The following is a 41,405-nucleotide window of genomic DNA, read 5'->3' as shown; positions in this document are numbered from 1 at the left end:
GCGGCGCCGAACTCGCCGCCCTCAAACACGAACTCAGCCAGGTCCGCGGCGTCGACGTCGAAGAACTCCCCGAAGAAGCAGACCTCACCGCACCCGTCGCGGCGGGTCCGGAAGGGAAGGCCTGACATGGCCGGCGCCCTGGACCGCATCCGGGTCGGCTCGGCCCCCGACTCCTGGGGCGTCTGGTTCCCGGACGACCCGCGACAGGTGCCCTGGGACCGCTTCCTGGACGAGGTCGCCGAGGCCGGCTACCCGTGGATCGAGCTGGGGCCGTACGGCTATCTGCCGACCGACCCGGCCCGGCTCAGCGAGGAGATCGCCAAGCGGGACCTGAAGGTGTCGGCCGGCACCGTCTTCACCGGCCTGCACCGCGGCCCCTCCGTCTGGGACGCCACCTGGGAGCACGTCAGCCAGGTCGCCGCGCTCACCCAGGCGATGGGCGCCCGGCACCTGGTCGTCATCCCGTCCTTCTGGCGGGACGACAAGACCGCCGAGATCCTCGAACCGCCGGAGCTGACCGGCGAGCAGTGGGCGTACCTGACCAAGGGCATGGAGCGGCTCGGGTACGAGGTGAAGGAGGCCTACGGTCTCGACATCGTCGTGCACCCGCACGCCGACACCCACGTCGACACCGAGGACCACGTCGAGCGCTTCCTCGACTCGACCGACTCCGAGCTGGTCAACCTCTGCCTGGACACCGGGCACTACGCCTACTGCGGCGGCGACAGCGTCAAGCTGATCGAGACCTACGGCGAGCGGATCGGCTATCTGCACCTCAAGCAGGTCGACCCGGAGATCCTGGCCGGGGTACAGGCCGAGGGCACCCCGTTCGGGCCCGCCGTGGCGCGGGGGGTGATGTGCGAACCGCCCTCCGGCGTACCGGAGTTGGGGCAGGTGCTGGAGGCGGCGCAGAAGCTCGGCGTGGAGCTGTTCGCCATCGTCGAGCAGGACATGTATCCGTGCGAGCCGGACAAGCCACTGCCCATCGCGGTGCGCACCCGCACGTTCCTGAGGTCCTGCGGCGCCTGACCACCCGGAGGGGACGACCATGGCCCGGCACGAAACGCTGCGCGTCGCCGTCATCGGCACCGGGAAGATGGGCGCCGACCATGTCCGCCGTATCCAGGAGGTCACCAGCGGGGCCCGGGTGAGTGCGGTCGTGGACGTCGACGCGGAACGCGCCAAGGCCGTCGCCGCCCGCGTCGACGGCTGCACCGCCCACACCGACCCGGCCGCGGCGATGGCGGCCGCCGACGTCGACGCCGTGCTCATCGCCTCCCCGGGACCCGCCCACGAGGCGGCCCTGCTGGCGGCGCTCGAGCGCGATCTGCCCGTGCTGTGCGAGAAGCCCCTCACCCCGGACACGGCCTCCGCCCTGCGCATCGTGGAGGCCGAGCGGCGCCTCGGCCACCGCCGGGTCCAGGTCGGCTTCATGCGGCGCTACGACGCCGAGTACCAGCGGCTCAAGGCCCTTCTGGAGACAGGGCAGTTGGGCCGGCCGCTGATGCTGCACAACCGGCACCGCAACGTCGCCAGCCCACCCGGCTGGACCAGCCAGATGCTGATCAACGACTCCGTGGTGCACGAGATGGACGTGACCCGCTGGCTCCTGGACCAGGAGATCACCTCGGTCACGGTGCTGCGCCCCACCCCCTCCGCGAACGCCCCGGACGCGGTGCAGGACCCGCAGTTCGTGGTGTTCGAGACCGACGGCGGCGCCGTCGTCGACGTCGAGATCTTCGTCAACTGCGGCTTCGGCTACCAGGTCCAGGCCGAGATGGTCTGCGAACGCGGCACCGCCCGCGTCGGCGACGGCCACGCCCTGGTCACCAACATGGCCGGCCGCTGGGGCGGCACCATCGCCCAGGACTTCGTCGAACGCTTCGCCGACGCCTATGACCGCGAGGTCCAGGCCTGGGTCGACGCCACCCGCCGCGGCGAGGTCACCGGTCCCGGCGTGTGGGACGGCTACGCCGTCGCGGCCGTGTGCGAGGCGGGCGTACGGTCCCTGGAGGACGGCGGCCGGGTGCCCGTGGAGCTGGTGGAACGGCCGCCGCTGTACCGGGTCAGCCGAGCGCGCGGGTGAACACGACCCGCGGCTGACCGGGCCCGTTGTACTCCTCCTCGACGCGCACGCCGAAACCCAGGCTGCGGTGGAAGGCGATCGAGCCCTCGTTGCCCACCGACGTGATCGCCTTCAGCCGCACCGCGCCCTGCCGCCCCGCGGCCGCGGCGAACGCGTCGTACAACGCGCGCCCCAGCCCCGTGCCCCGGGCGTCGTCCCGCGTGGCGACCAGATGCGCGTACCCCGTGCCGCCGGGCGTGACGAAGCCGATCAGATAGCCGAGGACGCCCTCCTCCGAGCGGGCCACCAGACAGGTCTCCCCGAACTCGTGCACCAGCGGCAGCAGATGGAGCGCCCGCAGGTCACGCCCGCCCCAGTAGCGGTCGTGATCCGCCAGCGCCTGCTGGATGTCGGTGATCCGGGCGGGCGCGATGACGGCCCCCATCTCAGCCGCCGGTCACGGTGCGCGGCCGCGGCTGGAACCCCGCCGCCCGGTAGCAGGCGTCGATCAGCGTCATCGTCGCCACCGCGTCCTTGGGACCCAGCGGCAACGGGGCACCACCGCGCACCCGCGCCGCGAACGCCGCCAGCTGGTACGTGTACGAGGACCGGGTGCCCAGCCGCTCCGTCCGCTCGCCCCGCGCCGACCGGACCACCACCCGGTCGTCCAGCTGCGGCAGCACGAAGTTCGGGGCGCTCACCTCGCCCTCGGTGCCGATGATCCGGCAGCTCATCTCCAGCTCGTCGTAGGCCATGTGACAGCGGGCCGAGCCGGTCGCCCCGCCCGGGAACTCCAGCTCGGCGTCCAGCCACTCGTCGACGCCCGGAGCCCCCGCCCGTTCGCCGCCCCGCGCGGAGACCAGGCGCGGGGCGCCGCCCGCCCAGGGGGCCAGCATCCGCACGGCGTGCAGGCTGTAGCAGCCCAGGTCCATCACGGCGCCCCCCGCGAGAGCGAGGGACCAGCGGGGGTCGGTGTCCGGGGGAGCGGGGATCGCGACCAGCGTCTCCACCCGGCGCAGTGCGCCGATCTCGCCACTCTCCACGATCTCGTGCAGGCGCCGGGTGACCGGGTGGAAGAGGTAGTGGAAGGCCTCCATGAACACCGTGCCGGCCTTCGCCGCCGCCTCCCGCACCTCGGCGGCCTCCTCGGCGTTGCTCGCCGACGGCTTCTCGCTCAGGACGTGCTTGCCGGCCGCGAGGGCGGCGAGGTTCCACGGGCCGTGCAGACCGTTGGCGAGCGGGTTGTAGACGACCTCGACCTCGGGGTCCGCGAGCAGGTCGGCGTAGGAGTCCACGACCCGCTCCACACCGTGCTCGGCGGCGAAGACCTCGGCCCGGGACCGGTCGCGGGCGGCCACCGCGACGAGGCGGTGCCCGGCGGCGCGGGCCGGGTCGATCAGGGCGCGCTCGGTGATCCGCGCGGCGCCCAGGACGCCGATGCGCAGGGGTTCCGCGACCGCTTCGCTCATGACGGGTGATCCTCCTTGATCCGTTGCTGCGGGTTCAGTGTGCCGGTGGGAAGTGCCGGCGGGCGAGGTCCTGGGCGTGGGCCACGGTGGACTCGATCAGCTCGAAGGCGGGCAGACCGCCGACGTGGTACGTGTTCGCCCGGCCCTGGAGGGCCTCCAGCCGGTCCAGGGCTCCGTCGGCGAGGTCGGCGCCGGCGAAGTGCGGCATGAACGCCCACGCGCGCCGCAGATGCACCTGCTCCAGCCGCCCGCCGAGGGCGGCGACGTCCTCGCGCAGCAGCGCGGAGACCTCCTCGGGACGGCCGTAGGAGTAGAAGGTCCGCACAGCGCTGCCCGGGTAGCGGTGGTGGTACGAGACGCAGTGGCCCGTCGCCTCGCGGCTCGCGGTGTGGCTGCCGAGGAAGTAGAAGGCGTCCTCGGGCAGGCCCGGGGCGGAGGCGAGGGTGGTGTGGTAGGCGTTGGAGCGGACGCGTCCGGCGAGGTCGCGCTCCTCCTCGGTGGCGTCCAGGACCGGCAGGATCCGGTCCAGCGGGACGGCCAGCACCAGCGCGTCCGCCGACACCGGCCCGGAGTCGGTGTGCACCCGCACCCCCTCGGCGTGACGCTCGACCGACACCACGCGCACCCCGCACCGCACGTCCTTCAGCTCGTCGGCGACCCGGCGCCACAGCGCGCCGAACCCGCCCACGACGGTGAACGCGCCCGAGTGACCCAGGAGTTGGGGCCTGGGGGACAACAGGCCGGTCATCTCGGCGTACTTGACGAAGTACAGCGCCGGCACGTCGTCGTCGAGGTAGCCGTACCCGGCGGCCGTGTACCCGGTGCCGAACGACTCGGCCATGGACCGCAGTCCGTGCTCGGCCAGCCATGCGGCGACCGGGGCGGCCAGGGCCCGGGCGGAGTGGGCGAGCCCGGGTTCGGCGATGTGCGGGAACTCCCGTGCGCGCAGGGCCCGGTAGCGCGGGAGGGCGTCGTCGCGCAGGAACGCCATGGCCTGCCGGGCGGCCTCGCGGCCCTCGGCGTCGAGGACGCGGTAGCGGCTGGTGCGCTCGGTCTCGACGTCCAGCTCGGCCACCAGCTGCGCGGTCCGCTCGTACATGGGGGTGCAGATGTGGCCGCCGAGGTCGTAGGCGTGCCCGTCGACGTCGACGCTGCGGCACTTGCCGGCCACGGTGTCCTGTTCCTCCAGCACGGTCACGCGGTGCCCGGCGCGCTCCAGTTCCCGGGCGATCGCGAGGCCGCTCGGTCCGGCGCCGACGACCACCGCGCTGCGGTGCCGGGCGGTGCCTTCGTACGGCGGGGACATCGGCTTCTGGCCGGCGTTCATGGTCGTCGCTCCTCGGTAGGCGGGACGTGATCCATCCCTTGCTCATACGTGGAGAGACGTGATGGTGTTCCGGGTGCCTGACGCCGGTCGGCACCCGGAACGGCGAAGCCGGGCCGGTGCCCGTCAGCCGGCGCGGACCTCGGCGATCGTCACCGGCCGGTGCTCGTGCAGGGACAGCGTGCAGGCGTCGGCGATCCAGCCGGCCTCCAGGGCGTCCGCGATCGTGCACGGCGAGGGGGTCCTCCCGGCCACGACCTCGGTGAACGCGGTGAGTTCGGCGCGGTAGGCCTCGGTGAAGCGGTCCATGAAGAAGTCGTGCGGGGTGCCCGCCGGGAAGGTCACGCCGGGCTCGACCGAGCGCAGCGGGAGCTTGTCCTCCAGGCCCACCGCGATGGAGTCCTTGAAGCCGTGGATCTCCATGCGGACGTCGTAACCCCGGGCGTTGTGGCGGGAGTTGGACACCACGCAGATGGTGCCGTCGTCGAGGGTGAGGATCGCGCCGGTGGTGTCGGCGTCGCCCGCCTCCTTGATGTACTCGGCGCCCCGGTTGCCGCCGACGGCGTACACCTCGACGACCTCGCGGCCGGTCACCCAGCGGATGATGTCGAAGTCGTGCACGCTGCAGTCGCGGAAGATGCCGCCGGAGGCGGCGATGTAGGCGGCCGGCGGCGGCGCCGGGTCCAGGGTGGTCGAGCGCACGGTGTGCAGGGTGCCCAGCTCACCGCTGCGCACGGCCGCGCGGGCGGCGACGAAACCGGCGTCGAAGCGGCGGTTGTAGCCGATCTGGATCGGCACGTCCGTGCCCTCGACCGCCTTGAGCACCCGCACGCCCTCGGCCATCGTCCTGGCCACCGGCTTCTCGCAGAAGACGGGGATGCCGGCCTCGACGCCGGCCAGGATCAGCCCGGGGTGGGCGTCCGTCGCGGCCGCGACCACGATGCCGTCGACACCGGCGGCCAGCAGGGCCTCCGGCGAGTCCACGACCTCGCCGCCGAAGCGCTCCGCGGCGGACTTGGCGGCGTCCGCGAACGGGTCGGTGAGGACGAGCGACTCGACCACGTCGAGCCCGGAGAGGGTCTCGGCGTGGAAGGCGCCGATACGGCCGAGGCCGAGAATGCCGATACGCATGACGGTTGCAGCTCCTTGAACGGTTCTTGCGAGCGGAGGGGAGGTCGGTGAGCGGTTGTCGTGGGCGGAGAGGAGGTCAGTCGAGGCCGCCGAGGACGTTCTGGTCCCAGTCGATCACCGATCCGGTCACCACGCCCGAGCGGTCCGACAGCAGGAAGACCACGAAGTCGGCGATCTCGTCGGGCTGGCCCAGCTTCCCCATCGGCAGCCTGGCCGCGGCCTGCTCGCGCCAGTCGTCGCCGGCGCCGTGGAAGGCCTTCTGCGTGGCGTCCTCGCCCTCGGTCGCCGTCCAGCCGATGTTCAGGCCGTTGACGCGGACCCGGTCGAAGCGGTGGGCGTGGGCGGCGTTGCGGGTCAGGCCGATCAGACCGGCCTTGGCGGCGACGTACGGGGCGAGGAAGGGCTGCCCGCCGTGCGCCGAGGAGGTGATGATGTTGACGACCGTGCCGGGCGCCTTTCGGGCGACCATGTCCGCGACGGCGGCCTGCATGGCGAAGAACGGCGCCTTCAGGTTGATCGCGATGTGCTGGTCGAACAGCTCCGGCGTGGTGTCGAGGAGCGTGCCCCGGGAGGTGAGTCCCGCGGAGTTGACCAGGCAGTCGATCCGGCCGTACGCGGCGACCACGTCTTCCACGGCGGCCTTGGCCTGCCCGGCGTCCGCGAGGTCGGCGCGCACGAACATCGCCTTGCCGCCGGCGCCCGTCAGCTCGGCGACCAGCGCCTCGCCGGGCTCCGGCCGCCGGCCGGTGACGGCCACCACCGCCCCCTCGCGCACGGCGGCCCGCGCGATGGCGGCGCCCACGCCCTGGCTGCCGCCGTTGACGAGGACGACCTTGTCGTCGAGAAGTCCCATGGGTGTCCGCTGTCCTTTCAGCTCGTGCGCCGCTCGGCGCCGGCCCGGAGCGCGTCCCGCAGGGTCCGCGGGGTCCAGCCCAGGCTCAGCGCCTGGCGTACGACGTCCGCCTGCGAGGGCGGGGCGAGGCCGTCCACCGGCGGGTCGCTGTCGAGGTTGGTGGGGAAGGGGTAGCCCTCGGCGCTCGCGGCGATCACGTTCTCCAGCCAGGCCGCGTCGGCGCCGTCCGCCCTGCGCCGCAGCAGCACCGGGTAGACGGCGTTGGTCACCGCCTCCCGGTCCACGGTCTCCATCGCGCGTCCGAAGGCCGAGGACACCTGGAGCAGATTGGCCATGCGCCGTACGTCCGTGGTGCGGTTGGTGCCGGCGGCGTGGAACAGCGCCGGGTTGAAGAAGGCGGCGTCGCCCTTGGCGAGCGGGAGCTGGACGTGGTGCTCCTTGAAGTACGCCTGGAACTCCGGCCGCCGCCAGGCCAGGTAGCCCGGCTCGTACGTCTGCGAGAAGGGCAGGTACAGCGTCGGCCCCGACTCGACGGGCATGTCGCGGTGCGCGACCGCGCCCTGCAGGGTGAGCACGGGGGAGAGGCGGTGCACATGCGCCGGATACGCGGCGGCGGCCTCGTCGGAGAGGAAGCCGAGGTGGTAGTCGCGGTGCGCGGTCTGCGCGAGACCGCCCGGGTTGACCACGTTGACCTGCGAGGTCACCTGATAGCCGGGGCCCAGCCAGGCCTCCGAGACCAGGGCGAGCACGGGGTTGGCGTAGTAGTCGGCGAACGCGGCCGGGTCGTAGAGGGCCGCCTTCTCCAGCGCGTTCCACACCCGCTCGTTCGCACCGGGCTTGGCGAAGTGGTCGCCGGCCGTCGCGCCCGCCGCGTACTGCTCGCGGATCAGCGCGTCGAACACCTCGGTGAGCCGGTCGACCACCGCCCCGTCGGGGAACGCCCCCCGGAACACCACGACGCCGGGGCCGTCGGTGAGCGCCCTGACCAGCTCCTCCTGGATGTCCCGGCGGTCCCCGGCCGCACCGAGGCGCCCGGCGTCGTACAGCAGGACGTTCCGCTCCACCCCGGAGGCGTGCGGATAGTCCGCGGGATCGGCCGTCCGCTCGACCAGCGCGCGGAAGGAGTCGAGGTCGCAGTCCTGCTCGGACAGCCAGGCACGGCGGTGTACGGCGGTGAAGGACATCTGCGTCCTCTCGGTGACAGGGGCGACTCAGCGCTGCCATTCTTGTCAGCACAAACCCGTCGAACAACCAGCAGGCGGCCATCAAAAACCCCTCAAGGAGACCCGAGGAGTCACCGCATGGGCCATCCCTTCCCGATCCGGGAGATCGCACGTCAGGCGGGCCTGAGCGAGGCGACGGTGGACCGGGTCCTCAACGCCCGGGGCGGGGTGCGCGAGTCGACCGTGCGGGAGGTCCGGCAGGCCATCGCCGACCTGGACCGCCAGCGCACCCAGGTCAGACTGCTCGGCCGCACCTTCATGATCGACATAGTGATGCAGACCCCGGAGCGGTTCTCCACCGCGGTGCGCTCCGCCCTGGAGGCCGAACTGCCCTCGCTGCACCCGGCGGTCGTGCGCTCCCGCTTCCACTTCCGCGAGACCGGCCCGGTGGCGGAGCTGACGCGGATCCTGGACCGGATCGCCCGGCGCGGCTCGCAGGGCGTGATCCTCAAGGCACCGGACGTCCCCGAGATCACCGCCGCCGTCGCCCGCCTCGCCGAGGCCGGCATCCCCGTCGTCACACTCGTCACCGACCTGCCCGCGACCGCCCGCCTCGGCTATGTCGGCATCGACAACCGCGCGGCCGGCGCGACCGCCGCGTACCTGATGGGCCAGTGGCTCGGCGACCGGCCCGGCAACGTTCTCACCAGCCTCAGCAGCGGCTTCTTCCGCAACGAGGAGGAGCGCGAGATGGGCTTCCGCAGTGTCATGCGCGCCCGTCACCCCGAGCGCGCGCTGGTCGAGATCGCCGAGGGCCAGGGCCTGGACGCCACCCAGTACGACCTCGTACGGGCGGCCCTGGAACGCGACCCGGACATCCGGGCCGTCTACTCCATCGGCGGCGGCAACATCGCCACCCTGCGCGCCTTCGAGCACCTGGGCCGCGAGTGCGCCGTCTTCGTCGCGCACGACCTCGACCACGACAACACCCGCCTGCTGCGCGAGCACCGCCTCTCCGCCGTCCTCCACCACGACCTGCGCCAGGACATGCGCGAGGCCTGCCACATCGTCATGCGCGCCCATGACGCCCTGCCGCCCGCCGGACCCACCCTGCCGTCCGCGATCCAGGTGGTCACCCCGTACAACATGCCCCCGCAGGCGACGAGTTGAGGCCGCGCGTGACCGCGGTGACCGAAGAGGTGGAGATCGAGGGAGTCCGGCTGCTCGCCACCCTGACGCCGGGCGGCGAGATCGGACTGCTCGCCCTGCACGGCAGCAACGAGGGCGGTACCGCCGAGCTCGCGCGGTCGGTCGCGGGCCGCTGCGGCGCCACCAGCCTGGTCTTCACCCAGCCCGGCGCGCGCCGGCCGGTGCACATCCCCTCCCCGCGCATGGCGGTGGAGCACTGCGCGCTCCTCAGGAGCTTTCTGGACCACGTCTCGCTCACGGTCTCCCTGCACGGCCACATGCGCCCGGCGACGCCCCGCTCGGTCTTCCTCGGGGGCGGCAACCGGCCCGCGGCGCGGCTGCTCGCCTCCGGGCTGAGCGCCCTGCGACCGGAGTTCGACCCGGTCACCGACCTCGACGAGATCCCGCGCTCGCTGCGCGGGCTGCATGCCCGCAATCCGGTGAACCTGACCCGCCGGGGCGGCGTCCAGGTCGAACTCCCGCTCTCCGCCCGGACGGTGCGCTCCGGCGGCTGGGACCCGGAGGTCCCCGACACGCCTCCGCACCACGTCGTGGACGCCCTCGTCAAGGGCGTACGGATGCTCACAGAGTGATGGCGTACGCCTTGCGCAACGTCTCGTGCACGGTCCACCTCGTCCGGTCGCCCGCACGCAGGACGGCCATGTCCCCGGGCCCCACCGTCACCGTCGGCCCGTCCTCCACCTCGATGGTCGCCGAGCCGCTGACCACCACGAACAGCTCGTCCGCCTCGGTGTCGGTGACCACACCCGGGGTGATCTGCCAGATCCCGCGGAGCTGCCGGCCGTCCGCCGACTCCCAGACGACCTTCCCGGTCACCTCCGGCGTCCCGGACACGATCTGCTCCGGGTCGAGGGGCTCGGGTTCGAGCTCGGCGTCGGGGACGTTCACGACGAAACTGTGGGTCATGCGGCGACCCTAGCGAGGCCCGGGGGCGTCGGGCCGTGGACAGTGTGTGCGGTATCCGCCCAGGTGAAGGGACACATCGTCGCGACTGGCGAGCCGCACGGCACCGGGTGATCGTGGAGGGCATGGCGCAGAGCACGGCGGCCGTCTCCGGGCCGCACCGGCACGACACCCGCGAGACCGTCCTGTTCGGCGGCGTCTACGGCTCCGTCCTGGCCTGCTCCATGGTCGCGGCCCTCTCCCAGTACGGCCACACCTCCCGCGCCGGCCGCCGCTACGACGCCCTGTGGCTGCTGGTGACCGCGCTGGCCTCCGCCCTCGCGCACGGCTACGCCCACTACATCGCCGAACGCGAACCACACCGCCGCTGGGACGCCTTGCGCACCCTCGCCGAGGAATGGCCGCTGGTCACGGCCGTCCTCCCGACGGTGCTGCTGCTCGCGGGCGCCGGCTGGGGCTGGTGGCCGCCGAAGGGCGTGGAGTACGCGGCGTTCGTGCTGAACATCGTGCTGCTGTTCACCCTCGGCCTGGTCACCGCCCGCTGGTCGCGCCGCTCCTGGCCGGTGTCGGCCCTCACCGGCGTGGGGGACGCCTTGCTGGGCGTGGTCGTCGTGGTCGCCAATGCCGTCATCAAGTGACCCACTTCACTGTAAGGTCCTCCCCCGTGGGGACGGACATCGACGGCGCCATCGAGAGCAGATCGGCAGACGGACGCTGGCAGATCGAGGCCGATCTGCTGGACCTCAGGCCTCCGCGGGACTACGACGCCTGGGAGTGCCTGTTCGGCGTGCGCGGAACGGGAGACGTGGAGCGCCCCCTCTTCGCCGAGCGCGGGATCCCGGACGACCTCTCGGAGGAGGTGCGGGAGGCGGCGGTCGGCGACTACCAGTACAGCCACACCTACGCCACCTGGGCCGAGGTCCGCGCCGTGGACTGGGACGCGCCGCTCGCCGCCCGGCCCGCCTGGAACCGGGCGCTCAGACGCGGCCCGGAGGGCGATGAGGTGGTACGGGTGACTCCCGGCCTACGCGAGGCTGCGGCCAGGACCTTCGGCGGGGGAGACCTGTTGCTCGCCCCCGCCGAGTGGCCGCCCGGCGGCCAGGTGCGGCTGGACGACGCGGTGTACCGGCCGGTCCTGCTCACGGCGCGGATGCTCGCGCCGCCGAACGAGGGATGCTGGTCCCAGGTGTGGAGCGCCATGCGGGGCCTCGCGGCCGAGTACGGGGACGAGCAGGTGCGGCTGGTCGTCTGGTTCGGCTGACACCCGGAGTTGGACTGTCCCGGGTTTCTCCCTCGCCGAGCTCGGCGTGCCGAAAGCCGACGTGCCCGTGGCCGCCGCCCAACCCCTGACCAAGCTGGACGGCCGTCGTCCCGATGAGGGAACGGCGGCCGTGGGTAGGGCAGTTGATGGGGAGTCAGGCCTTGGTGGTCTCGGTCGCGGTCTGCTTGTCCGTCTCGGCCGCCGTCGGCGTCGCCGGCTGACGGCGGGGGATGAAGGTGGCGACGAGGAAGGCGAGCAGGGCGGCTCCGGCGCCGATGGCCATGACGACCTTGAAGCCGTTCTCCGAGGGGAGGGCGTGGCCGCCGAAGTCGGTGGTCATCTGGGCCAGGATCACACCGGCGAGGGCGCTGGCGAAGCTGGTGCCCAGCGAACGCATCAGCGTGTTGAGGCTGTTGGCGGCACCGGTCTGGGAGGGGGCGACCGCGCCCATGATCAGGGCGGGCAGGGCGCCGTAGGTGAAGCCGACGCCGGCGCCGATGATGCAGGAGACCAGGACGAGGTGCCAGACCTCGCTCATCAGGACGATGTTCAGGCCGTAACCGGCGGCCACGATCAGCGCGCCGATCATCAGGGTGACTTTGGGGCCCTTGGCCCTGGTGACGGCCACGGACGCGGCGGACATCGCCATCATGACCAGGCCCTGCGGGGCGAGCACCAGGCCGACCGTCAGCATGGAGCTGCCCAGCCCGTAGCCCGTCCGGGTGGGCAGCTGGAGCAGCTGCGGCAGCACCAGGGACATCGCGAACATCGAGAAGCCGAGGGCGACGGAGGCCAGATTGGTGAAGAGCACCTGGGGCCTGGCGGTGGTCCGCAGGTCGACCAGCGGGTGGTCGGCCCTGAGCTCGTAGAAGCCCCAGCCGGCCAGGATCACCACGGCCGCGGCGCCCAGACCCAGCGTGGTGCCGGAGGTCCAGCCCCAGTCACCGCCCTTGGAGACGGCCAGCAGCAGCGAGACCAGACCGGCGGACAGTCCGAACGAGCCGACCAGGTCGAAGCGGCCGCCGGTGCGCACCGTGGACTCGGGCACGATCACCAGCACCAGCACGAGGGCGACGGCACCCAGCGCGGCCGAGGTCCAGAACAGGATGTGCCAGTCCCACTTGTCGGCGATGAACGCGGCGGCCGGCAGCCCCAGCGCGCCACCGACACCGAGCGAGGCGCTCATCAGCGCGGTGGAACCCGCCAGCCGGTCGGCCGGCAGCGCGTCCCGCATGATGCTGATGCCCAGCGGCACCACGGCCGCGGCGAGGCCCTGCAGGGTGCGGCCGATGATCATCGGGACCAGTGAGTCGGCGAGAGCGCAGACCACGGAGCCGGAGACCAGCAGCACGATGCTGACCAGCAGCATGCGCCGCTTGCCGATCATGTCGCCGAGCCGTCCCACGACCGGGGTGGCCACGGCGGCGGCCAGCAGGGTGGCGGTGACGGCCCAGGCGGTGTTCGACGCGGAGGCGTGCAGCAGGGTGGGCAGCTCGGGGACGATGGGGATGACCAGGGTCTGCATCAGCGAGACGACGATGCCGGCCAGGGCCAGGACCGCCACCACGGCGTTCTGCTTCGGCGGGGCGGATGCCCCCGCGTCGGCGGGTCGGGTCAGGGCGTTGGACATGGCTGAGCCTCCGGACACAGGTTTTTGCTTGACTTACGCAAGCATAGAAGAGATTGATTGAGTTAAGCAAGGGAATGGGTGATGGTCCGCACCGCCCGTGCGTGCAATATGGCGTACAAAATTGTTGACAATTCTGTCGGACTGGTTTTAGGTTCGACCCGCGCTCACTCAGGAGGGCAGCGATGCCGAACGAAGCCCGTCCGAGCACCGGGGAGCAGGCCAAACAGCATGCGCTCGCGCAGCTGCGGCAGGCGATCCTGCACGGCGAGATGGCACCGGCACAGCGACTGGTGGAGAACGAGCTCGCCGAGCAGTTCGGTGTGACACGGGCCAGCATCCGTGCCGCACTCATCGATCTCGAGGCCCAGGGCCTCGTCGAGCGGATCCGCAACCGCGGCTCGCGGGTGCGGGTGGTGACCGTCGAGGAGGCGGTCGCCATCACCGAGTGCCGCATGGTCCTGGAAGGACTGTGCGCGGCCAAGGCCGCCGCCGTGGCCAGTGACGAGCAGCTCGCCGAGCTGACCGAGCTGGGCACGGCGATGACCAAGGCCGTGGCCGACGGTGAGCCGGTGACCTACTCCGAGCTCAACCAGGAACTGCACGCCAAGGTGCGCGAGTTCTCCGGCCAGCGCACCGCCGTCGACCTGCTGGAGCGGCTCAACGCCCAACTGGTCCGTCACCGTTTCCAGTTGGCGTTGCGGCCGGGCCGTCCGCAGCACTCCCTGAAGGAGCATCTGGCGATGATCGAGGCGATCAGGGCCAGGGACCCGCAGGCGGCCGAGGCGGCCGTCCGCGCGCACCTCACCAGTGTGATCGAGGCGCTGCGCGACTGAACGTGCGACGGCGGGCGCACACCGGAAAAGGGGAGTTCGAGCAATGACCCAAGACACCGTGTCCGCCGCCCCACGGTCCACCCTCGTCGTCACCGCGCATGCCGGGGACTTCGTGTGGCGGGCGGGCGGCGCCATCGCCCTGGCCGCCGCCCGCGGCGAGAAGGTCACCATCGCCTGTCTGACCTTCGGCGAGCGCGGGGAGTCCGCCAAGGCGTGGCGCGAGGGCAGGAAGCTGGAGGAGATCAAGGCGATACGCCGCCAGGAGGCGGAGAAGGCGGCCGCCGTGCTCGGCGCCGAGGTCCGCTTCTTCGACGCCGGCGACTACCCGCTGACCGCCTCGGCCGAGCTGACCGACCGGCTCGTCGCCGTCTTCCGCGAGGTCCAGCCCGACGTCGTGCTCACCCACCCGACCGAGGACCCCTACAACGGTGATCACCCGGCCGCCAACCGCATGGCCCTCGAGGCCCGCATCCTGGCGCAGGCCATCGGTTACCCGGGCGAGGGCGACATCATCGGCGCCCCGCCGGTCTTCTACTTCGAGCCGCACCAGCCCGAGATGAGCGGTTTCCGGCCGGAGGTCCTGCTCGACATCACCGAGGTGTGGGACACCAAGCGCCGGGCGATGGAGTGCCTGGGCGCCCAGCAGCACCTGGGGGACTACTACTCCGACCTCGCCGTGCGCCGGGGCGTCCAGCTCAAGCGCAACGCGGGCCCGAACCTGGGCCTGGCGCACACCACCAAGGCCGAGGCGTTCATGCGGCCGTTCCCGCAGATCGCGAAGGAGCTGGCATGAGCGGGGTGATCGTCACCAACCCGCCGAAGGCGGACGCGAAGGACGTCGAGGCGCTGGCCGGGTTCGGGGTGGCCACCGTCAGCGAGGCGATGGGCCGTACCGGCCTGCTGGGGCCGGACATCCGCCCCATCCAGCAGGGCGTACGAGTGGCCGGCACCGCCGTCACCGTGCTGAGCTGGCCAGGCGACAATCTCATGATCCACGCGGCGGTGGAGCAGTGCGGCGCGGGCGACCTCCTCGTCGTCACCACCACCTCGCCGTCCACGGACGGCATGTTCGGCGAGCTGTTCGCCACCGCCCTGCATCGGCGTGGGGCGCGCGGGCTGGTCATCAACGCCGGGATCCGGGACACCCAGGAGCTGCGCGAGATGGGCTTCGCCGCCTGGGCCCGGGCCGTCTGCGCGCAAGGCACCGTCAAGGCCACCGGCGGCTCGGTCAACGTCCCCGTCGCCATCGACGGACAGGTCGTGCGCCCGGGCGACGTGATTCTCGCCGACGACGACGGTGTGGTCGTCGTCCCCCGCGAACGCGCCCGCGAGACCGCCGAGAAGTCGGAGGCGCGCGAGGCCAAGGAGGCCGCCTCGCGCGCCGCCTTCCTCGACGGCCAACTCGGCCTGGACCGCTACGGCCTGCGCGAGAAGCTCAGCCAACTGGGCGTCGAGTACCGCACGTTCGAGGAGTACGAGGGGGAGCGGCCGTGAGTGACGGGGTGCCCTGTCTGCTGATGCGCGGCGGCACCTCCAAGGGCGCCTACTTCCTCGCGGGCGACCTGCCCGTCGAACCCGCCGAGCGGGACGCCCTGTTGCTGCGGATCATGGGCAGCCCGGACGAGCGGCAGATCGACGGCCTGGGCGGCGCGCACCCGCTCACCAGCAAGGTCGCCGTCGTCTCGCCCTCCGCCGACCCGGAGGCGGACGTCGACTACCTCTTCCTTCAAGTCGCCGTCGACAGGCCTGTGGTGAGCCACCGTCAGAACTGCGGGAACATCCTCGCCGGCATCGGTCCCTTCGCGGTCGAGCGCGGGCTCGTACCGGCGGGGGAGCGGGAAACCTCCGTGCGTATCCGCATGGTCAACTCCGGCGACCGCGCGACGGCGACCTTCCCGACCCCGGGCGGACGCGTCGACTACACGGGGGGCGCCGAGATCTCCGGCGTGCCGGGGACGGCCGCACCGGTCGTCATCGAATTCCCGGCCGGGGCAGGGCCGTTGCTGCCCACCGGCAACGTCCGCGACGAGATCGCCGGAGTGCCCGTCACCTGCGTGGACAACGGCATGCCGACGGTGCTCATCGCGGCTTCCTCCCTCAAGGTCACCGGCTACGAGACGCCCAAGGACCTGGAGGAGGACGTCGCCCTCGCCGACCGGCTGCGGGAGATCCGCCTGGAAGCAGGCCGGTTGATGGGCCTCGGCGACGTCTCGGACACCACCGTGCCCAAGCTGACGCTGCTCGCCCCGCCCCGGGACGGCGGCGCGGTGAGCACCCGGACCTTCATCCCGGTCCGCTGTCACACCTCCATCGGCGTGCTCGGCGCCGCGAGCGTGGCCGCCGGGCTGCGGATCGAGGGCGGCGTGGGCGCGGAAGTGGCCGAGGTCGACACGGGCGGCGACCGCGTCCGCATCGAACACCCCACGGGATTCCTGGACATAGAGAGCAGCCTCGACACGACCGCCGACGGGCCGCCCCGCGCCCGCCGCACCGCCGTGGTCCGTACCGCGCGCAAGATCTTCGACGGCACCGTCTTCCCCCGCTCCGCCGGGACGGCACCGGTCCCCCCGCACCCCCGAGGAGGTCAGCGATGACTCCGCCGCTCGGCGACATCGCCCACATCGGCCACGCCCAGCTCTTCACCCCCGACCTGGACGCCAGCGTCGCCTTCTTCACCGACTACCTCGGCCTCACCGTCAACGGCGAGGACGGCGACACGGTCCGTCTGCGGACCTTCGACGACTACGAGCACCACAGCCTCGTCCTCACCGCCCGCGCACAGCCCGGCATCGGCCGTCTCGCCCTGCGCTCCTCCAGCGAGGAGGCCCTGCACCGCCGTGTCGAGGCGATCGAGGCGGCGGGCGGCAGCGGCACCTGGGTCGAGGACGAACCCGGACTCGGGAAGCTGTACGTGACCACCGACCCGGACGGACACGAGCACGCGCTGTACTGGGAGAGCGAGCACTACCGGGCCCCCGACGAGCTGAAACCGGCACTGAAGAACCAGCCGCAGGCCAAGCCCAACCGGGGTGTGGGGGTACGCCGCCTGGACCACGTCAATTTCCTCGCCGCCGACGTGCTGGCAGGCGCCGAGTTCCAGGAACACCTCCTGGGCGCCCGCCCCACCGAGCAGATCCAACTCGACTCGGGCCGGATCGCGGCCCGTTGGCTGACCTTCGGCAACAAGTCGTACGACGTCGTCTACACCGAGGACTGGACCGCCTGCACGGGCCGGCTGCACCACATCGCCTTCGCGACCGACACCCGCGAGGACATCCTGCGCGCCGCCGATCTCGCCATCGACACGGGCGTGTTCATCGAGACCGGGCCGCACAAGCACGCCATCCAGCAGACGTTCTTCCTCTACGTCTACGAGCCCGGCGGCAACCGGATCGAGCTGTGCAACCCGCTCACCCGTCTCGTGCTCGCGCCCGACTGGCCGCTGATCACCTGGACCGAGGAGGAGCGGAAGAAGGGGCAGGCCTGGGGGCTGCGGACCATCGAGTCGTTCCACACGCACGGCACACCGCCGATCGGCTGAGCCGCCCCGGCCGGGCGCCTCCTTCGGCGGACTGCTCCTGGTGTACGGCGTCGCCACCTGGCCGCCCACCCTGATGCGAACCGAGGGCTATGAGCTGACCAACGCCCTGACCTTCGTCGTCGTCCTCATCCTCGGCGGCATCGTGGGCATGCTGGTCGCCGGCCGCGCGACGGACAGGTTCGGCTCCCCGCGCGTCTCGGCGATCTGGTTCGCGCTGACCGCCGCCGGCGTCTACCACCGCCGTCGGCCGGGCCTCCGGCATGGGCCGCTTCGGCGCGGTCCTCGGCCCGTGGCTCGGCGGCCGGCTCCTCGCCGCCGGCAACGCCGACTGGGGCCGGGGGCACGCAGGGCGCAGGCGACACGGCGCGGCGGAGGAGACCCCGGCACATCGGTGAACTGGGCAGACCCCCGACCGCCGGCTTCACCGCCTTCGCCCTCGCCGGAGTCTCGTCCATGCTCTTCATCGGCATCGCGGCCCCGCGCACACCGAGGTCGCCCACCCCGGCAACCACCGACCAGCAGCTGCTCGTCACCCACTGACCACCGCGGAGGCACAGGCACGACGCCGGCCCATGGGGCACACGGGATGCGGGAGGGCGTCGGGGGAGTCACGCTCGGGGTATGACGGAGCGATGGGACGTACGGCGGGCCGGGCCCGTCGATGCGGTGCACCGGGTGCTGATGATCCCGGGCGGGCTGTGCTCGACCGGGTTCTACGCCGATGTGATGGCCCAACCCGCGCTCGCCGGGCTGGGCATGGTCGCCGTGACCATGCCGGGATTCGCCGGGACGCGGGCGCCCGGGGACGTCAGCATGGAGTACTACGCGGAGCTGATGGCACGGTTCGCGGCCGACAACGACTGTGACATCGTCGTCGGGCACAGTCTCGGGGCGAACGTGGCCATCGAGATGGCCGCGGCCGGACGGTTCAAGGGACCGCTGGTCCTGCTGTCGCCGACCTTCTCGCGTGCGGACGAGGCGACGTTCCTCACGGTGCTGAACGCGGTGGGCCGCGTGCCGCTGCTCGGGCCGGCCTCCTGGACGGGCATGCTCAAACTGATGCCCAAGGCGATGAAACGGGAACTGCCCCCGCACCGGGCCGAGGAGCTGCTCTCGGACGTGGCCGCCAACGATCCCGCCGTCTGCCGCCGGATCGTACGGCGCTACTACGAGTACCTGGGCCGCCATCCGGCACTGGTCCCACGGCTGTGCGAGGCCGCAGTCCCGGCGTGGGTCGTGCGCGGCGGCCGCGACGAGATCGGTCTGACCGACGAGGAGCGGAGAGAGCTGGAGGCCTGCCCGCACGTGCGGATGGTCACCGTGCCGGATGCCGGCCACATGCTCGTGGTCCAGCAGCCCGAGCGGGTCGCCGCCGTCATCGCGGAGGCGGCGGCGGTCTGACCCGTCACGATCACCAGGTCCGGCACGGCGACGTCCACCAGGGACGTGAACGCTTCCCGGGCCGCCGCACCGGGGCCGATCCCTTAGGCGTCCGCCCCCGCCTCCTGTATGTGACGGGCGATCAAGGCATAGGTCTCCCGGGCCCGTTGGTCGTCCGAGGCGTCGTATCCGTGATCGACGCCCGGTACATCGCGGTACTCCACCAACGCTCCCGCCGCCCGCAGACGGTCGGCGTACCGTGCGCCCTCCGCCTTGAGCAGATCCAGCTCGGCCGTGATGACCACCGCCGGTGCGATTCCCTTCAGGTCGGCCGTGTCCGAGGGGTGTGCGGGCGACACCAGCCGGTCGGTGCGCGACGCCGGGTCCGGGACGTACGACGTGTCGAAGACGTCGGCCATCCAGGGCCGCAGCACCGGTTTGGCGGCGGCGCCGTGCTTCTCGCGGGCGTTCGTCGCCAGGTCCAGCGGCGGATAGTGCAGGACCTGGAGGGCGATGGACGGGCCGCCCTCCTCCAGCGCCTGCCGTGCCACGGCCGCCGCGAGGCCGCCCCCGGCGCTCTGTCCGCCGACGGTGAGCCGGGCACCGTCCCAGCCGTGCTCCGCGCCGTGTTCGGCGACCCACCGGACGATCTCGTACGCCTGCCGGGGCGGCGCGGGGAAGGGATGCTGCGGGGCGACGGCGTAGTCGACGTTGACGACGACCACGCCCGCCTCGGCGGCGAGGAAGCGGCACAGCGGGTCGTCGATCTCCGTCAGGGCTACGACGTACCCGCCGCCATGGAAGTTGACGTGGACGGGCGGTGTCCCCCCGGTGGCCGGCCGGTAGACCGTGGCGCGGGCGGGAGCGACCGACGTGGGGACGGTCAACTCGTCGACGGTGCGCGGGTATTCGGGGAACCTCGCGTGGGACGCGGCGGCGGACCCGCGTCCGCCGGATCGCCGGTCTGCCAGCCGGGTCAGGCGCTGCATGGTTCTGGCGGCGACGACGGCCACCGCGGGCCGGGCCAACAGGGACATACCGGCTCCCTTCGAGGGCATGCTTGAGGGCACCAATCATCAGGATTCCTGCTGATCGGTGGAGGGGAAGATAGCACGCCGACGTGTGCCACCGGCGACGACCCGTCGGCGACCTCGGGGAAGGGGGACGCAGGGGCTGATCCGCGCCGGCTCAGGGTCCCTCGGTCGTCGAACCGTTCCCGTCGGCGCGTCCGGCGTTGCTCCGAGCGAGCAGTCGGTGGAGCAACTCCTCATCCTCACGTGAGAGTTCGGAGACGAAGCGGCTGAGCACCGCCTCGCGGTCGGAGCCGTGTTCCAGTAGTGCGTGCATCTGCTCGGCGGTGTGGGAGGCCTCGTCGCGCACGGGCGCGTACGCGTAGCCCCGTCCCGCGCGGTTGCGGACCAGCATCCCCTTGTCGTGGAGCCGCGACAGGATCGTCAGCACGGTGGTGTAGGCGAGGTCGCCGGGCAGCCGGTCCAGGAGCTGCCGGGCGGTCAACGCGCTGTCGGCCGCCCACAGCGCGGCCAGCACACCGCTCTCCAGCTCACCGCGGGCCCGCCTGCCGGATGCCTCGCCCTTCCGGTCGCGCACCGCACCTCACCGTCCTTGGTCGCCCGGCGCCTCAGCCTACTCGCCGGACTACTACGTCCTGTAGGACGTGACAGGACCTTCCGTGGCCGGCCCGGACGAGGGCCTCACCCCCGCCCGCGACACCGTCGCGCCCTCACCGGACGCCCGTCGAGACTCTTCCGGCGCCCTGCGGCGTGATGTCCACCGCCGCACACCTCGCCGCCCGGCGCCTCGGCCGCACCCCGGTGCTGTGGACCTGCCGGGGCCAGGACCGGACCGCCCGAGCCACCCCGGACTCCGTGCACCGCACCGTCGTACGCGATCTGCGCGGCGGCACGATCCTGCCGCGCGATTGCGACTGCACCTCCGCGCCCGGCGCCCGGCGCTCGGCCCTCGGGGGTGTTCCGGATCCTCGGCTCACGGGTCTGATCAGCGGGCGGTGGCGCGGACCCCGTCCAGGGCGATGGCGAGCACGCGATCGCGCTGGGCGTCGTCGTCGAAGGCCGTCGCGGTGATGCCGGCGACCATCCGCAGCAGGTCCATGAAGTCCATGTCCTTGCGGGCCTCACCGGCCTCCTGGGCCCGCTCGAACAGCGGTCCGCCGGCCGCGTACATCGACTCCCGGCAGGCCTGGAAGATTTCCGACTCGTCGTTGAGCGCCTCACGCACCGCCCGCTTGGTCACCATGTAGTCGGTGAACCGCCGCAGCCACGTCGTCAGCGCGTCCCAGGGCTCGAGGCCGGCGACCTCGCCGGCGACCCGGCACAGCTCGTTGACCTCGTCCGCGTACACGCTCTCGAAGAGGTCCCGGCGGGTGGGGAAGTTGCGGTACAGCGTGCCGATGCCGACGCCCGCGCGGCGGGCGATGTCCTCCAGGGACGCGTCCGCCCCATGGGCCGCGAACGCCTCGCGGGCCGCGTCCAGCAGGGCGTCGTAGTTGCGTGCGGCGTCCTTTCGGTGCGGCCGCCGCGACGCCACGATCTCGCCGACGGGGAACGTCACGGATGCCTCCTGAACGTGACTGATACGGAGGGTCACCTCCGCTACTTGAAACGGAGGAGTGCCTCCGATACAGTGGAGGCGTACCTCCACTTTAGCAGTGCGGGTGCGTCCGCCGTGGATCAACGCGTCCCGCTCATCCGCCCACCAAACCTTTCCGCGACCGCTCACCGCGGCCGTCGGCGTGCCCGTGCCGCCCCACCGGCGCCCCGGGCCCGTACGACCGTGGCCAGAGAACCCCGGCCGCACCCCGTTCGTTCGGAGAGGCACGTCCATGCCCCGCAAGTCCACCCGTCTCACCTTCGCGGTCCTCGCGACCGGCGCCGGTGTGTTCGCCATGCTGCAGTCGCTGATCGCGCCGGCCCTGCCGACCGTCCAGCACGCGCTGCACACCTCGCAGTCCACCGCGACCTGGGTGATGACGGCCTACCTGCTGTCCGCCTCCGTCTTCACCCCGATCCTCGGCCGCGTCGGCGACCTGATCGGCAAGAAGCGCACCCTCGTCGCCGTGCTGCTCGTCGTCCTGGCCGGCTGTCTGCTCGCCGCGCTCGCCCCGACCATCGGCGTGCTGATCGTCGCCCGCGTCGTGCAGGGCGTCGGCGGCGCCCTCTTCCCGCTGTCCTTCGGCATCATCCGCGACGAGTTCGAGGTCTCCCGGGTCAGCGGCAGCATCAGCAACCTGTCCGCCGTCATCGCCGCGGGCGGGGGCGTCGGCATCGTCGCGGCCGGCCCGATCGTGTCCGCCCTCGACTACCGCTGGCTGTTCTGGATACCCGTCGGCGTCGTCGCGATCACCGCGCTGATCGCCCTGCGCTATGTCCCCGAGTCGCCCAACCGGGCCCAGGGCAACGTCAGTTGGCTCGGCGCCGGTCTGCTGTCGGCTTGGCTGGTGGCGCTGCTGCTGCCGCTGAGCCAGGCGAGCGTCTGGGGCTGGGGCTCGATCAGGGTCGTCGGCCTGTTCGCCGCGGCGGTCGTGCTGTTCACCGCCTGGCTGCTGTCCGAGGCCCGCTCCCGCACCCCGCTGATCGACCTGCGCGTGATGCGGCTGCCCGCCGTGTGGACCACCAACGCCGCGGCCCTGCTGTTCGGCGCCGGCATGTACGCGCTGTGGTCCTTCCTGCCCGGCTTCGTCCAGACGCCGAGCTCCGCGGGATACGGCTTCGGCGCGAGCGTCACGACGTCCGGACTGCTGATGCTGCCGATGCTGGTGGCCATGTTCATCTCCGGCATCCTCAGCGGCCGGCTGGAGCCCGTCGTGGGCGCCAAGTCCCTCCTGACGACCGGTGCCGCGCTCGGCGCCGTCGCCCTCGGACTGCTGGCCGCCTGGCATGACGAGCAGTGGCAGGTCGCCCTGGTCTCGGGCGTGTTCGGCCTCGGCATCGGTCTGGCCTTCGCCTCCATGGCCAACCTGATCGTCGGCAGCGTCCCGGCCTCCCAGACCGGCGCCGCGACCGGGATGAACGCCAACATCCGCACCATCGGCGGCTCCATCGGCGCGGCCGTGACCAGTGTCCTGGTCACCGGGCACCTCCAGCCCTCGGGCCTGCCGTACGCCTCCGGCTACACCCACGGCTTCGCCCTGCTGGCGGTGCTGTGCCTGGCGGCGGCCCTGGCCGCCCTGCTGGTGCCGACGGCACGCGCGGGGCGCCCCGGCCCCACGGCACGGGCCGCCTCCGTCCCGGCCGAGGCCGAGGCCGAGCCGCGGACGGTCACGTCCGGCACCGCGAGCTGACGCCCGGAGCCACGCCCACCGGGCCCGGCGGGAACACCGTCCCGCGTACGGTAAAGTCGACCTGCCTGATCGCACGGGTCACCGCGCGAGAGGCACCGGGACGTGGCGCAGCTTGGTAGCGCACTTGACTGGGGGTCAAGGGGTCGCAGGTTCAAATCCTGTCGTCCCGACGGTTTCACAGCGGGTCTGCCGATGACGGCAGGCCCGCTGTTTTTTCTGTCCCTGCACGGGTCTGCCCGGAAAACGCTTGGACCGGGTGGGTTTGTTCTTGGGACACTCCCATGCCTGACCTGCCCGCACTCGCGACCACTCAGGATGGGAATGGGATTACCCGATGCTCGCGCGGCCACGCCGCGCAGGGGCTCAGTGCTTCTCGCACTTCGCTACTACGGACGGGAACTGGCCCGGCTGCGCCGGATGACGGTTCCCGCGCTGCTGCTGCCCGCCCTCGGCAACATCGGCCTCAACTACCTGGCGCCGCTGGTCGTCGCCAAGCTCGTCGCCCGTATCTCCGACGACCACGGCATCAGGCTCGGCGCGACCCTGCCGTACGTCCTCGTCTTCGCCGGGGTGATGCTGCTCGCGGAGGGAGTGTGGCGCGTCGGGCTGCACTGCCTCAACCGTCTGGACGCCCTCGGTATCGAGCACCTCTACGTCCTCGGTCTGGACGAACTGTTCGCGAAGGACGCCGCGTTCTTCCACGACAACTTCGCCGGGGCGCTGACCAAGAGGGTGCTCAGCTTCGCCTCCCGCTTCGAGGAGTTCGCCGACACCCTCACCTTCAACATCGTGGGCAGCCTCGTACCGCTGCTGTTCGGCTCGGTGGTGCTGTGGCGCTACCAACCGTGGCTCGTCGTCGGGCTGTTGGCGATGATCGCGGTGACGGCGGTGTGCGTCGCGCCGCTGATCCGGCGCCGTCAGGCCATCGTCGACCAGCGCGAGGAGGCGATCGCCCGGGTGTCGGGCCATGTCGCCGACAGTCTGATGAACATGGAGACGGTCCGCGCCTTCGCCGCCGAGCGGCGCGAGGCCGCCGAGCACCGCAGGCGGGTCGCCCACTCGCGCCGGCTCATGCTCCGGTCGTGGGACTACGGCAATCTGCGCATCGACACCCTGGTCGCGCCGATGTCCGTCCTCACCAATGTGCTGGGCCTGTTGCTCGCGGTCGCGCTCGGCGGGGGCGGTCACGGCGTGGAGGCGGTCGTGGTCGCCTTCACCTACTACACCAACGCCACGAAGATCATGTTCGACTTCAACCAGATCTACCGCCGGCTGGAGAGCTCGATGACGGAGGCCGCGCAGTTCACCGAACTGCTGCTGGTCCCGCCCACCGTGCTGGACCCGCCGTCCCCCGAGCCGCTGCTGCCGGGACCGGCCGACGTCCGCTTCGAGCGGGTGGACTTCACCCACGGCGGCGGCGAACCGCTCTTCCAAGGTCTCGACCTGGCCGTGGCCAGCGGCACGAGGATCGGACTGGTCGGCCGCTCAGGCGGGGGCAAGACCACGCTGACCCGGCTGCTGCTGCGGATGATGGACATCGACGCGGGCCGCATCCTGATCGGCGGCCAGGACATCAGCCGGATGCGCCAGGCGGATCTGCGCGGCCTGATCGCGTACGTGCCGCAGGACCCGGCGATGTTCCACCGCACGCTGCGGGAGAACATCGCCTTCGCCCGGCCCGACGCCACCGACGCCGAGATCCGCCGCGCGGCCCGGGCGGCGCACGTCACGGAGTTCGCCGACGCCCTGCCGGACGGCTTCGACACCATGGTCGGCGAGCGGGGCGTCAAGCTCTCCGGCGGCCAGCGCCAACGCGTCGCGCTGGCCCGGGCGATCCTGCGGGACGCCCCGATCCTGCTGCTCGACGAGGCGACCAGCGCACTGGACTCCGAGAGCGAGATCCTCGTCCAGGAAGCCCTGTGGCGGCTGATGGAGGGGCGGACCGCGCTGGTGGTCGCGCACCGGCTGAGCACGGTCGCCGGCATGGACCGGCTCGTCGTCCTCGACCGCGGCCGCATCGTCGAACAGGGCACCCACCAGGAACTCCTCGCCTCCGCCGGCGCCTACGCCAAGCTCTGGCAGCACCAGTCGGGCGGCTTCCTGACGGACGACAGCCCGGCGGGCGCCGACCTGCACTGAGCCCGGTTTCAGCAGCACCCCGGCCCGCCGGGCACACCGGCGGCGGTGACAGCGTCCGCAGGCTCCCGGGCTCACGGCTGTCGGTCCGCATCGGGTCCGTGGCTGACGGCCGGCGCCTGAACTCCGCGGTCCGGCCGCCGGCTTGGGGAGGACGACGGTCCCGACGGTGCCGAATGGGCATCGCCGGGCAGGAAACGGCCGAACAACGGCGACGTCCCGCCGCCGGTCGTGCGATATCCGTCGACTCCGCTCAAGCCCCGAGGAGCCGGTCGACCCGCCGATAGCTTCCTCGTGTCGTCACGCCGGTGATCGTCACCGGGTGCCGCCGAGGAAGCCGTACGGAGGTGGGTGGATGGACCCGGGGACACTGGTGGCGCAGGCGCTGACCGCGGGGGTGGGTGCGGGTCTGAGCGGCGCCGCCTCGTCGGCGGTGTCCGAGTGCTATGCCGCCCTGAAGCAGGCGCTCGTGCGGCGGCTCGCGGGCAGGCCCGGGGCCCTGGAACGCATCGAGCTGCTGGAGCGCCGGCCGGGCGGATCGGCCGAAGGGCTTGCTCACGACCTGGTCCTGGCCGGTGCAGTGGACGCCGAGGTCGTGGAGCACGCCCGGCGGCTGTTGGCCCTGACCGCCCCGGACGCGGGACCGCCCGGGACGTACCGGGTCGATCTGCGGGAGGCCCGGGGCGTACAGGTCGGCGACGGCAACACCCAGCACAACACGTTCGGTTAGGCGCCCGACCGACACCCACGGGCCGCAGAAAGCACCGCCATGATGAGGAACAGCCGGACCAACGGCGCCCAGGCCGGCGACGGCAACGTCCAGCACAACACCTACCTGCCACCGCAGAGGGCCACGCGCCGCCGCTCCCGGGACTACGCGCCCACGGCGACCGTGACGGCGGGCGACCACTCCACGGTCACGCAGAAGAACACCCATCTGAAGTTCTCGGTCCCCGTCATCGGCCCGCTGCTCGGCATGGCCTCCGCCCATCCCGTGATCGCCGGCGTGGCCGCGGTGACGCTCCTCGGGGGCGGCGGTCTCGCGACCTCGGCCGCGCTGTCCAGCCCGCAGCCCTCCGTCTCCACCGCGCTGGTCCGCGGGTTCCGCATGATGGACCCCGGGGGCACGCCGACCGGCTACGACTTCAGCCACACCCCGCCGGTCCCGGCGGGCACGAGTACCGACGCCATCTACGTCTCGGGCGGCTTCCTGGCCGCGAGCAACGGCAAGCTGGCCTCCTGGAACTCCGACAAACTTCCCACCGCGGCGGACTGCCGCAAGGCGGTGGCGGAGAATCCCGTGCGGCAGACCGTGACCGCCGTCCACTACCTCACGTGCTACGTCGACCGCAACGGCAACCCCGGCTACATCCTGGTCACCGCCGTCGGAAGCGAGTACACGACCATCGACACCGCTCATCTCCGCTGACCTCACCGGGAAAGTCCACCGGGGCGTCCGCCATGCGGGACGCCCCTCTTGACGTGGTTCGCGGTCGGATCGACACTCACTGAGGGAATCCTAGTGAATAGGTAGGGAAACATGAGGCGCCTTGAACCGGTCACCGTCCGCGTGGTCCGTTCGCCTCTTCTGACCTCCCGCCGTCACATCGATCTGCTGCGAGTCTGCAGCGCGATCAGGCCCCAGGGCTGAGCCGCGGCCCTTCCCGCGCCGACACCGCCCCCTCGGGGGCGCCCGTCCGGCGCGCACGGGTGAGCCCTGCTCCCAGGACCGCCGCCCCATTCCCGCCCGCCCGACGTCGCTTCCGCCGCGCGTACGTCCGCGCCCGCTCCCGGGGAGAGTCATGACCATCGCACCGCCGGTCGCCCACACCACCGCCCACGCCACCGATCGACCCGCGCCCGCCTTCCGGGGCCGCATCGGCCGGGACGCGCGCAGCGGCCACTACGCCGTTCCGGGCCGCTACCGCCTCCATCTGTCGACCGCCTGTCCCGACGGCCTGCGCATCGCCGTCACCCACAGCCTGCTCGGCCTGGACGCCGTCTGTCCGGTGACCCGGCTGCCCGCCGTGCCCGACTGCCCCGAAGGCGGCCACTCGGCCCTGCGGCCGCTGTACGAGGCCAGCGCCCACCGCTACCGCGGACCGGCCGTCGGACCGGTGCTCAGCGACGACTGGTCCGGACGGATCGTCAGCACCCACGCGCCGGACATCATGCGCGACCTCGCCCGCCGTTTCTCCGCCGGCGGTACCTCCCTCCACCCGTGCGGCGCGGAGTCGGAGATCGAGGCCGTGGAGCGCATGTGCCGGGAGGGGATCGAGGAGGCGGCGCAACGGGCCGGGTCGGCCGGTGAGGACGCGATGGTATGTGACACGGCACTGACCACCCTGCTCGACACCCTGGGCGCACTCGACCGCTGGCTCACCGGCCGCACCTACCTGATCCGTGACGAAGTCACCGCAGCCGACGTCGAGTTGTGGGCCGCGCTGGTCCAGCTCGACACCGTGCACCGCAACCACCTGGACGCCGCCGCCGTCCAGCGCATCGCCGACCATCCCACCCTGTGGGCCTACGCCCGCCGGCTCGCCGCCCACCCGGCGTTCGGCGGCCACCTCGACCTCGACGGCATCGAACGCCGTCACCACGCCCGCTGCCAGGGCCTGGAGGCCGCCGGAGCGGCCGTACGGATCCTGGACTGGGCGGCCCACGCCACCCGTTAGCCGTTCCACCTGGTGGACGGGCGTTGACATACGTTCGGGCAATTGTTTTAACTAGCAACCAGAACGGTCATGAGCGTCAGCGACAAGCCCTGGCTAGCTGACCGGCAACCCTCGCACCGCGGTGGGGTGCCCCAGGTGACGACCGGACCGGATGACCTTTCGGTAAGCGCGAGGCCCGCAGGGCCGGAAACAGTGACGGTGACGCCATGTACGCAGCTCCCAGGACGGCCACGTGCCGCCCACAGGGCTGCGTACAGCCGTACCCGAACCCTCTCGTCGCCGATCGCGCCGTCGATCTGCTCCGCGTGAACAGCGCACTGTGTACCGCATCGGGCCGTGCCCGCTGTCGGGGCTGACCTCTTCCCGCAGCCCCCGCATCCCCTGACGAACACCGCGACGCGGTGTGCCGTCGTCCTTCCCGCCCCCGGTACCCCGCTGTCGCGTCCGCCGCCGCATGCCGCCGCGCCGTCCGGGGTGTCCGACCCAGCCGGAGCCCACCATGAGTGAACCCCCTGGCGCCACCGTCACGCTTGCGCCGACGTCCGCCGCCGACGAACCGTCAAAGCCCCTCACCGCTCAGCGAGTTCTGCCGCTGCGACGCCCCGGACGCTGGATCGCCACCGCGGTCGTCCTCGTCCTGGTCGCCCAGTTCGTGCACGGCCTGGTGACCAACCCGTTCTACCAGTGGGACCGCTGGGGCTACTGGTTCCTGCGCCCCACCATCCTCGACGGCCTGGTGATCACCCTCGAAGTCACCGCCTACAGCGCGGTGTTGGGTCTCCTCGGCGGCATCCTGCTCGCCCTGGCCCGGCTGTCGAGGAGTCCGGTGCTGCGCGCGGTCAGCTGGACGTACATCTGGGCCCTGCGCTCCATCCCGCTCATCGTGGTGCTGCTCTTCCTCTACAACTTCAGCGCCCTGTACAAGACGTTGAGCGTCGGCATCCCCTTCGGTCCGGCCTTCTTCTCCTTCGACGAGACGAAGCTCGCCACCGACATGGCCATCGCCGTCATCGGCCTCAGCCTCAACGAGGCGGCCTACGCGGCCGAGGTCGTCCGCGGCGGCATCCTCTCCGTCGACCAGGGCCAGCACGAGGCGGCCGCGGCGCTCGGCCTGCCGAAGGGCTACCAGTTCCGGAAGATCGTCTTTCCGCAGGCGCTGCGCTCGATCATCCCCAACTACGTCAACCAGCTCATCGGCCTGATCAAGGGCACCTCGCTGGTCTTCTACGTCTCCCTGCTCGACCTGTTCGGCTCCGCGCAGACCATGGGCTCCACCTATCCCGGCGACATCGTGCCGCTGCTGCTGGTCGTCACCGTCTGGTACCTGATCCTGACCAGCGTCGTCTCCGTCATCCAGTTCTACGTCGAGCGGCACTACGCCCGCGGTGCCACCCGCACCCTGCCGCCGACGCCGCTGCAGAAGCTCCGCACCGCTCTCACCGAGCTGCGGGCCCGTATCCGCCGGGAGGCCGCCGTATGACCACCGACACCATCGAGGCCCTGGCGAACGTCGACGCCGCCACGGTCGAGGTGCACGACGTGCACAAGTGGTACGGCACCCACCGGGTGCTGGACGGCGTCGACCTCACCGTCCGCCCGGGCGAGGTCACCGTCATCCTCGGTCCCTCCGGCTCCGGCAAGTCCACCCTGCTGCGGGTCATCAACCACCTGGAGAAGCCCGAGATCGGCCACGTCAGCATCAACGGCGAACCGATCGGCGTGAAGCGGCAGGGCAACCGGCTCAAGGAACTCAGCGAGCGGGCCATCCTCACTCAGCGGGGCCGGATCGGCTTCGTCTTCCAGAACTTCAACCTCTTCCCGCACCTGACGGTCCTGGACAACGTGGCCGCGGCCCCGGTCGCCACCGGCCGCCTCGGCAGGACCGATGCCCAGGAACTGGCCCGGGAACTCCTCGACCGCGTCGGCCTCGCCGACAAGACCGGCGCCTACCCGCGCCAGCTGTCCGGCGGTCAGCAGCAGCGGGTCGCCATCGCCCGCGCCCTCGCGCTGCGCCCCGGCGTCATCCTCTTCGACGAGCCCACCTCCGCCCTCGACCCCGAACTGGTCGGCGAGGTGCTCGCCGTCATCAAGGACCTGGCGACCAGCGGCACCACCCTCGTCATCGTCACGCACGAGATCGGCTTCGCCCGAGAGATCGCCGACCGGGTCGTCTTCATCGACGGCGGCCGGATCGTCGAGCAGGGCCCGCCCTCCGAGGTCCTCGACAACCCCCGGCACGAGCGGACCAGGGACTTCCTCAGCAAGGTCCTCTGACCGGCCGCGCCTTCAGATCTCCCCCCACACCACCTTCATCACCTCCAGCGACAAGGATCGGCCATGCCCACCCAGTTCACCCGACGCAGCCTGATACGCGGCATCACCGCGGCGACCGCCGTCGCCTCCCTGGCCACCGGGCTCGCCGCCTGCGGTGGCAACAGCGACGCGGCCACCTCCACCGACGCCGCCGCCAAGACCGGCGAGGTCGTCGTCGGCCAGGTCTCCAACGGCGCCGCCCAGCAGACGTCCATCAAGGTCTCCGAGGTCAAGTCCATCAGTGGCGAACTGCCCGCGGCCGTCAGGAAGAGCGGCAAGCTGGAGATCGGCATCGGCGCACTGCCGGCCGGCTTCCCGCCGCTGGCCTACGTGGGCAGCGACCAGAAGACCCTCACCGGCTCCGAGCCCGACCTCGGCCGTCTGGTCGCAGCGGTCTTCGGTCTCAAGCCCGAGGTGAAGAACTCCACGTGGGAGAACCTCTTCGTCGGCATCGACAGCGGCAAGGTCGACGTGGCCTTCTCCAACGTCACCGACACCGAGGAGCGCAAGAAGAAGTACGAGTTCGCCTCCTACCGGCAGGACAACCTGGCCTTCATCGTTCCGAAGAAGAGCACCTGGAACTTCGACGGCAACTACGAGAACCTCGCCGGCAAGACGATCGCCGTCGGTTCCGGCACCAACCAGGAGAAGATCCTCCTGGAGTGGAAGGCGAAGCTCGCCAAGGAGGGCAAGAAGCTGACCGTCAAGTACTTCCAGGACAGCACCAGTACCTTCCTCGCCCTGAACAGCGGGAAGATCGACGCGTCCTTCGGCCCCAACCCCGGTTTTGCCTACCACAACCGCCAAGTGGCCAACACGCCCAACGCCACGCGCACGGCGGGCACCTACTCGGGCGCGGGTGCCAGCCTGCAGGGTCTGATCGCGGCCACCGCCAAGAAGGACAGCGGCCTGGCCAAGCCGCTCGCCGACGCCATCAACTACCTGATCAAGAACGGTCAGTACGCCGAGTGGCTCAAGGCCTACAACCTCTCCAACGAGGGCGTGGCCAAGTCCGAGGTCAACCCGCCCGGACTGCCGCTCGACAACTCCTGACCACCGCGCGCCGGGGGCTCCGCCGCCGCTCCGCGGTGGAGTCCCCGCGCCGGACATCCCGAGCCGCACACCGGAGACCGCCACACCATGTCCGTCATCGCCCTCGACGCCAACTCCTCGCACCTTCTGGACAATCCTGCCTGGGCCGCGCTCACCGGTCCGCACGCCCGCTTCGCCCAACGCGTCGGCCACGCCGTCCGCTACCAGCCGGACGTGGCCCCTTTCCACGCCCTCTCCGACGAGGACGACCCGCGCGCCTGGGCCGACCTCGCCGCACTCGTCGGCCCCGGCGGCACCGCCGCGGTACGGGGCGTGACCGAGGCGGCGGAGGGCTGGGAGGTCGTGCGCACCGGGCACGGCGTCCAGCTCGTGGACACCGCCCTGCGCGCCGAGCCCGACCCCGAGGCCGTACGGCTCGGCCCCGACGACGTGCCCGAGATCCTCGACCTGGTCGCCCGCACCGAGCCGGGCCCCTATCTGCCCCGCACCGTCGAACTGGGCACCTACCTCGGCATCCGCCACCAGGGCCGGCTGATCGCCCTGGCCGGCGAGCGGCTGCACCCGCCGGGCTGGACGGAGATCAGCGCCGTGTGCACCGACCCCGCCCACCGCGGCAGGGGCCTGGCCACCCGTCTGGTCCGCGCGGTCGCCGCCGGCATCAAGGAGCGCGGCGAACGCCCCTTCCTGCACGCCGCGGCCACCAACGCGAACGCGATCCGGCTGTACGAGTCGATCGGGTTCACCCTGCGCCGCCGTACCGTCTTCTCGCTCGTCCGGCACACCGGGGCCGCCGCCCTGGAAGAAACGGCATAGCCGTGCCGTTGTCCTTGTCGAAGGCGAGTGTTCGGCCCACGCGGACGGAGGTGCGACACATGACACGTGTAGCGCGCGCCGTCCGCCTCCACTCCCGGCCCCACATCGACCTCCAGCGCGTCGCCGGCTCCCTCTGTAGCTCCTGACCCCGTTTCCCCAGCCGCCGTGCGCCCCGACTCCCGCGGGCCGGCGATCTCGTACGGACCTCCAGGAAGGCACCCTCGTGTCCGCAACTCCCGCTTCCCCCCTGCACCTCGCCGTCGCCCTCGACGGCACCGGCTGGCATCCCGCCTCCTGGCGCGAGCAAGTCGCCCGCCCCCGGGACCTGTTCACCGCCGGCTACTGGGCCGACCTGGTCGCCGAGGCGGAACGCGGCCTGCTCGACTTCGTCACCCTCGAGGACGGACTCGGCCTGCAGTCCTCGCAGTTCGGCGAGCTCGACGGCCGCACCGACCAGGTACGCGGCCGCCTCGACGCCGTACTCACCGCGTCCCGCATCGCACCCCTGACCCGGCACATTGGCCTGGTCCCGACCGTGATCGCCACCCACACGGAGCCCTTCCACATCTCCAAGGCGATCGCCACCCTCGACTACGTCAGCACCGGCCGCGCGGGTCTGCGGGTGCAGATCTCCGCCCGACCCCACGAGGCCGACCACTTCGGCCGCCGTACCTTCCCGCCGATCGACCTGGGCGAACTGCGGAGCCCGGCCGGGCAGGAACGGCTCACCGACCTCTTCGACGAGGCCGCGGACCACGTCGAGGTGGTGCGTCGGCTCTGGGACAGCTGGGAGGACGGCGCCGAGATCCGCGACGTCGCCACCGGCCGGTTCATCGACCGCGACAAGCTGCACTACATCGACTTCGAGGGCAGGCACTTCAGCGTCAAGGGCCCCTCCATCACCCCGCGTCCGCCGCAGGGCCAGCCGCTGGTCACCGCCCTCGCCCACCAGACCGTGCCCTACCGCCTGGTGGCCCGCCAGGCCGACGTCGGCTACGTCACCCCGCGGGACGCCGGGGACGCCCGGGCGATCGTCGCCGAGATCCGCGCCGAGCAGGAGGCGGCCGGACGCGCCGGTGAACTCCTCCATGTCTTCGGTGACCTGGTGGTCTTCCTGGACGAGGAGCAGTCCGCCGCGGAGGACCGCCGTGCACGTCTCGACGCCCTCGCGGGGGAGCCGTACACCAGCGACGCGCGCGTCTTCACCGGTACCTCCGCCCAACTCGCCGATCTGCTGCAGGAGTTGGCGGCGGAGGGTCTGACCGGGTTCCGGCTGCGGCCCGCCGTCGCCGGGCACGACCTGCCCGCGGTCACCCGCGGCCTGGTCCCCGAACTCCAGCGCCGGGGGGTCTTCCGGACCGCCTACGAGGCCGACACCCTGCGCGGCCTGCTCGGTCTCGCCCGCCCCGCCAACCGCTACGCCGCCGCCTGAAGCCGGAAGGACCACACCGACATGACCAGCAAGCCGCTGAAGCAGATCCATCTGGCCGCGCACTTCCCCGGCGTCAACAACACCACCGTGTGGAGCGACCCGGAGGCCGGCAGCCACATCGAGTTCGACTCCTTCGCGCACTTCGCGCGGACCGCCGAACGCGCCAGGTTCGACTTCCTGTTCCTCGCCGAGGGTCTGCGCCTGCGCGAACAGGGCGGCAAGATCTACGACTTGGACGTGGTCGGCCGCCCCGACACCTTCACCATCCTCGCCGCTCTCGCCGCCGTCACCGAGCACCTCGGTCTGACCGGCACCATCAACTCCACCTTCAACGAGCCCTACGAGGTGGCCCGCCAGTTCGCCAGCCTCGACCACCTCTCCGGCGGCCGCTCCGCCTGGAACGTCGTCACCTCCTGGGACGCCTTCACCGGCGAGAACTTCCGCCGCGGCGGCTTCCTCCCGCAGAAGGATCGCTACTCCCGCGCCAAGGAGTTCCTGGCCACCGCGAACGAACTCTTCGACTCCTGGCACGGCGACGAGATCATCGCCGACCAGGCCACCGGCGTCTTCCTGCGGGACGCGAAGGCCGGCTCCTTCGTGCACACGGGTCAGCACTTCGACATCCACGGCCAGTTCAACGTCCCGCGCTCCCCGCAGGGCCGCCCCGTCATCTTCCAGGCCGGCGACTCCGAGGAGGGCCGGGAGTTCGCCGCCTCCTCCGCCGACGCCATCTTCAGCCGGTACGCCACCCTGACCGACGGCCAGGCCTTCTACACGGACGTCAAGAACCGTCTCGCCAAGTACGGCCGCCGCCCTGACCAGTTGCTGATCCTGCCCGCCGCCTCCTTCGCGCTCGCCGACACCGACGCCGAGGCGGAGGAACTCGCCAGGGAGGTGCGCCGCCAGCAGGTCAGCGGGGCCACCGCCATCAAGCACCTGGAGTTCGTCTGGAACCGGGACCTGTCCTCCTACGACCCGGAGGGGCCGCTGCCCGACATCGACCCGGACGTCAGCGACGACCACATCTCCAAGGGCCGCGCCCAGGTGCGGATGTACCGCGACCCGCTGGCCACCGCCCGCGAGTGGCGCGAACTGGCCGCCGCCAACAACTGGTCCATCCGGGACCTGGTCATCAACACCGGCAACCGGCAGACCTTCGTCGGCTCCCCGGCGACCATCGCCGGGACCATCAACGACTACGTCCAGGCCGACGCCAGCGACGGCTTCATCCTCGTCCCGCACATCACCCCGGGCGGCCTGGACGACTTCGCCGACAAGGTCGTCCCGCTGCTGCAGGAGCAGGGCGTCTTCCGCACCGAGTACGAGGGCCCCACCCTCCGCCACCACCTGGGCCTGGAGCACCCCGACGCCGCCGACGACCGGGTCGCGTCGTGAAGTTCCTGGCGATCACCCTCATCGTCCACCGGCCGGATCCGGTCACCGGCGCACGGAAGTCGACCCACGACCGTTTCCGCGAGGTGCTCGACAACGCCCTGCTCGCGGAGGAACTGGGCTTCGACGGCTTCGGCGTGGGGGAGCGGCACGAGCGGCCGTTCATCTCCTCGTCGCCGACCGTCGTCCTGAGCCATGTGGCCGCCCTCACCCGGCGCATCCGGCTGTTCACCGCCGTCACCACGCTCAGCCTGCTGGACCCGGTGCGCGCCTACGAGGACTACGCCACCCTCGACCACCTGTCGGGCGGCCGCCTCGACCTGATCATCGGCAAGGGCAACGGCGCCGCCCAGCGCGACCTGTTCCACGTCACGCCCGAGGACCAGTGGGACCGCAACGCCGAGAGCTACGAGGTGTTCCGGCGGATCTGGCGCCAGGACAAGGTCACCGCGGCGACCCGCTTCCGGCCTCCGCTGACCGACGCCGAGGTGTGGCCGCGCCCCTACCAGCGGCCGGTGCGCGTATGGCACGGCAGCGCCACCAGCAAGGAGTCGGTGGACCTGGCCGCCCGCTACGGCGATCCGCTGTTCTCGGCGAACGTCACCAACCCCATCGAGCCCTATGCCGAGTTGATCCGCCACTACCGCGAGCGCTGGGAGCACTACGGCCACGATCCGGCGCGGATCGCCGTCGGCGCCGGCACGGCGGGCATCTACGTCGCCCCCACCTCGCAGGAGGCGCTCGCCGCCTACCGACCGCTGTTCGAGGCCAACCTGGCGTTCTTCAAGAAGGCCGGACTGCCGGTCGTCTTCGAGACCCTGGAGGACTTCGTCGAGCGCAGTTCGGCCCTGATCGGCAGCCCGCAGCAGGTCATCGACAAGGTGCACCGCTACCACGAGCAGTTCGGACACACCGTCGTCCATCTGCACGCGGACGCGGGCGGCCTGACCGACAGCCGGCACCGCGACTCGCTCGAACTCTTCCAGTCGGCGGTCGCCCCGACCCTGCGCAAGGACATCCCGGACCCGCCCTTCGACTGGGCTCCCGTCCTTCCCGAGGAGGCGGCGCGTGTCTGACATCCCCCTCGGCGTCCTCGACCTCGTGCCGGTCTCCTCCGGCTCGACACCCGCCGACGCCCTGCGCAACTCCGTCGACCTGGCCCGGCACGCCGAACGGCTCGGATACGCGCGCTACTGGTTCGCCGAGCACCACCTCAACCCGGGCGTCGCCGGCACGTCCCCCGCGGTCGTCCTGGCCCTCACCGCCTCGGCCACCTCCACGATCCGCCTGGGCTCGGGCGCCGTACAGCTCGGCCACCGCACCGCCCTGTCGACGGTGGAGGAGTTCGGTCTGCTGGACGCCGTGCACCCGGGCCGCTTCGACCTGGGCCTGGGCCGCTCGGGCGGCCGTCCGCCGGGCGAGAGGCCCGCCGGAGTGCCGACCACCCCCGTCGTCGACGGGCGCGCCCCCAACGGCCTGCTGATCCCGCCCCCCTTCTCCTTCGCCCGCCTCCTCGGTTCCCCCCGCATCGCCCTGCAGCGCAGGCTGCTCCTCCTGCCGGGGGCCGAGTCCCAGGACTACGCCGAGCAGATCGACGACATCCTCGCCCTGCTGGAGGGCCGCTACCGCTCCCCGGAGGGCGTCGAGGCGCATGTCGTGCCGGGGGAGGGGGCCGAGGTCGACCTGTGGATCCTCGGCAGCAGCGGCGGCGAGAGCGCCCGGGTCGCGGGCGCGCGGGGCCTGCGGTTCGCGGCCAACTACCACGTCAGCCCGGCCACGGTCCTGGACGCGGTGGAAGGCTACCGCTCCTCCTTCCAGCCCTCCGACGTCCTGGACAAGCCCTATGTCAGCGTCTCCGCCGACGTCGTGGTCGCCGAGGACGACGCCACCGCCCGCGAACTGGCCACCGGGTACGGCCTGTGGGTGCGCAGCATCCGCACGGCCGAGGGCGCCATCCCCTTCCCCACGCCGGAGGAGGCCCGGGTCCACGTCTGGAGCGACGAGGACCGGGAACTGGTGCGGGACCGGATCGACACGCAGTTCGTCGGCTCACCCGGCCGGGTCGCCGACCGGCTGGAACAGCTCCAGGAGGCCACCGGCGCCGACGAGTTGCTCATCACCACGATCACCCACGACCACGCGGACCGGGTGCGGTCCTACGAACTGCTGGCGCGGGAGTGGCGCCGACGGTGACGGTCAGCAGCCGGTGCCGGTCGGGACGAAACCCACACGTGCGTGGTCGTCCGCGTCCAGCACCCGGCTGTAGGTCTGCCGGTCGACCTGGTACCAGACGTCGTCCTGCGCCGTGTGACCGTTCACGTCGTCCAGGCGCACGCACCAACGCTCGGGGCGGGCGACCCGCCGGTACCTCTCCGTGCCCTTCCGGACCTTCGTGCAGCTCTGGTAGTGCTCGGTGGTGTACCAGACGCGGGTCGTCCGGTGGGTGCCGCTGCCCGACCGTGAGGTGTGCCGGACCTGCCGGGTGGCGGGCCGGCACGTCCGGACGAGATGGGGGCGGGTGGCGTAGGCGGTCTTCCGGGAGACGTGGCGGACGGTGTCCTTGAGTCCCCGGACACCGTCCGGGCTCGCCTGGGCCGTCTTGGCGGTGCCGCTCTGCCCGGAGTCGCCGGACCCGCCCCCGCACGCCCCCAGCCCCGCCACGAGCAAAGCCGTCGCTCCGGCGACCAGCAGCCGACGCCCGTTGATCATCTCTCCCCCTGAGGTCGGCGGTCAGCGTAGCCGATCTCTGGCCTGAACTGGTCGCTGTGTGCGTCTCGGTAAGGACTCGGCAAGAGCTCGGTATGACGACCGGCCCCGCACCGGCCGCCGTCCGCCCGGCCGTCCGCGCGCGGCGTAGAGTCCCTGGCCGGGTCTGGTCGGATGCCGTGGAGGGAGTGCGCGATGTCGAGCCCACCGGAGCTCACCGTGGGACGGCTGCTGTCCTTGTGGCAACCGGACGTGCCCGCCGTGCTGGTAGTGGCCCTGCTCGGCGGCCTGTACGGCTGGGGCGTGCTGCGGTTGCGGCGGCGGGGCGAGCACTGGCCGCCGGCGCGACTCGCCGCGTTCGTGCTGCTCGGTCTCGGCACCCTCGTGGTGGCCACGATGTCGGCCCTCGCCGTCTACGACCACGTGCTGTTCTGGCCGGCGGCCGTGCAGAACATCCTCCTGGACCTGATCGCGCCGCTCGGCCTGGCCCTGGGCGACCCGCTGCGCCTGGCCGTCAGTGCCCTGCCCGAACCGGCCGCCGGGCGCCTGCGGCGCGCGATGAGCGGGCGGGTGGTCCGCCTGCTCACCTTCCCGCTGGTCAGCACCGCTCTCGTCCTGGCCACCGAACTGACGGTGTACTTCACGCCGTACTTCGAGACCGCCCTGCGCGACGGCTGGCTGCACCAGCTGATGTACCTCCATCTGCTGCTCGCCGGCAGCCTGTTCGTGGTGCCGGTGCTCACCCGCGAGGAGACCCTGCCCGCGTGGTGCACCCACCCCGTGCGGGCGGCGCTGGTCTTCCTCGACGGGATCATCGACGCCGTACCAGGCATCGTGGTGATGACCCACGGCACGCTGATCGCCGGCGCCTGGTACCTGCACCACGCCCCGGCCTGGTCGCCCGACGTGCGCCACGACCAGCAGCTCGGCGGCGGCGCGATGATCAGCATCGCCGAACTGGTGGCGCTGCCCTTCCTGCTCGCGATCCTGGTCCAGTGGGCCCGCACGGAGCGCGCCGAGACCCTCGCGCTGGACCGGCGCCTGGCCACGGAACTGGTCCCGGCGGCGCCCACGGAGTCGGCCGAGCCCTCGCCGGATCTCGTACGACCCTGGTGGGAGACCGAGAACAGCGCGGTCGCCCAGCGCATCCGGCAGCAGCGGCCCTGACCCGGCGCCGGTCTCAGCCGGCCGCCGGGTCCAGCACCAGGCGCCGTCCGTGCAACTCGCCGCGCTCCATGCGCCGATGAGCCTCCGCCGCCGCGCTCAGCGGCAGCACCTCCACAGCGCGGGGACGCAGCAGCCGCGCGGCCCCTCCGCGGCCAGGGCGACGGTGCCCACCAGATCCCGCCCGATGACGAAGGGGAACCGAAGCGGCGTCCCGAAACGCCCGGAGCGTACGAAGCCGTCCACCGGGTCCACGGCCGTGGCCCGGACGTCGACCAGCACCTCCCCGGGACCGGGCACCGGCGCGGGCAGCACGCCGTAACGGATGACGTCGGGGGAGCCGAGCTGTTCGATGTACGCGGCACGCATGCCGTCACCGTACGGCGCCGCTCATCCCTCCCGGTCGGACGACACGGGTCGGGGACGGTCTCCCTCCCCCGAAGGTGACCGTCCCCGAACCCTCCCCCGGCGCCGGACTGTGGTCCAGCCGACCGCGTGGTGCGGGTCGTGTGCCGTTACCAGCACATGACCGCTGTTTCCCCCGGACCCCACGCGGAGTACAGACGTACCCGGACGTAATAGCGGCGGCCCTTGACGAGGCGGGCCCTGATCGTGGCGTTGTGCGGTTCTCCGCCGTCGTCCCGGCCGACGAGATAGCGCGGTTCGCCGTCCCGCTCCTCGAAGACCACCAGGACGGTGTCGCTCGCGCCGAAGGCGCCCACGGTGTACTCGCGGGTCTCCTGCGGATCGATCGAGAAGTCGGCCTGCTCGCCCGGCCCCAGACCGAGCGGCACGGACCGGAAGGGCTCCAGGGCCGGCGGCAGCGGCGCACCGGCCGGCGGGTACCAGCGCAGGGCGAACTCCTTGTCGGCCGGAGACAGCGTGCCCGGCGGGTGCAGACCACCGCGGAACTGCTCCGGCTCCAGGATCAGCCCGTCCGGGAACGGATACTCCATGATCGACTGCGGGTCCCAGACGGAGCCGTTGGCCTCGTCCGGGTCCAGCTTGCGCAGGATGTTGACGTACGTCCTGTCCCGGCCCCAGAAGTTCGGCGGGCCGGCGAGATCCGCGTACACGGCCTCGTCGTCGAAGTGGATACCGGCGAACGGGCTCTGGTGCTCGTGCAGCATCCCCAGCGCGTGCCCGATCTCGTGCAGCGCCGTCCCGCGTTCCCCGGGCGCGGTCAGGTCCCAGCCGAAGTTCATGGTGCGCTCGTGCTGCCCGGCCCGCAGCGCGTCCCGGCCCACCGCCGACCAGGAACCGTCACCGAGCTGGAAGCCGATCCGCAGTTCGGCCTCCGAGCGGTCGCCGACCTCGACGAAGGTGATGCCGATGCCGAGGTCCCGCCACTCCTGGAAGCACGCGCGCACCACGTCCCGCTGCTGAGAGGTGCCGACCCACGACACCCGGCGCACCGACCCGGTCCCCGGTACGGGAATGACCGACGCGTCGCTGTCGCCGTCGAAGAAGCAGTAGTGCAGGACCGTGCCGTTGACCCACATCCGGTGTCCCGAGACCAGCGCACTGAGCCGCTCGGCGGTCAGCCCCGCGGTGAAGGCGGGGGCCGACTGCGGCGCGAGGCTGCAGTAGCGTCCGGTCATGCCGAACAGACTGCCGTGAGCAGGGTCACGGGCGCCTGAGTCGGGGTCTACTCAAGTCACCCTGTATCAGGGCTGAGTACGCGCACTCATACTCCCGTGACGACCTTCGAACGCGACGCGAAGACCCTCGAACTGCCCTGGCGGTTCACCGGGCGCGAGGACGAGCTGGAGCTGATCCGCCGCGCCCTCACCGCCGGTCACCTCGGCATCGTGGTCACCGGCCCGGCGGGCCGCGGCAAGACCCGCCTGGTCACCGAGGCGGTCCGGGGCAGCGACCGGGCCCGCGCGGCCGGCACGCCCGAGACCCGGCACATCCCCTTCGCCGCGTTCGCCCACCTGCTGCCCGAGACGGTCTCCCTGCACCGGGCGGTCCACCTCCTGTCCGGCGTACGGCTGCTGCTGATCGACGACGCCCATCTCCTGGACGACGCCTCGGCCGCCCTCGTTCACCAGCTCGCCGTGCACGGCCGTACCCGTCTGATCGTCGTCGCCGCGGACGACGTCCCGTGCCCCGGCGCCGTCTCCCGCCTGTGGACCGGCGAGCTGCTGCCCCGCCTCGCCCTGGAGCCGCTGCCCCGGGAGGACACCGAGCACCTCCTCGCGGCCGGCCTCGGCGGCCCCCTGGAGCCGCTGACCCTCAACCGCCTGCTGCACCTGTCCCTGGGCGATCTGCGCCTGCTCCGCGACCTGGTCGACGCCCTGCGCGAACGCGGCCTTCTCACCCGCTGCCCGGAGACGGACCAGTGGACCTGGCGCGGTCCGCTCCCGCTGACGGCGACCGTCCGCGAGCGCGGCACGCGGGTGCTGGAACACCCCCGGAGCGAGGCTCTCGCCCGGCTGGCCTTCTCGGAGCCGCTGCCGCTCCCCCTGGACGACTTCCCCCTCGGGGACCTCGAAGCCCTTGAGGCCGACCAACTGATCCGCCTCGACGACGACGGGGTCGTGCGCCTCGCCCGCCCTCTGTACGGCCCGCCGGCTGACGGCGGGGGATGAAGGTGGCGACGAGGAAGGCGAGCAGGGCGGCTCCGGCGCCGATG

41 protein-coding genes, 1 tRNA gene, 4 pseudogenes and 1 riboswitch are annotated in these 41,405 nt (G+C 71.9%); of the genes and pseudogenes, 32 read left to right on the top strand and 14 right to left on the bottom strand.

What is annotated here, in order from left to right:
* The 3 genes and pseudogenes from ABZ453_RS45610 to ABZ453_RS45600 all read left to right on the top strand — a co-directional run.
* Positions 1 to 125: pseudogene (locus tag ABZ453_RS45610) on the top strand (sugar ABC transporter ATP-binding protein); the annotation flags it as partial.
* 1 nt (position 126) lies between these two features.
* Positions 127 to 1,029, top strand: a complete 903-nt coding sequence (locus tag ABZ453_RS45605; protein WP_359025139.1) for a sugar phosphate isomerase/epimerase — start codon at positions 127 to 129, stop codon at positions 1,027 to 1,029.
* 19 nt (positions 1,030 to 1,048) lie between these two features.
* On the top strand, positions 1,049 to 2,086 hold the full coding sequence (locus ABZ453_RS45600) for a Gfo/Idh/MocA family oxidoreductase (RefSeq protein WP_359025137.1): 1,038 nt from the start codon (positions 1,049 to 1,051) through the stop codon (positions 2,084 to 2,086).
* Here the strand turns inward: ABZ453_RS45600 and ABZ453_RS45595 are convergent.
* From ABZ453_RS45595 to ABZ453_RS45570, 6 genes are all read right to left on the bottom strand, one after another.
* Positions 2,067 to 2,510, bottom strand: a complete 444-nt coding sequence (locus tag ABZ453_RS45595; RefSeq protein WP_359025135.1) for a GNAT family N-acetyltransferase — start codon at positions 2,508 to 2,510, stop codon at positions 2,067 to 2,069. The two genes, ABZ453_RS45600 and ABZ453_RS45595, sit on opposite strands and share 20 nt — an antisense overlap.
* A 1-nt stretch (position 2,511) precedes the next feature.
* Positions 2,512 to 3,534 (bottom strand): Gfo/Idh/MocA family oxidoreductase, encoded by a 1,023-nt coding sequence (locus tag ABZ453_RS45590; RefSeq protein WP_359025133.1) that lies wholly within the window; start codon positions 3,532 to 3,534, stop codon positions 2,512 to 2,514.
* A gap of 34 nt (positions 3,535 to 3,568) precedes the next feature.
* Complete coding sequence (locus ABZ453_RS45585; protein WP_359025132.1) at positions 3,569 to 4,861, bottom strand: FAD-dependent oxidoreductase; 1,293 nt, start codon at positions 4,859 to 4,861, stop codon at positions 3,569 to 3,571.
* Between the two features lie 123 nt (positions 4,862 to 4,984).
* Complete coding sequence (locus ABZ453_RS45580) at positions 4,985 to 5,989, bottom strand: Gfo/Idh/MocA family oxidoreductase (protein WP_359025130.1); 1,005 nt, start codon at positions 5,987 to 5,989, stop codon at positions 4,985 to 4,987.
* Between the two features lie 76 nt (positions 5,990 to 6,065).
* Positions 6,066 to 6,842 carry an SDR family oxidoreductase gene (locus tag ABZ453_RS45575; protein ID WP_359025128.1) on the bottom strand — a complete coding sequence of 259 codons (777 nt, stop codon included), beginning with the start codon at positions 6,840 to 6,842 and terminating at the stop codon, positions 6,066 to 6,068.
* A gap of 17 nt (positions 6,843 to 6,859) precedes the next feature.
* Positions 6,860 to 8,026, bottom strand: a complete 1,167-nt coding sequence (locus tag ABZ453_RS45570; RefSeq protein WP_359025126.1) for a phytanoyl-CoA dioxygenase family protein — start codon at positions 8,024 to 8,026, stop codon at positions 6,860 to 6,862.
* A gap of 117 nt (positions 8,027 to 8,143) precedes the next feature.
* Here ABZ453_RS45570 and ABZ453_RS45565 point away from each other — a divergent pair, with 117 nt between their 5' ends.
* Both ABZ453_RS45565 and ABZ453_RS45560 read left to right on the top strand, forming a co-directional pair.
* A complete protein-coding gene (locus ABZ453_RS45565) occupies positions 8,144 to 9,175 on the top strand; it encodes a LacI family DNA-binding transcriptional regulator (protein WP_359025124.1) in 1,032 nt (343 codons plus the stop codon).
* Between the two features lie 8 nt (positions 9,176 to 9,183).
* Positions 9,184 to 9,786, top strand: a complete 603-nt coding sequence (locus tag ABZ453_RS45560; RefSeq protein ID WP_359025122.1) for a poly-gamma-glutamate hydrolase family protein — start codon at positions 9,184 to 9,186, stop codon at positions 9,784 to 9,786.
* On the opposite strand, the gene ABZ453_RS45555 is transcribed toward ABZ453_RS45560, so the two are convergent.
* Complete coding sequence (locus ABZ453_RS45555) at positions 9,776 to 10,120, bottom strand: cupin domain-containing protein (protein ID WP_359025121.1); 345 nt, start codon at positions 10,118 to 10,120, stop codon at positions 9,776 to 9,778. The two genes, ABZ453_RS45560 and ABZ453_RS45555, sit on opposite strands and share 11 nt — an antisense overlap.
* Before the next feature lie 122 nt (positions 10,121 to 10,242).
* Between ABZ453_RS45555 and ABZ453_RS45550 the strand changes: the two genes are divergently transcribed.
* Entirely contained in the window at positions 10,243 to 10,755 is a 513-nt protein-coding gene (locus ABZ453_RS45550) for a hypothetical protein (protein WP_359025119.1), read from the top strand.
* Between the two features lie 26 nt (positions 10,756 to 10,781).
* A complete protein-coding gene (locus tag ABZ453_RS45545) occupies positions 10,782 to 11,378 on the top strand; it encodes a hypothetical protein (protein ID WP_359025117.1) in 597 nt (198 codons plus the stop codon).
* A gap of 154 nt (positions 11,379 to 11,532) precedes the next feature.
* Here the strand turns inward: ABZ453_RS45545 and ABZ453_RS45540 are convergent, their stop codons facing one another.
* Entirely contained in the window at positions 11,533 to 13,008 is a 1,476-nt protein-coding gene (locus ABZ453_RS45540) for an MFS transporter (RefSeq protein WP_359025114.1), read from the bottom strand.
* 182 nt (positions 13,009 to 13,190) lie between these two features.
* Between ABZ453_RS45540 and ABZ453_RS45535 the strand changes: the two genes are divergently transcribed.
* The 7 genes and pseudogenes from ABZ453_RS45535 (at position 13,191) to ABZ453_RS45505 (ending at position 18,783) form a co-directional block, all read left to right on the top strand.
* Entirely contained in the window at positions 13,191 to 13,841 is a 651-nt protein-coding gene (locus ABZ453_RS45535; protein WP_359025112.1) for a GntR family transcriptional regulator, read from the top strand.
* 43 nt (positions 13,842 to 13,884) lie between these two features.
* Positions 13,885 to 14,634 carry a PIG-L deacetylase family protein gene (locus ABZ453_RS45530; protein ID WP_359025110.1) on the top strand — a complete coding sequence of 250 codons (750 nt, stop codon included), beginning with the start codon at positions 13,885 to 13,887 and terminating at the stop codon, positions 14,632 to 14,634.
* Positions 14,631 to 15,335, top strand: coding sequence for a 4-carboxy-4-hydroxy-2-oxoadipate aldolase/oxaloacetate decarboxylase (locus ABZ453_RS45525; protein WP_359025108.1), 705 nt, complete (start codon positions 14,631 to 14,633; stop codon positions 15,333 to 15,335). The genes ABZ453_RS45530 and ABZ453_RS45525 overlap by 4 nt, the downstream gene beginning before the upstream one ends.
* 23 nt (positions 15,336 to 15,358) lie before the next feature.
* The gene (locus ABZ453_RS45520; protein WP_359025143.1) at positions 15,359 to 16,435 is read left to right on the top strand and encodes a 4-oxalomesaconate tautomerase; all 1,077 of its coding nucleotides are present in this window, start codon (positions 15,359 to 15,361) and stop codon (positions 16,433 to 16,435) included.
* Positions 16,432 to 17,382, top strand: a complete 951-nt coding sequence (locus tag ABZ453_RS45515; protein ID WP_359025107.1) for a VOC family protein — start codon at positions 16,432 to 16,434, stop codon at positions 17,380 to 17,382. Before ABZ453_RS45520 ends, ABZ453_RS45515 begins: the two co-directional genes overlap by 4 nt.
* Before the next feature lie 16 nt (positions 17,383 to 17,398).
* Positions 17,399 to 17,922: pseudogene (locus tag ABZ453_RS45510) on the top strand (hypothetical protein); the annotation flags it as partial.
* Between the two features lie 81 nt (positions 17,923 to 18,003).
* Complete coding sequence (locus tag ABZ453_RS45505) at positions 18,004 to 18,783, top strand: alpha/beta hydrolase (RefSeq protein ID WP_359025105.1); 780 nt, start codon at positions 18,004 to 18,006, stop codon at positions 18,781 to 18,783.
* An 83-nt stretch (positions 18,784 to 18,866) separates the two neighbouring features.
* Here the strand turns inward: ABZ453_RS45505 and ABZ453_RS45500 are convergent, their stop codons facing one another.
* From ABZ453_RS45500 to ABZ453_RS45490, 3 genes are all read right to left on the bottom strand, one after another.
* Entirely contained in the window at positions 18,867 to 19,799 is a 933-nt protein-coding gene (locus ABZ453_RS45500) for an alpha/beta hydrolase fold domain-containing protein (protein WP_359025103.1), read from the bottom strand.
* Between the two features lie 151 nt (positions 19,800 to 19,950).
* On the bottom strand, positions 19,951 to 20,370 hold the full coding sequence (locus ABZ453_RS45495) for a BlaI/MecI/CopY family transcriptional regulator (RefSeq protein ID WP_359025101.1): 420 nt from the start codon (positions 20,368 to 20,370) through the stop codon (positions 19,951 to 19,953).
* A 408-nt stretch (positions 20,371 to 20,778) separates the two neighbouring features.
* Positions 20,779 to 21,351 carry a helix-turn-helix domain-containing protein gene (locus ABZ453_RS45490; protein WP_359025099.1) on the bottom strand — a complete coding sequence of 191 codons (573 nt, stop codon included), beginning with the start codon at positions 21,349 to 21,351 and terminating at the stop codon, positions 20,779 to 20,781.
* A gap of 271 nt (positions 21,352 to 21,622) precedes the next feature.
* Between ABZ453_RS45490 and ABZ453_RS45485 the strand changes: the two genes are divergently transcribed.
* The 16 genes from ABZ453_RS45485 (at position 21,623) to ABZ453_RS45410 (ending at position 37,090) form a co-directional block, all read left to right on the top strand.
* A complete protein-coding gene (locus ABZ453_RS45485) occupies positions 21,623 to 23,080 on the top strand; it encodes an MFS transporter (RefSeq protein ID WP_359025097.1) in 1,458 nt (485 codons plus the stop codon).
* Positions 23,081 to 23,176: 96 nt separating this feature from the next.
* A tRNA-Pro gene (locus ABZ453_RS45480) sits at positions 23,177 to 23,250 on the top strand.
* Positions 23,251 to 23,446: 196 nt separating this feature from the next.
* Positions 23,447 to 25,219: an ABC transporter ATP-binding protein gene (locus ABZ453_RS45475; RefSeq protein ID WP_359025095.1), complete on the top strand. Its 1,773-nt coding sequence runs from the start codon at positions 23,447 to 23,449 to the stop codon at positions 25,217 to 25,219.
* Between the two features lie 352 nt (positions 25,220 to 25,571).
* On the top strand, positions 25,572 to 25,946 hold the full coding sequence (locus ABZ453_RS45470) for a hypothetical protein (RefSeq protein WP_359025093.1): 375 nt from the start codon (positions 25,572 to 25,574) through the stop codon (positions 25,944 to 25,946).
* Positions 25,947 to 25,985: 39 nt separating this feature from the next.
* A complete protein-coding gene (locus ABZ453_RS45465; RefSeq protein ID WP_359025091.1) occupies positions 25,986 to 26,645 on the top strand; it encodes a hypothetical protein in 660 nt (219 codons plus the stop codon).
* 111 nt (positions 26,646 to 26,756) lie between these two features.
* Positions 26,757 to 26,867: a putative leader peptide gene (locus ABZ453_RS45460; protein WP_355756035.1), complete on the top strand. Its 111-nt coding sequence runs from the start codon at positions 26,757 to 26,759 to the stop codon at positions 26,865 to 26,867.
* A 151-nt stretch (positions 26,868 to 27,018) separates the two neighbouring features.
* Entirely contained in the window at positions 27,019 to 27,894 is an 876-nt protein-coding gene (locus ABZ453_RS45455) for a glutathione S-transferase C-terminal domain-containing protein (protein WP_359025088.1), read from the top strand.
* Between the two features lie 65 nt (positions 27,895 to 27,959).
* Positions 27,960 to 28,069, top strand: a riboswitch (SAM riboswitch).
* Positions 28,070 to 28,393: 324 nt separating this feature from the next.
* Positions 28,394 to 29,374 (top strand): amino acid ABC transporter permease, encoded by a 981-nt coding sequence (locus ABZ453_RS45450; protein WP_359025087.1) that lies wholly within the window; start codon positions 28,394 to 28,396, stop codon positions 29,372 to 29,374.
* Entirely contained in the window at positions 29,371 to 30,168 is a 798-nt protein-coding gene (locus tag ABZ453_RS45445) for an amino acid ABC transporter ATP-binding protein (protein ID WP_359025086.1), read from the top strand. The genes ABZ453_RS45450 and ABZ453_RS45445 overlap by 4 nt, the downstream gene beginning before the upstream one ends.
* Positions 30,169 to 30,231: 63 nt before the next feature.
* The gene (locus ABZ453_RS45440) at positions 30,232 to 31,260 is read left to right on the top strand and encodes an ABC transporter substrate-binding protein (protein ID WP_359025084.1); all 1,029 of its coding nucleotides are present in this window, start codon (positions 30,232 to 30,234) and stop codon (positions 31,258 to 31,260) included.
* Positions 31,261 to 31,347: 87 nt separating this feature from the next.
* Complete coding sequence (locus ABZ453_RS45435) at positions 31,348 to 32,073, top strand: GNAT family N-acetyltransferase (RefSeq protein ID WP_359025083.1); 726 nt, start codon at positions 31,348 to 31,350, stop codon at positions 32,071 to 32,073.
* A 59-nt stretch (positions 32,074 to 32,132) separates the two neighbouring features.
* Positions 32,133 to 32,219, top strand: coding sequence for a putative leader peptide (locus ABZ453_RS45430; RefSeq protein ID WP_359025141.1), 87 nt, complete (start codon positions 32,133 to 32,135; stop codon positions 32,217 to 32,219).
* A gap of 77 nt (positions 32,220 to 32,296) precedes the next feature.
* A complete protein-coding gene (locus ABZ453_RS45425; protein WP_359025081.1) occupies positions 32,297 to 33,505 on the top strand; it encodes an LLM class flavin-dependent oxidoreductase in 1,209 nt (402 codons plus the stop codon).
* A 21-nt stretch (positions 33,506 to 33,526) separates the two neighbouring features.
* Positions 33,527 to 34,900, top strand: a complete 1,374-nt coding sequence (locus ABZ453_RS45420) for an NtaA/DmoA family FMN-dependent monooxygenase (protein WP_359025079.1) — start codon at positions 33,527 to 33,529, stop codon at positions 34,898 to 34,900.
* Positions 34,897 to 35,973, top strand: a complete 1,077-nt coding sequence (locus ABZ453_RS45415) for an LLM class flavin-dependent oxidoreductase (protein ID WP_359025077.1) — start codon at positions 34,897 to 34,899, stop codon at positions 35,971 to 35,973. The genes ABZ453_RS45420 and ABZ453_RS45415 overlap by 4 nt, the downstream gene beginning before the upstream one ends.
* The gene (locus ABZ453_RS45410) at positions 35,966 to 37,090 is read left to right on the top strand and encodes an LLM class flavin-dependent oxidoreductase (RefSeq protein ID WP_359025075.1); all 1,125 of its coding nucleotides are present in this window, start codon (positions 35,966 to 35,968) and stop codon (positions 37,088 to 37,090) included. The genes ABZ453_RS45415 and ABZ453_RS45410 overlap by 8 nt, the downstream gene beginning before the upstream one ends.
* Before the next feature lie 3 nt (positions 37,091 to 37,093).
* On the opposite strand, the gene ABZ453_RS45405 is transcribed toward ABZ453_RS45410, so the two are convergent.
* Positions 37,094 to 37,606: a hypothetical protein gene (locus ABZ453_RS45405; protein WP_359025073.1), complete on the bottom strand. Its 513-nt coding sequence runs from the start codon at positions 37,604 to 37,606 to the stop codon at positions 37,094 to 37,096.
* Between the two features lie 192 nt (positions 37,607 to 37,798).
* Here ABZ453_RS45405 and ABZ453_RS45400 point away from each other — a divergent pair, with 192 nt between their 5' ends.
* A complete protein-coding gene (locus ABZ453_RS45400) occupies positions 37,799 to 38,770 on the top strand; it encodes a cytochrome c oxidase assembly protein (RefSeq protein WP_359025071.1) in 972 nt (323 codons plus the stop codon).
* Between the two features lie 150 nt (positions 38,771 to 38,920).
* On the opposite strand, the pseudogene ABZ453_RS45395 reads toward ABZ453_RS45400, so the two are convergent.
* Together ABZ453_RS45395 and ABZ453_RS45390 are read right to left on the bottom strand one after the other, a co-directional pair.
* Positions 38,921 to 39,136, bottom strand: a pseudogene (locus tag ABZ453_RS45395) (NADPH:quinone reductase); the annotation flags it as partial.
* 146 nt (positions 39,137 to 39,282) lie between these two features.
* The gene (locus tag ABZ453_RS45390) at positions 39,283 to 40,368 is read right to left on the bottom strand and encodes a M12 family metallopeptidase (protein ID WP_359025070.1); all 1,086 of its coding nucleotides are present in this window, start codon (positions 40,366 to 40,368) and stop codon (positions 39,283 to 39,285) included.
* 96 nt (positions 40,369 to 40,464) lie between these two features.
* On the opposite strand from ABZ453_RS45390, the pseudogene ABZ453_RS45385 reads away from it, so the two are divergent.
* Positions 40,465 to 41,340, top strand: a pseudogene (locus ABZ453_RS45385) (ATP-binding protein); the annotation flags it as partial.
* Positions 41,341 to 41,405 lie beyond the last annotated feature (65 nt).

Origin of the sequence: Streptomyces sp. NPDC005799 (assembly GCF_040630525.1) — a bacterium.
GTDB classification, from domain to species: Bacteria; Actinomycetota; Actinomycetes; order Streptomycetales; family Streptomycetaceae; genus Streptomyces; species Streptomyces griseorubiginosus_B.
This window is presented reverse-complemented; position numbering and strand designations above follow the sequence as displayed.

Coding starts and splice junctions, on each gene's coding strand:
- ABZ453_RS45605 (WP_359025139.1), top strand. CDS start 127: ATGGCCGGCGCCCTGGACCGCATCCGGGTCGGCTCGGCCCCCGACTCC.
- ABZ453_RS45600 (WP_359025137.1), top strand. CDS start 1,049: ATGGCCCGGCACGAAACGCTGCGCGTCGCCGTCATCGGCACCGGGAAG.
- ABZ453_RS45595 (WP_359025135.1), bottom strand. CDS start 2,510: ATGGGGGCCGTCATCGCGCCCGCCCGGATCACCGACATCCAGCAGGCG.
- ABZ453_RS45590 (WP_359025133.1), bottom strand. CDS start 3,534: ATGAGCGAAGCGGTCGCGGAACCCCTGCGCATCGGCGTCCTGGGCGCC.
- ABZ453_RS45585 (WP_359025132.1), bottom strand. CDS start 4,861: ATGAACGCCGGCCAGAAGCCGATGTCCCCGCCGTACGAAGGCACCGCC.
- ABZ453_RS45580 (WP_359025130.1), bottom strand. CDS start 5,989: ATGCGTATCGGCATTCTCGGCCTCGGCCGTATCGGCGCCTTCCACGCC.
- ABZ453_RS45575 (WP_359025128.1), bottom strand. CDS start 6,842: ATGGGACTTCTCGACGACAAGGTCGTCCTCGTCAACGGCGGCAGCCAG.
- ABZ453_RS45570 (WP_359025126.1), bottom strand. CDS start 8,026: ATGTCCTTCACCGCCGTACACCGCCGTGCCTGGCTGTCCGAGCAGGAC.
- ABZ453_RS45565 (WP_359025124.1), top strand. CDS start 8,144: ATGGGCCATCCCTTCCCGATCCGGGAGATCGCACGTCAGGCGGGCCTG.
- ABZ453_RS45555 (WP_359025121.1), bottom strand. CDS start 10,120: ATGACCCACAGTTTCGTCGTGAACGTCCCCGACGCCGAGCTCGAACCC.
- ABZ453_RS45550 (WP_359025119.1), top strand. CDS start 10,243: ATGGCGCAGAGCACGGCGGCCGTCTCCGGGCCGCACCGGCACGACACC.
- ABZ453_RS45540 (WP_359025114.1), bottom strand. CDS start 13,008: ATGTCCAACGCCCTGACCCGACCCGCCGACGCGGGGGCATCCGCCCCG.
- ABZ453_RS45535 (WP_359025112.1), top strand. CDS start 13,191: ATGCCGAACGAAGCCCGTCCGAGCACCGGGGAGCAGGCCAAACAGCAT.
- ABZ453_RS45530 (WP_359025110.1), top strand. CDS start 13,885: ATGACCCAAGACACCGTGTCCGCCGCCCCACGGTCCACCCTCGTCGTC.
- ABZ453_RS45525 (WP_359025108.1), top strand. CDS start 14,631: ATGAGCGGGGTGATCGTCACCAACCCGCCGAAGGCGGACGCGAAGGAC.
- ABZ453_RS45520 (WP_359025143.1), top strand. CDS start 15,359: ATGCGCGGCGGCACCTCCAAGGGCGCCTACTTCCTCGCGGGCGACCTG.
- ABZ453_RS45515 (WP_359025107.1), top strand. CDS start 16,432: ATGACTCCGCCGCTCGGCGACATCGCCCACATCGGCCACGCCCAGCTC.
- ABZ453_RS45505 (WP_359025105.1), top strand. CDS start 18,004: ATGACGGAGCGATGGGACGTACGGCGGGCCGGGCCCGTCGATGCGGTG.
- ABZ453_RS45500 (WP_359025103.1), bottom strand. CDS start 19,799: ATGTCCCTGTTGGCCCGGCCCGCGGTGGCCGTCGTCGCCGCCAGAACC.
- ABZ453_RS45485 (WP_359025097.1), top strand. CDS start 21,623: ATGCCCCGCAAGTCCACCCGTCTCACCTTCGCGGTCCTCGCGACCGGC.
- ABZ453_RS45470 (WP_359025093.1), top strand. CDS start 25,572: ATGGACCCGGGGACACTGGTGGCGCAGGCGCTGACCGCGGGGGTGGGT.
- ABZ453_RS45465 (WP_359025091.1), top strand. CDS start 25,986: ATGATGAGGAACAGCCGGACCAACGGCGCCCAGGCCGGCGACGGCAAC.
- ABZ453_RS45460 (WP_355756035.1), top strand. CDS start 26,757: ATGAGGCGCCTTGAACCGGTCACCGTCCGCGTGGTCCGTTCGCCTCTT.
- ABZ453_RS45455 (WP_359025088.1), top strand. CDS start 27,019: ATGACCATCGCACCGCCGGTCGCCCACACCACCGCCCACGCCACCGAT.
- ABZ453_RS45450 (WP_359025087.1), top strand. CDS start 28,394: ATGAGTGAACCCCCTGGCGCCACCGTCACGCTTGCGCCGACGTCCGCC.
- ABZ453_RS45445 (WP_359025086.1), top strand. CDS start 29,371: ATGACCACCGACACCATCGAGGCCCTGGCGAACGTCGACGCCGCCACG.
- ABZ453_RS45440 (WP_359025084.1), top strand. CDS start 30,232: ATGCCCACCCAGTTCACCCGACGCAGCCTGATACGCGGCATCACCGCG.
- ABZ453_RS45435 (WP_359025083.1), top strand. CDS start 31,348: ATGTCCGTCATCGCCCTCGACGCCAACTCCTCGCACCTTCTGGACAAT.
- ABZ453_RS45430 (WP_359025141.1), top strand. CDS start 32,133: ATGACACGTGTAGCGCGCGCCGTCCGCCTCCACTCCCGGCCCCACATC.
- ABZ453_RS45420 (WP_359025079.1), top strand. CDS start 33,527: ATGACCAGCAAGCCGCTGAAGCAGATCCATCTGGCCGCGCACTTCCCC.
- ABZ453_RS45405 (WP_359025073.1), bottom strand. CDS start 37,606: ATGATCAACGGGCGTCGGCTGCTGGTCGCCGGAGCGACGGCTTTGCTC.
- ABZ453_RS45400 (WP_359025071.1), top strand. CDS start 37,799: ATGTCGAGCCCACCGGAGCTCACCGTGGGACGGCTGCTGTCCTTGTGG.
- ABZ453_RS45390 (WP_359025070.1), bottom strand. CDS start 40,368: ATGACCGGACGCTACTGCAGCCTCGCGCCGCAGTCGGCCCCCGCCTTC.